The 56010-nt window shown below is 73.6% G+C and carries 53 protein-coding genes, 1 tRNA gene and 1 pseudogene (2 of these 55 running past the window's edge); 27 read left to right on the top strand and 28 right to left on the bottom strand.

Annotated features, from left to right (window positions below; translation table 11 throughout):
• Nucleotides 1–132, bottom strand: partial view of a nuclear transport factor 2 family protein gene (locus CG719_RS30145; protein ID WP_100571905.1) — the 5' end (the start) only. The gene continues 273 nt to the left of window position 1, outside the view; the window shows 132 of its 405 coding nt (coding positions 1–132); it begins with the start codon at nt 130–132; its stop codon lies beyond the left edge, outside the window.
• Between the two features lie 448 nt (nt 133–580).
• On the opposite strand from CG719_RS30145, the gene CG719_RS30140 reads away from it, so the two are divergent.
• A complete protein-coding gene (locus CG719_RS30140; RefSeq protein WP_100571873.1) occupies nt 581–1021 on the top strand; it encodes an Lrp/AsnC family transcriptional regulator in 441 nt (146 codons plus the stop codon).
• A 71-nt stretch (nt 1022–1092) separates the two neighbouring features.
• Here the strand turns inward: CG719_RS30140 and CG719_RS30135 are convergent, their stop codons facing one another.
• Nucleotides 1093–1977 (bottom strand): Gfo/Idh/MocA family protein, encoded by an 885-nt coding sequence (locus CG719_RS30135; RefSeq protein WP_100571872.1) that lies wholly within the window; start codon nt 1975–1977, stop codon nt 1093–1095.
• A gap of 184 nt (nt 1978–2161) precedes the next feature.
• Complete coding sequence (locus tag CG719_RS30130; protein WP_100571871.1) at nt 2162–2392, bottom strand: hypothetical protein; 231 nt, start codon at nt 2390–2392, stop codon at nt 2162–2164.
• Between the two features lie 217 nt (nt 2393–2609).
• Between CG719_RS30130 and CG719_RS30125 the strand changes: the two genes are divergently transcribed.
• Nucleotides 2610–3428, top strand: a complete 819-nt coding sequence (locus CG719_RS30125; RefSeq protein ID WP_100571870.1) for an SAM-dependent methyltransferase — start codon at nt 2610–2612, stop codon at nt 3426–3428.
• Between the two features lie 117 nt (nt 3429–3545).
• On the opposite strand, the gene CG719_RS30120 is transcribed toward CG719_RS30125, so the two are convergent.
• On the bottom strand, nt 3546–4469 hold the full coding sequence (locus CG719_RS30120; protein ID WP_100571869.1) for a helix-turn-helix domain-containing protein: 924 nt from the start codon (nt 4467–4469) through the stop codon (nt 3546–3548).
• A gap of 117 nt (nt 4470–4586) precedes the next feature.
• A complete protein-coding gene (locus CG719_RS30115; protein ID WP_100571868.1) occupies nt 4587–4817 on the bottom strand; it encodes a DUF397 domain-containing protein in 231 nt (76 codons plus the stop codon).
• 153 nt (nt 4818–4970) lie between these two features.
• Between CG719_RS30115 and CG719_RS30110 the strand changes: the two genes are divergently transcribed.
• From CG719_RS30110 to CG719_RS30095, 4 genes are all read left to right on the top strand, one after another.
• The gene (locus CG719_RS30110; RefSeq protein ID WP_234375824.1) at nt 4971–5465 is read left to right on the top strand and encodes an ATP-binding protein; all 495 of its coding nucleotides are present in this window, start codon (nt 4971–4973) and stop codon (nt 5463–5465) included.
• Nucleotides 5466–5509: 44 nt separating this feature from the next.
• Nucleotides 5510–6028, top strand: a complete 519-nt coding sequence (locus CG719_RS30105) for a hypothetical protein (RefSeq protein ID WP_100571866.1) — start codon at nt 5510–5512, stop codon at nt 6026–6028.
• A 345-nt stretch (nt 6029–6373) separates the two neighbouring features.
• Nucleotides 6374–6622, top strand: coding sequence for a WhiB family transcriptional regulator (locus CG719_RS30100; RefSeq protein WP_100571904.1), 249 nt, complete (start codon nt 6374–6376; stop codon nt 6620–6622).
• Between the two features lie 144 nt (nt 6623–6766).
• A complete protein-coding gene (locus CG719_RS30095; protein WP_100571865.1) occupies nt 6767–7030 on the top strand; it encodes a DUF5133 domain-containing protein in 264 nt (87 codons plus the stop codon).
• Nucleotides 7031–7117: 87 nt separating this feature from the next.
• Here the strand turns inward: CG719_RS30095 and tgmB are convergent, their stop codons facing one another.
• The 3 genes from tgmB to CG719_RS30080 form a co-directional block, all read right to left on the bottom strand.
• Complete coding sequence (gene tgmB, locus CG719_RS30090) at nt 7118–8101, bottom strand: ATP-grasp ribosomal peptide maturase (protein ID WP_100571864.1); 984 nt, start codon at nt 8099–8101, stop codon at nt 7118–7120.
• Nucleotides 8102–8115: 14 nt separating this feature from the next.
• Nucleotides 8116–8307, bottom strand: coding sequence for a putative ATP-grasp-modified RiPP (gene tgmA / locus CG719_RS30085; protein ID WP_100571863.1), 192 nt, complete (start codon nt 8305–8307; stop codon nt 8116–8118).
• A 121-nt stretch (nt 8308–8428) separates the two neighbouring features.
• The gene (locus CG719_RS30080) at nt 8429–8788 is read right to left on the bottom strand and encodes a YkvA family protein (RefSeq protein ID WP_376497041.1); all 360 of its coding nucleotides are present in this window, start codon (nt 8786–8788) and stop codon (nt 8429–8431) included.
• Between the two features lie 200 nt (nt 8789–8988).
• Between CG719_RS30080 and CG719_RS35550 the strand changes: the two genes are divergently transcribed.
• Nucleotides 8989–10038: a hypothetical protein gene (locus CG719_RS35550; RefSeq protein WP_159024981.1), complete on the top strand. Its 1050-nt coding sequence runs from the start codon at nt 8989–8991 to the stop codon at nt 10036–10038.
• Between the two features lie 192 nt (nt 10039–10230).
• On the opposite strand, the gene CG719_RS30070 is transcribed toward CG719_RS35550, so the two are convergent.
• The gene (locus tag CG719_RS30070; protein WP_199836838.1) at nt 10231–11475 is read right to left on the bottom strand and encodes a hypothetical protein; all 1245 of its coding nucleotides are present in this window, start codon (nt 11473–11475) and stop codon (nt 10231–10233) included.
• 402 nt (nt 11476–11877) lie between these two features.
• Between CG719_RS30070 and CG719_RS30065 the strand changes: the two genes are divergently transcribed.
• A complete protein-coding gene (locus CG719_RS30065; protein WP_100571902.1) occupies nt 11878–12111 on the top strand; it encodes a chaplin in 234 nt (77 codons plus the stop codon).
• A gap of 137 nt (nt 12112–12248) precedes the next feature.
• Here CG719_RS30065 and CG719_RS30060 read toward each other — a convergent pair whose 3' ends face one another.
• The gene (locus CG719_RS30060; protein WP_100571862.1) at nt 12249–13613 is read right to left on the bottom strand and encodes an FAD-dependent oxidoreductase; all 1365 of its coding nucleotides are present in this window, start codon (nt 13611–13613) and stop codon (nt 12249–12251) included.
• Between the two features lie 158 nt (nt 13614–13771).
• Between CG719_RS30060 and CG719_RS30055 the strand changes: the two genes are divergently transcribed.
• Nucleotides 13772–14692 carry a DMT family transporter gene (locus tag CG719_RS30055; RefSeq protein ID WP_100571861.1) on the top strand — a complete coding sequence of 307 codons (921 nt, stop codon included), beginning with the start codon at nt 13772–13774 and terminating at the stop codon, nt 14690–14692.
• A gap of 88 nt (nt 14693–14780) precedes the next feature.
• Here CG719_RS30055 and CG719_RS30050 read toward each other — a convergent pair whose 3' ends face one another.
• The 3 genes from CG719_RS30050 to crtI are packed head-to-tail and all read right to left on the bottom strand — an operon-like array spanning nt 14781 to nt 18363.
• The gene (locus CG719_RS30050; protein ID WP_100571860.1) at nt 14781–15812 is read right to left on the bottom strand and encodes a DUF5914 domain-containing protein; all 1032 of its coding nucleotides are present in this window, start codon (nt 15810–15812) and stop codon (nt 14781–14783) included.
• Nucleotides 15809–16825 (bottom strand): phytoene/squalene synthase family protein, encoded by a 1017-nt coding sequence (locus CG719_RS30045; RefSeq protein WP_100571859.1) that lies wholly within the window; start codon nt 16823–16825, stop codon nt 15809–15811. Before CG719_RS30045 ends, CG719_RS30050 begins: the two co-directional genes overlap by 4 nt.
• Nucleotides 16822–18363 (bottom strand): phytoene desaturase family protein, encoded by a 1542-nt coding sequence (crtI, locus tag CG719_RS30040; protein ID WP_100571858.1) that lies wholly within the window; start codon nt 18361–18363, stop codon nt 16822–16824. Before crtI ends, CG719_RS30045 begins: the two co-directional genes overlap by 4 nt.
• Before the next feature lie 376 nt (nt 18364–18739).
• Here crtI and CG719_RS30035 point away from each other — a divergent pair, with 376 nt between their 5' ends.
• Both CG719_RS30035 and CG719_RS30030 read left to right on the top strand, forming a co-directional pair.
• Entirely contained in the window at nt 18740–19933 is a 1194-nt protein-coding gene (locus CG719_RS30035) for a lycopene cyclase family protein (RefSeq protein ID WP_100571857.1), read from the top strand.
• 58 nt (nt 19934–19991) lie between these two features.
• A complete protein-coding gene (locus CG719_RS30030) occupies nt 19992–21650 on the top strand; it encodes an NAD(P)/FAD-dependent oxidoreductase (RefSeq protein WP_100571856.1) in 1659 nt (552 codons plus the stop codon).
• 22 nt (nt 21651–21672) lie between these two features.
• Here CG719_RS30030 and CG719_RS30025 read toward each other — a convergent pair whose 3' ends face one another.
• Entirely contained in the window at nt 21673–22518 is an 846-nt protein-coding gene (locus CG719_RS30025; RefSeq protein WP_100571855.1) for a SigB/SigF/SigG family RNA polymerase sigma factor, read from the bottom strand.
• 331 nt (nt 22519–22849) lie between these two features.
• Here CG719_RS30025 and CG719_RS30020 point away from each other — a divergent pair, with 331 nt between their 5' ends.
• From CG719_RS30020 to CG719_RS30010, 3 genes are all read left to right on the top strand, one after another.
• A complete protein-coding gene (locus tag CG719_RS30020; protein WP_100571854.1) occupies nt 22850–23875 on the top strand; it encodes a CHAD domain-containing protein in 1026 nt (341 codons plus the stop codon).
• Between the two features lie 457 nt (nt 23876–24332).
• On the top strand, nt 24333–25832 hold the full coding sequence (locus tag CG719_RS30015) for an MFS transporter (protein WP_234375823.1): 1500 nt from the start codon (nt 24333–24335) through the stop codon (nt 25830–25832).
• Nucleotides 25833–25942: 110 nt separating this feature from the next.
• Nucleotides 25943–26116, top strand: a complete 174-nt coding sequence (locus CG719_RS30010; RefSeq protein ID WP_100571853.1) for a CsbD family protein — start codon at nt 25943–25945, stop codon at nt 26114–26116.
• Nucleotides 26117–26207: 91 nt separating this feature from the next.
• On the opposite strand, the gene CG719_RS30005 is transcribed toward CG719_RS30010, so the two are convergent.
• From CG719_RS30005 to CG719_RS29990, 4 genes are all read right to left on the bottom strand, one after another.
• A complete protein-coding gene (locus tag CG719_RS30005; RefSeq protein ID WP_442802757.1) occupies nt 26208–28001 on the bottom strand; it encodes an MFS transporter in 1794 nt (597 codons plus the stop codon).
• Entirely contained in the window at nt 27998–28483 is a 486-nt protein-coding gene (locus CG719_RS30000; RefSeq protein ID WP_100571852.1) for a MarR family winged helix-turn-helix transcriptional regulator, read from the bottom strand. The genes CG719_RS30005 and CG719_RS30000 overlap by 4 nt, the downstream gene beginning before the upstream one ends.
• A 122-nt stretch (nt 28484–28605) precedes the next feature.
• Entirely contained in the window at nt 28606–29142 is a 537-nt protein-coding gene (locus CG719_RS29995; RefSeq protein WP_100571899.1) for a hypothetical protein, read from the bottom strand.
• Between the two features lie 17 nt (nt 29143–29159).
• The gene (locus CG719_RS29990; protein ID WP_100571851.1) at nt 29160–29705 is read right to left on the bottom strand and encodes a DoxX family protein; all 546 of its coding nucleotides are present in this window, start codon (nt 29703–29705) and stop codon (nt 29160–29162) included.
• A gap of 175 nt (nt 29706–29880) precedes the next feature.
• Here CG719_RS29990 and CG719_RS29985 point away from each other — a divergent pair, with 175 nt between their 5' ends.
• Together CG719_RS29985 and CG719_RS29980 are read left to right on the top strand one after the other, a co-directional pair.
• On the top strand, nt 29881–30444 hold the full coding sequence (locus CG719_RS29985; protein ID WP_100571850.1) for a hemerythrin domain-containing protein: 564 nt from the start codon (nt 29881–29883) through the stop codon (nt 30442–30444).
• Between the two features lie 224 nt (nt 30445–30668).
• Entirely contained in the window at nt 30669–32258 is a 1590-nt protein-coding gene (locus tag CG719_RS29980; protein ID WP_234375822.1) for a N,N-dimethylformamidase beta subunit family domain-containing protein, read from the top strand.
• Between the two features lie 14 nt (nt 32259–32272).
• Here CG719_RS29980 and CG719_RS29975 read toward each other — a convergent pair whose 3' ends face one another.
• Nucleotides 32273–32641, bottom strand: a complete 369-nt coding sequence (locus CG719_RS29975; RefSeq protein ID WP_234375821.1) for an STAS domain-containing protein — start codon at nt 32639–32641, stop codon at nt 32273–32275.
• Nucleotides 32642–32858: 217 nt separating this feature from the next.
• On the opposite strand from CG719_RS29975, the gene CG719_RS29970 reads away from it, so the two are divergent.
• Entirely contained in the window at nt 32859–34136 is a 1278-nt protein-coding gene (locus CG719_RS29970) for a PP2C family protein-serine/threonine phosphatase (protein WP_199836837.1), read from the top strand.
• Between the two features lie 118 nt (nt 34137–34254).
• A complete protein-coding gene (locus CG719_RS29965) occupies nt 34255–35250 on the top strand; it encodes a hypothetical protein (protein ID WP_100571847.1) in 996 nt (331 codons plus the stop codon).
• Nucleotides 35251–35276: 26 nt separating this feature from the next.
• Here CG719_RS29965 and CG719_RS36820 read toward each other — a convergent pair whose 3' ends face one another.
• From CG719_RS36820 to CG719_RS29945, 4 genes are all read right to left on the bottom strand, one after another.
• On the bottom strand, nt 35277–35795 hold the full coding sequence (locus tag CG719_RS36820) for a hypothetical protein (protein WP_234375820.1): 519 nt from the start codon (nt 35793–35795) through the stop codon (nt 35277–35279).
• Nucleotides 35796–35984: 189 nt separating this feature from the next.
• A complete protein-coding gene (locus CG719_RS29955; RefSeq protein ID WP_100571846.1) occupies nt 35985–36194 on the bottom strand; it encodes a hypothetical protein in 210 nt (69 codons plus the stop codon).
• Between the two features lie 143 nt (nt 36195–36337).
• On the bottom strand, nt 36338–36700 hold the full coding sequence (locus CG719_RS29950) for a hypothetical protein (protein WP_159024980.1): 363 nt from the start codon (nt 36698–36700) through the stop codon (nt 36338–36340).
• 134 nt (nt 36701–36834) lie between these two features.
• The gene (locus CG719_RS29945) at nt 36835–38082 is read right to left on the bottom strand and encodes a PP2C family protein-serine/threonine phosphatase (RefSeq protein ID WP_442802756.1); all 1248 of its coding nucleotides are present in this window, start codon (nt 38080–38082) and stop codon (nt 36835–36837) included.
• Between the two features lie 286 nt (nt 38083–38368).
• Here CG719_RS29945 and CG719_RS29940 point away from each other — a divergent pair, with 286 nt between their 5' ends.
• Nucleotides 38369–39181, top strand: a complete 813-nt coding sequence (locus CG719_RS29940; protein WP_100571844.1) for an SAM-dependent methyltransferase — start codon at nt 38369–38371, stop codon at nt 39179–39181.
• A 64-nt stretch (nt 39182–39245) separates the two neighbouring features.
• Here CG719_RS29940 and CG719_RS36815 read toward each other — a convergent pair whose 3' ends face one another.
• A complete protein-coding gene (locus CG719_RS36815) occupies nt 39246–41411 on the bottom strand; it encodes a C40 family peptidase (RefSeq protein WP_234375819.1) in 2166 nt (721 codons plus the stop codon).
• Between the two features lie 386 nt (nt 41412–41797).
• Here CG719_RS36815 and CG719_RS29930 point away from each other — a divergent pair, with 386 nt between their 5' ends.
• The 7 genes and pseudogenes from CG719_RS29930 to CG719_RS29900 form a co-directional block, all read left to right on the top strand.
• Complete coding sequence (locus CG719_RS29930) at nt 41798–42544, top strand: response regulator transcription factor (RefSeq protein ID WP_100571843.1); 747 nt, start codon at nt 41798–41800, stop codon at nt 42542–42544.
• A 2-nt stretch (nt 42545–42546) separates the two neighbouring features.
• The gene (locus tag CG719_RS29925) at nt 42547–43659 is read left to right on the top strand and encodes a sensor histidine kinase (protein ID WP_100571842.1); all 1113 of its coding nucleotides are present in this window, start codon (nt 42547–42549) and stop codon (nt 43657–43659) included.
• Between the two features lie 61 nt (nt 43660–43720).
• Entirely contained in the window at nt 43721–44464 is a 744-nt protein-coding gene (locus CG719_RS29920; protein WP_100571841.1) for an SOS response-associated peptidase, read from the top strand.
• Between the two features lie 191 nt (nt 44465–44655).
• Nucleotides 44656–45816 carry an AI-2E family transporter gene (locus CG719_RS29915; RefSeq protein WP_100571840.1) on the top strand — a complete coding sequence of 387 codons (1161 nt, stop codon included), beginning with the start codon at nt 44656–44658 and terminating at the stop codon, nt 45814–45816.
• 95 nt (nt 45817–45911) lie between these two features.
• Nucleotides 45912–46325 (top strand): SRPBCC family protein, encoded by a 414-nt coding sequence (locus tag CG719_RS29910; protein WP_100571839.1) that lies wholly within the window; start codon nt 45912–45914, stop codon nt 46323–46325.
• Nucleotides 46326–46570: 245 nt separating this feature from the next.
• Nucleotides 46571–47986: an L-seryl-tRNA(Sec) selenium transferase gene (gene selA / locus CG719_RS29905; RefSeq protein WP_199836836.1), complete on the top strand. Its 1416-nt coding sequence runs from the start codon at nt 46571–46573 to the stop codon at nt 47984–47986.
• Between the two features lie 10 nt (nt 47987–47996).
• Nucleotides 47997–49697 (top strand): annotated as a pseudogene (locus tag CG719_RS29900) (GTP-binding protein); the annotation flags it as partial.
• Nucleotides 49698–49783: 86 nt separating this feature from the next.
• Here the strand turns inward: CG719_RS29900 and CG719_RS35545 are convergent.
• Nucleotides 49784–49876, bottom strand: a tRNA-Sec gene (locus CG719_RS35545).
• A gap of 109 nt (nt 49877–49985) precedes the next feature.
• Here CG719_RS35545 and selD point away from each other — a divergent pair.
• Nucleotides 49986–51008: a selenide, water dikinase SelD gene (gene selD / locus CG719_RS29895; protein WP_100571837.1), complete on the top strand. Its 1023-nt coding sequence runs from the start codon at nt 49986–49988 to the stop codon at nt 51006–51008.
• Nucleotides 51009–51027: 19 nt separating this feature from the next.
• On the opposite strand, the gene fdh is transcribed toward selD, so the two are convergent.
• The 3 genes from fdh to nrfD all read right to left on the bottom strand — a co-directional run.
• A complete protein-coding gene (gene fdh, locus CG719_RS29890) occupies nt 51028–54288 on the bottom strand; it encodes a formate dehydrogenase (protein ID WP_234375818.1) in 3261 nt (1086 codons plus the stop codon).
• 36 nt (nt 54289–54324) lie between these two features.
• Nucleotides 54325–55149 carry a hemerythrin domain-containing protein gene (locus tag CG719_RS35540; RefSeq protein ID WP_159024979.1) on the bottom strand — a complete coding sequence of 275 codons (825 nt, stop codon included), beginning with the start codon at nt 55147–55149 and terminating at the stop codon, nt 54325–54327.
• A gap of 109 nt (nt 55150–55258) precedes the next feature.
• Nucleotides 55259–56010, bottom strand: partial view of an NrfD/PsrC family molybdoenzyme membrane anchor subunit gene (gene nrfD, locus CG719_RS29875; protein ID WP_199836835.1) — the 3' portion only. The gene runs 280 nt beyond the window's last position; 752 of the gene's 1032 nt are visible here — the last part of the coding sequence; the start codon falls outside the window, past its right edge; its stop codon occupies nt 55259–55261.

Below are 56010 nucleotides of genomic sequence, written 5' to 3'. Positions count from 1 at the left end.
CCGTTCACCCGACTGGGGATAGTCGAGGACGGCGTCCGCGGCGTAGATGGCGTGCTCGGCCTCGGTGTCCCCGCGTTCCGATGCCCGCCAGTGTTCCTCGATCGCGGCCCTGGTCCGGATGTCAGGATCCATCGCACCGTCCCTTCCGCTGTGGCCGGGCAGGTCGCCCGCCGATCGCACGCCCCGCGTGCACGCCTCCACGACCCCGCCCGGGCCCCCGCACCCCACGACCGCCCCCCGCCTGGCCGGAAGCAGGCTCACCTGCCGGGCGGGTTCCAGCCCCCCGGCACCGCACCCGGCGACGGCCACACACGGACGCATACGTCCAGGGAACGGCCCGCCGGCCTCGTCGGCAAGACGGGCGCCGGCCATGCGGCGACGGGGGAGCCCAGCGGTCGGTAGCCTGAGGGCGCGTGAATCAGTTGTCGCGGCGCACGAATCTGAAGCCAAGCCTTGAAGCGGCAAGTGATCCGATCGTATTCTCCACCTCTACCTGGCCAACCGGGGCATCCTGCTCACCCCGTTCCACAACATGGCGCTGATGTGGGGCGAGCCGGCCGGGAGAGGGAGAGCGACACACGTGGACGAGATCGACCGGGCCATCCTGCGCGAGTTGCAGACCGACGGACGGATCGCGTACGCGGACCTCGGCCCCAAGGTCGGTCTGTCCGCGTCCGCCGCCCGCCAGCGGCTCCAGCGCCTGCTGGACTCCAAGGCCGTCCAGGTGGTCGGCGTGACCGATCCGATGGCCATGGGCGGACAGGCCATGGCCCTCCTGGGCATCGGCGTGGACGGCGACCCGCGGGCGGTCGCCGACGAACTGGCCGGCCGCCCCGAGGTGGTCTACTCGGTGCTGACCTCCGGCGGCTTCGACCTGTTCGCCGAGGTCGTCGCGCCCGGCCCGCGGGACCTGCTGGACTTCGTCAACGACGTGGTCCGTCCCATCGAGGGCGTACGGCAGGTCCAGTCGTTCCCGTACTTCGGCATCCACACCCACCGGTTCCTGTGGGACGTGGGCTGACCTGCCCCTCTCCGGCCGTTGTCAGCAACCCTCCGGCGGGCGGGGGCAGCGCGGCCGGGCTGCCGGGCCGGTCAGTCCGTGTCGCGCGTCAGCTCCGTCTCCGCCGCCGCGAGTATCTCGGTGACCCGGAGGCCGAACGCGGCGTCGCACGGATGAGGGCGGCCGGTGCGGGCGGCGGTGAGCAGCGCGTCCGTCGCGCGCGTGTAGGCGGCGACGGCGTCCTGGGAGGCCTCCGGAAGCAGCGTCACACCGGCCTCGCCCCGCAGCTCCACGGTCGCCCCCGCCGCCGCCGGGGGAGCGGTCAGGCTCAGGGTGAGGGTGCTGGACGCGCCGCCGACGTGGTCGAGGACCGCGTGCACCGTGTCCCCCGGACCGTGCGCGGCGGCCGTCACGCGCCGTACGTCGCCGAGGACCGGCAGCAGCACCGACAGCGCGTGCGGGCCGACGTCCCACAGCGCGCCCTTCTCCCGCCGCCACGGCGAGTCGGCGAACGGGCTGTCGCCGGTGAACACCGCGCCCAGCCACTGCGCCCGCGCCGTGAACCAGTCCCGGGCGGCCTGCTCGGCGATCCAGGCCGCCGGTTCGGGCTGGAAGCGGGTGGTGAAGAAGACCACCGAGGCCACACCGGTCTCCCGTAGGGCCTCGACCACCGCGCGGCCCTGTTCCACCGTCGCGGCGAGTGGCTTGTCGAGCAGCAGGTGGCAGTGCGCCCGCGCGGCCCGCACCGCGAGGTCGGCCTGGATGTGCGGGGGCAGCGCGACGGCGACCGCGTCCACCTCCGCCAGCAGGGCGTCGAGATCGTCGAAGGCGTGGGTGCCGTGTCGTTCGGCGAGATCCTTCGCGGCGGCCGTACGGCGCCCCCATACGCCGGCGAAGTCCAGCTCGCCGTGCGCGCTCAGGGCGGGGGCGTGGACCATCCGTGCCCAGGGGCCGGTGCCGAGCAGTCCGATGCGCATACCGGTGCCTCTCCACTGTGCCGGACAGAGTGACGACCGGCCGTACGGGCCGGTCGTCACCGAGCGTGTCACAGGACCCGGGTACCCGAGCAAGCCCACCGGCGAAAGCGGGCACGGAACGGGCCCGGCGGACGCACGCCCGGCGCACACCCGCGTGCGCACGCGGGCCGGGAGGCGCGCCGGCTCAGGCGGCCCGCCGCCGGTCGCCGGAGGCGGTCGGGCCCGACGCGGACGCGACCGGGCGGGCCTCGGGCCCGGAGCCGCGGCGGCCACCCGGGAGCAGCCGCAGATGTCCGCGACGCCCGGCATGACGGCCCCGCGCCGGAGCCGGATCCAGCATGCGCTGCTCCACGCGGTCCATGACCACCAGCAGCACGGACACGAGCGGTAGCAGCAGTACGGCGACGAAGACCATGACACCCCCTTGTCCGACAGAGGATCCGGGTGCTCCGTACCGCGCGGTTGATGGGTGCCGTCCGGTGAAGAATTCGTGAGGATCGGGACAGACTGTGATGCCGTCACGGGCCGTCGTCGGACCGTGGACTGGTCTGGGAAGATGCCGGTTCCCTAGGATGTACTCTCCGTCCAACCGGCCCAGTTGGCGCGGTGGAATCGGCGAATCTGGGGGACTGATGCCTGCGGAGAACCAGCTGTCGACGAACATCGACGAGAACGTTCCGACGGCTGCGCGTATGTACGACCACTACCTGGGTGGCAAGGACAACTACGCGGCCGACCGGTCCGCGTGCGAGGAACTCGACAAGGTCGTCCCCAGCACCCGCCGGCTCGCCCTCAACAACAGGCGCTTCCTGCAACGGGCCGTCCGCACCCTCGCCGAGGAACACGGGATCCGGCAGTTCCTCGACCACGGCTCCGGTCTGCCCACCCAGAACAACGTGCACCAGGTCGCCCAGCGCGTCGACCCCGAGTCGCACGTGATCTATGTCGACAACGACCCCATGGTGCTGGTCCACGGCCGGGCCCTGCTGCAGCAGGACGAGCGCACCGCGGTCATACACGCCGACATGAGGCAGACCGACGAGATCTTCTCGCACCCCGAGACCCGGCGCCTGATCGACTTCTCGCAGCCGGTGGCCGTGCTGTTCAACTCGGTGTTCCACTGCATCCCGGACAGTGACACCGACGGCCCGCTCGCCGTGGTGGAGCGCGTGCGGGAACGGCTCGTGCCCGGCAGCATCATGCTCATGTGCCAGCTCGTCAGCGAGGACCCCGAAGTGCGGGCCTTCGTCACGGACTTCATGGACAAGGCCACGCAGGGCCACTGGGGCCGGGTGCGCCAGGAGAAGGACGTCGCCGAATGGTTCGAGGGCCTGGAGCTGCTCGATCCGGGTCTGGTCGAGGTTTCCACCTGGCGGCCGGACACCGAGGTGGCGCCCCGGCAACTCACCCATGAGTGGGTGGAGTTCGGCGGCATAGGCCTGATCCGCTGACGCATACGACAAGCGCCCCGTCCAGGACCCGGACATCGGGTGTTGGTCGGGGCGTTCGTCTCATCCGGCCTTCGTGCAGCCTCGGCTGCCGTCTCCGGGCCGGGGGAGGCGAAGAAGCTAGGACGCGGACGCGTAGCGGTCGTTGGCCGTCTTGCGCAGCAACGCCAGGGACTCCTGCGGTGTGAGCGCCTCGTCCGCGAGCCGGTCCAGGGCGATCCGGTACTCCTCCGTCTCGTCGCGGTCCTCGAGGAAGTTGGCGCTCCTGATGTGTTCGAGGTAGACGACGTCGGGCAGGTCCAGGCCACCGAACCGGAGATACGTGATCGGGATGGCGGGCGCGGACGCGTTGGTCACGTCCAGCGGGACGACCTGCAGGGTCACGTTGGGGCGTTGCGCCATGGCGACGAGGTGGCCGAGCTGCTCGCGCATGACCTCGCGGCTGCCCAGAACGCGCAGCAGGACCGATTCGTCGATGACCGCCCACAGCTGAGGCGCGTCCTGCCGCAGCAGCAACTCGGCCCGGCGCGTGCGCAGTTCGATGCGCCGCTGTACCTCGTTCGCCGAGGCGGTCGGCAGCCCTCGCTCCACCACGGCCCGGGTGTACGCCGCGGTCTGGAGCAGCCCGGGCACGTACTGGATCTCGAAGGTGCGGATCGCGGCGGCCGCCTCCTGGAGGCCGACCAGCCGGTCGAACCACTCGGGCATCAGCCGCTTGTCGTAGCGCTGCCACCAGCCGGGCTCGCCCGCCCGACGCAGCAGCCTGAGCAGGACCGAGGACTCGTACTCGTTGGTGCCGTACAGCTTCAGCAGGGCGCGGACATCGCCCTCGGCCGGAGGGCGGCGTCCCTTGCCCGACTCGATGCGCGAGAGCTTGGCGGCGCTGAACCCGAGTTCGCGCGCCGACTGCTCCTGGGACATCCCGGCGTCCTCGCGGAACCCCGCCAACTGGACGCCGACCAGCATCTTCAGCAGAGTCGGGGCAGGCTCGGTCCGGTCCAGATAGGGTTCGAGGCGGGAGATGCGATGTGACTCGGCGGACATCCTGGCTCCCAGTAGACCGGCAGACTGAGCAGTCACCGTACCGCACCGTACGGCTGCGGAGGGCAGCCGCCGGGGGAAGTCGGCACGTTCCCTCCGCTTCTTGGCTGACGGCCGCGTTCACAGCAGATGGTCGAACTCGCCGTCCTTGGCGCCGGCCAGGAACGCGGCCACCTCGGCGGGGGTGTAGACCAGCGCGGGGCCGTCGGGGTCACGGGAGTTGCGCAGCGCGATGTCGCCGCCGACCAGAGTGGCGACCTCCACGCAGTTGCCTTCGGCGTTGCTGTGCCGGCTCTTGATCCAGCGGGCGTCCAGCGAACTGGCCCGCACTCCGTTCCGCACTCGTGGCACCGCGGTCTCCTTGCTGTTCACGTTCGCACGCCCGCTCGCACTTTCACGAGAAATTTCGCGTGCAATTGCATGCGGACGCTGTCAGCGTGGATAATAGCTGGGGCGTCAACCCCTTGTGGACGCCGTTCGGTGACGTCGCATCAGGGAGATGACGTGCCCTCACCAGTGAGCCGTGCACTCGAAGTGCCGAGCGCGGCCGCCGTGATCGCGCCGTGGGCGGAGGGGACCCCCGGCGCGATCGCGGCCGCGGCACTTCGGATCGACTGCGGCCGGGAGGGATTCGCCCGGGCCCGCGCCTTCACGCGCGAGACCCTGGGCAGATGGTCGCTCGACCACTGCTCCGACGACGCCGCCCTCGTCGTCACCGAACTCGCCGCCAACGCGGCGACGCACGCGGTGCCGTACGCCCCGCCCGGTGACACGGCCGTGTGGCTCGGACTCGCTGTCGACGCCGCACAGCTGATCATCACCGTCTCGGACCCCTGCGCCGGCCGCCCCGTACGCCGCACCCCGGCGGGCTTCGGCCTGCTGGAGCACGGCCGGGGCCTGAGCCTGGTCGACGCCCTGGCCGAGGACTGGGGCTGGACCCCGAGGCCCCCGGCCGGCAAGTCGGTCTGGGTGAGGCTGCCGACGCGTTCACCCCACTGAACCGCCCTTCCCCTCTTACGACCGCCGCCGGAAAGGACGACGCCATGCGCACCGTACCGATGGAGCAGCCCGGCGCTCAGCGCACCGACCGCGCGATCCCGTTGCCGGGCCTGGGGCAGGTGCCCTGGAGCGACATCAGGGACTCCACCGGCCCCGCAGCCGACATCCCCCTGTTGCTCCGCCGGGTGGCCTCGGGCGACGCCCGGACCGCCGGTGCCGCGCTGGACGAGCTGCGCGGACGGATCTGCCAGTACGGCTTCGTGGTGGAACAGGCCACCGCCGCCACCGTCCCCTTCCTGTGGGAGCTCGCCCAGCTTCCGGGTGTGACCTGCCGTCCGCGGATCATCCAGCTGCTCAGGAGCATCGCCGATGCCCGGCAGTGGGAGAGCGTCGCCGCTGTCTACCCCAAGCTCCTCAACCACCCTGAGAACCCGGTGGTGTGGGAGCGCAGGGCGCGGCAGGCCGTACGGTCCCGGAGCGGCGCGCTGCCTGCGCTGCTGGCCGACCGCGACCGTGACATCGCCGAGGCCACGGCGGAACTCGCCGACGCGCTCGCCGAATGAACCCGGACCCGGGGGTCTCCGGGCGGCCCTGACTGTCCGGACCCCAGGACCTCCCGTCGGCCCTGACTGGCCGGACTCACTGCACGAATTCGGCCACCAGCGCGAAGAATCACTCGCCGAGTGGGCCCGCGGCCGCAGGGCGTCCGCCCCGAGGGGCTCACGGCGGAGTGTTCTCCTGTGCGTCTCCTGCGTGGCGCTCACCCAATCGTGGCCGTGGGGCCGAAAAGCACCTATATTGCGGATACCTCTGCCGGGTCGTGCGGCGCCCTGCCGCCGCAGACGGGAGCTGCCCGGACATGTGCGGCCGAGTGTTCAGCGGAGGTCCCGGTGAGCTTTGTCCGAACGATCGAGAACTGGCGCGAGCGCGGGGCGTGCCGTTTCGAGGACCCCGAGCTGTTCTTCCCGCTCGGGGAGAGCGGTCCGTCCGTGCGTCAGATAGAACAGGCCCGCGCGGTGTGCCACCGGTGCCCCGTGCTGGGCGAGTGCCGGGCCTGGGCCCTGCGCAACAGCGAGTACGACGGTGTCTGGGGTGGCATGACCGCCGGGGAGCGCCGCGCCGCGGTGCGGCGCAGAACCGGGAGCCGCGGCCGGTAGAGCCGGCGGTGCCCCGGTGGCGAGCGGTGGGTCTGCCACCGGAAATCGACTGAATTCGGTCAAACATATGTTTGCGGCCGGTCGTTGTGCATGGCACGGCGTGCCGCGGGCATACGGAGCAAAAATCGAAGAGAGGGGCGCTCCGTGCTGGTTCCGGACCCGAAGGTCGTCAGGACGTTGCTGACTCGGTACGCATCGCTGAAGATCGCTCAGGCGGAGAGGGAGCGGGCCGAGACGGCCCGGGAACTGGAGGACGTCAGCTACACCTTGTGCGTCATGATGGGGGCCACCGGCATCCACGAGGCCATCGGCAAGGCGGACGCCCTGCTGCTCGCCCGGGGGAGAGCAGCGGACGCGGGCATGAGCACCGACGTCGAAGAGGACGGCGCCCTGTCCCTGGCGGTCTGAATCCGACCGTCCCGAACCTGGTCGCCCGCCACCTGGTTGACCCCGCGGCAGACGTACGAGCGGACGCTCTCCTGGCACCGCGTGCCGTCAAGGAGCCGCCGTACGCCTGCCGTTGGCGTACTCGTGTGCGCGTGGGGCGGGATGGCCGAGCCACTTGGCGATGGTGCGGGCGATCGGCTGGCCGGTCTCCACCTCGACGAACCCGAACTGTCCGGACTGGTTGCACTCCAGGAACCACCAGGTGCCGTCGGCGTCTTCGGCGAAGTCGAAGGCACCGTAGGAGAGTTCGGCCTGCCGTAGATAAGTGCGCACCGACGCGGCCACGGGTGGCGGAACCTCGGCCGGCCGCCACGGCGTCTTGGACGTGGCGAACCGGACGTCCACCTCCTCGGGGTCGGCGTCCGCCGGGGTCGTCTTGCGGGCGGCCAGCAGCGTGTCGCCGACCGCGGTCAGCCGGATGTCGGCGCGCTTGGCGATCCTGCTTTGCAGCAGGGTCGGTCCGTAGGCCACCGCGCCGAAGTCCGCGTCCGGGGCGACCCGGCTGGTCGGCACCGCCCTCGGCGGCTCCTGCGGATGCGCACCGGAGATCGGTTTCACCACCAGGTCCGGGAAGCGCTCGGCGAACTCCCGTGCGGCCCGCGGGAACGTGGTGATGAGCGTGGCCGGCACCGGCAGACCGCAGCGCTGGGCGAGGCGCAGCTGCCAGGGCTTGTGCCGGGCGCGCTCGGCCGCGTCCGGATGGTTCATCCAGCGGGCTCCGCAGCCGCGCAGCATTCCGTACAGGGCCTGTGCGGCCTCCTCGGACAGCCACGCGGACGGCCGGCCCGCCCGGGCGGCCGGAACTCCCGGTCTGCGCACCCATACCGAGCGCAGACGGCTCACGCTCACCAGCCGTCCGGCCACCGACAGATGGCCGTCGAAGGAGCCGTGGGCCCACTCGCCCGACAGAGCGGCGCCCGTGGTCAGATCGGCCGGGTCCAGCCGGACCACCGGGGTCGAGGAGGCGTTCAGGTGCATGACCACCATGTCCGCCGTCACGTCCTCCTCGCCGGTGAGGATCAGTACGGTCATCTCCGCGGCCGTCTTCAGTCGTCGAAGTGCGTCTTGGAGCCCGCCGTGGAGGTCGTGGTGCCCAGCTCCCTCAGCAGCGCGTGGTCGGATGCGGCGATCCGTCCGTCCATGAGAACGTTCAACTGCAGCCCGGAGTCGTAGGCGTACGGCGTGGTGGCGTCCAGTTCCACTGCCGGACGAGCGTAGTTGAGCGCGAACGGTTGCATCGTCTCTCCCCTGTCGGTGCAGCCGCGACCAAGCGGTGTTGCTGCTTGTGGCGTCGCTTGGCCCGCTGACTTCGTTTCGGGTTCCCGAGACTTATACGAATCGAACGGGTGATTGGTTTCCTTACGGAGCGTAGTTTTTCGCGTCCGGATGCCCTCGGTGCCCGAAAAGTCCGGGTCGGCGGGCCGGAGCGGGCAGCCGGTCACCGGCGGCGGCGTGCAGCGAACGCAGGGCCAGGAGCAGCACGCCGATGTCGTCGAGGTACACCGGGTCGGGCAACAGGTCCGTGGGCAGGACGAGATAGACGACCGCACCCCAGAAGACCCAGCGCGGTCCTGTCGGAAGGCCGGCGCGGCGCAGCTCCCGCCGGGTGCGCACCAGACGCCTGAGCAGGACGACGGCCACGGCCAGCACGGCGGCCAGAACCAGTACGACGGCCGTGATGACGGCGGTCATGAGCAGCACCTTCGCGGTGGAGTCCACGGTTGGGGCCCTTCCTGTCGTGCCGCTCGCGGCGCCTTCCCCTTTCGGATGCCCACGTTGCCGCACTTCCATGACCGGACGTCACCCCGGTGCGTCGTCCCGGTGGCGCGCCGGGCGGCAGCTCCCTTGTAATGGCGGGGTAAAGGCGTGTCGCGCTTCGGGGGCGCAGAGGCGGCCGCACCCCTGCCATGGAGCCCAGCATGACCACCCGCTCTGCACCATCCCAGTCGAACCAGGCCGTCATCGACTTCACCGACGAGATCCACTGGTCCGGGCCGCCCGGCGGCATGGTGGAAGGCGGCGAGGGCGAGGGCGCGGCCGGTGATCCCGTCGGCGGCCTCGTCCGGGCCGCGGTCGACGACCGCCCCCTTGAGGAGGTCCTCCGGCTCGTCACCCTCCTGGAGGGATCGCCCGAGCACACCGAGGCCGTGCGGCACGCCCTGCGCGCGGTCGCCCTCGACCGGCCCGTGGAGGACGTCGCCGGTCTGGTCGCGGAGCTGACCCGGCCGCCGCGGCCGGCCGACAGCGCCGACGACACGATCCGCGCCGCGGTCGGCGGCCGCTGCGTGGCGGACGTCACCCGGCTGGTGACGCTGCTGCACCGGCCGCCGCACCTGCCGCACTGCGGCCGGACGGCGATCCGCGCGGCCGCCACGAGCCGCACGGTCGAGGAACTCGTGGAGCTGATCGGGCGACTGGCCGGGGAGCGGCCCGACGAACCGTACGGAGTACCGCACGACGTGCCGGCTGCCGAGCCGGGCGCGGCCCCGCCGCGGGAGCCGGAGGCCGCGCAGGAGCCGGGGGAGCGGGCCGGGCGGGCCGCATTCTGGCCCAGCTGGATCGCCGCGGCGGCTCTCGTGGTGTGCGGCGCGGCCTACTTCCCACTGCGCTGGCAGGGCGTGCCCCTGTTCGTCTGCTTCCTGGCCCTCACCGTGTCGGGGCTGTGCGGGCTGCTGGCCCTGCTGCTGGCCCTGCGCGCCGGTGTGGCGGCCCTGGTGGCGGGAGCGGTCGTCCCGGCGGTGCCGGCCGCGGTCGGCTACGTCGAGGGCAGGTTCGCCCCGGCGCAGGCCTCCCGGGCCCTGGCGATCACGGTGGCACCGCCGCTGAGCGCCGGACTGACCGCGGTGTGCGCGTCGTTGGCCAGCCTGGCCGCGCTCTCGCTGCTGCTGATGGTGCAGGCGGCGGAGCGGCATCCGCCGCCCCGGCCGGCCGGACTGGGCCCCCGGGCCGTCAATCCGCCTGCTCCATAGGTCAGTTGCCCGGTGCCGGGAAGGGCCCCGTTCGAAAGCGAACGCCCAGGGCCCGACGGACGGCGCCGCCCGCGAGGGAGCCGCCCCGCCGCGGCGCGTCCGGGCGGCCTCCCGGACGGGCCGCAGCGCGGACCGAGCGTCCGGACCGCGCCACCTGGCGGGTCCGGGCACCCTTACCGCCGCGAACCGGGTTCAGTCCCCGGTCCGCGGATCCGAGCCTCCGGCCGGCGGGGACGTGCCGGCGTCCCCGCCGGCCGGAGCCGCGCCACCGTCGTCAGACGGGGCCGCACCGGCCTTCGGCCGCCGGTCCTGGGCACTGCCCGGACGCAGCGACAGGGCGGTGCCCTTCAGGCGCCCGAGCCCGCGCGCCAGCTGCTGGAAGGGGGAGCCCGAGGCTGTACGGGCCTGCTTCCCGGCGGGCAGTACGCCCCCGGTCTCCGCCTCCCGGTACACGGCGAGGGCCTCGTGGGCGCGCTCGGCGGCCTCCTTGTACAGGTCCCGGGACTTGGTCATCGCCTCCAGGGCCTCGGAGTACATGGTGACGAGCTCGCGCGCCCGGGTGAGCTCCTCCTCGAAGGTCAGCAGCTGCCAGTCCTCGCGCAGCGCGGTGAGCGCCCGGTCGGCGCCGTCCGGCAGGGGCCTGGGCAGCGCGGCGAAACGGTTGACGGCGTCGAGGAGTTCGGCCGGTTCCGTGCCGTCGAGGAACACGCTGCGTACCGAGAAGTCGGCCACGTCGTAGCCGGGCGGTGGGGGACTGCCGGGCAGGACCACGGCGCCGCCGCGGGGCATCCGGACGCCGAAGTCGTCCAGCACCCAGTTCACGGCCCGGAACCGGTGCGGCGCGGCCCGGTGCTCCACCACCCGGTGCCGCAGCCCCTCGGGCAGCGCCCGCACCACCGCCGCGCGGCCGCGCTCGTCGGGCGTCATGGCCTCGTGGACGACGACGTGCAGCGTCCAGGTGTCCCGCGCCGCGTGCCGCAGGATCCGCCGGAGGTCCTTGTCGTCCTCCGGGAGGGGGGTGACCTCGCCGAGCCGCAGCCCGGTGACGGCCTCGTACTGCCAGCCGGCGTCGGGCCCCTGCGGCCAGAACATGGCGGCGGGGGAGGGCCACCGTGGATCCCACGGCTGCTCCGCCTCCGCCATCAGCACCCACGCGTGCTCCTGTCCGACCTGTCCGGATCCGGAGCCGGTGAGGGGCGACAGCGTGAGCCGGGCCCGCACGGTCACCTCGCCGGGCACCAGCCAGCGGGCCTCGAAGACCTTCTCGCCGCCGGGGCCGGCATCCTCCGGTTCGAGGTGGTCGAAGATGACGCCGTCGGCCTTGAGCTGCTTGAGGTGGCGCCGTACGACGTCCTCCGCGGCGGGCCCGGTGTGGCGGCCGCGGGCCGGCCACACCGTGGGCGGTGTCGCGGGACGGGGGGAGGGAGAGTTCGACATGAGCCAATCTGAGAGCGGAGACGGCGTGTGCGTTCAGTATCGCCAAGCCGGATCATGCCCCGTCGCGCGGGGTCCATACGCGCGCCGCCGCGACGGCGGTTCCGCCCGCCCGCGGCCGCGCGCGTGATGTGGCGCAGTGTTCTCCGTGGTCAGCCCGTCCGAGCGGTGGCCCACAGCCGCTCACCATGACTCCCCGGCGAGTGACGGCGCGGCGTTGACGTGGGCGCCGGAGCACCTTGACTCCGTCGGGACCGACGCGTCCTGGCCGCCTTACCCGTTCGGAGCAGACCACGCCCTGTGAGGCTGACAGTCCTACTGCATTCGGCGGTGAAACGGTGTTCTGCGGCGCCCGGGACCCTCACCGTGGGAGCGCCCGTGTTCTTCGAGCGACAGGAGTTCTTCATGAGGATCAGAATGACGGCTGCCGCCGCCCTGGCTGGTGCGGCTCTGATGACGTGCGCGGGAACCGCCGCGGCCGACGCCGGCGCGACCGGCACGGCGAGCAACAGCCCCGGGGTGCTCTCCGGCAACGTCATCCAGCTCCCCATCGACCTCGGCCTCAACCTGTGCGGCAACTCGATCGACCTGATCGGCCTGCTCAACCCCGCCGCCGGGAACGTGTGCACGAACCGCTAGGCGACCCGGCGGGGCGGTGCGTGCGCCCGCGCGCACCTGTTTCCCGCACAGCGAGACGAGCCGTGCCCCGCGAGGGGTCACGGCTCGTCTCGTGTCGAAATCCGTGCGGGCCCGAAATGCGTGTGGGCCTGCAGGGACTACGCGCCGCTCGCCCGGAGCATGTCCTCGCGTTCGACGATCTTCACACGTTCGCGGCCCTGCGGCTCGCCCAGGGCCTTCTCGGCGGCGTCCAGGCGGTGCCAGCCCTCCCAGGTGGTGAAGCGGACGTTCCGCTCGGCGAGGAAGGCGTCGACGGCCTCCGGGGCGGGCGAGGCGGGGGTGTGCAGGCGCTCGTTCGCGAAGTCGTCCAGCAGGTTGGCGACCGTCTCGTTGGCATCGCCCTTGGTGTGGCCGATGAGGCCCACGGGGCCGCGCCGGATCCAGCCGGTGACGTACAGGGACTGCACGTGCTCGCCGGACTCGGCGATGATCCGGCCGCCCTCGTCCGGGACCGTGCCCGACTCCAGGTCCCATGGCAGCTTGGGCAGCTTGTCGGAGAGGTAGCCCACGGCGCGGTAGACGGCCGTGACGTCCCAGTCCTTGAAGGTGCCGGTGCCCTTGACGTTGCCGGTGCCGTCGAGTTCCGTGCGCTCGGTGCGCAGGCCGACGACCCGGCCGTCCTCGCCGAGGATCTCGGACGGGGACTCGAAGAAGTGCAGGAACAGCTTGTGCGGCCGGTCGCCGACGTCGCGGATCGCCCAGTTCTCCAGCGTCTTGGCGACCATGTCGGCCTGCTTGTTGCCGCGCCGGGTCGCGATGGAGCCCTCGTCGTAGTCGATGTCCTCGGGGTCGACGACGACCTCGATCGTGGGGGAGTGGTCCAGCTCCCGCAGCTCCATCGGGCTGAACTTGGCCTGAGCGGGGCCCCGGCGGCCGAACACGTGGATCTCCACGGCCTCGTTGGCCTTGAGGCCCTCGTGCACGTTCGGCGGGATCTCGGTCGGCAGCAGCTCGTCGGCCGTCTTGGCCAGGATGCGGGCCACGTCCAGAGCGACGTTGCCGACTCCGAGCACGGCGACCTTCCGCGCCGTCAGCGGCCAGGCGCGCGGCACGTCCGGGTGCCCGTCGTACCAGGAGACGAAGTCGGCCGCGCCGTACGAGCCGTCCAGCTCGATGCCGGGTACGGGCAGCGCCCGGTCGGCCGTCGCGCCGGTGGAGAAGATCACGGCGTCGTAGAACGCGCGCAGATCGTCCAGGCTGATGTCGCCCGGGTAGTCGACGTTGCCGAAGAGCCGGATCTGCGGCTTGTCGAGCACCTGGTGGAGGGCCGTGACGATGCCCTTGATACGGGGGTGGTCGGGCGCGACCCCGTAGCGGATCAGGCCGAACGGGGCCGGCATGCGCTCGAAGAGGTCGATGGACACGCCCGGCTCGGTGGCCACGTCGGACTTGAGGAGGGCATCGGCGGCGTAGATCCCGGCGGGGCCGGCTCCGACGATGGCTACCCGCAGGGGGCGGGGCATGATCAGGTTCCCTTCGAGCGAGGACGTGCGACTCGTCGGCAACCCTAAACTAAGGCAAACCTAAGTTGGTACGCGGGTCCCGTCTATGGACTCATAAGCCCGATGTATGGCCTGTCCGACCGCAGGACGGCACGGCGCCGGTCGGGCATGGTGGACGTGTGATCGGGTTGGCCGCGTGCTTCGCCGTGATGGGGGCCGCCAGCAACGCCATGGGCACGGCCTTCCAGCGCAAGGCGGCCTCCACGGTCGCGCGCGGCGGCGGCCTGCGTCTGCTGCTCGCCCTGGCGCGCCGCCCCGCCTGGCTGGCCGGTATCGGCGGGGTGATGGGGGCCGCCCTGTTCCAGGCTCTCGCCCTGGTGAACGGGCCGATGGCGCTCGTACAGCCCCTGTTCATCCTGGAACTGCCGTTCGCCCTGCTCATCGCCGCCCCCCTGATGCACCGGGGGCTGCCACGGGCGGGCTGGTGGGGTGTGGCGGGCATGGTCGGCGGGCTCACGCTGGTCCTGGTCTCGGCCGCACCCTCCGGGGCCCGGGACCAGGCGTCCATGATGGGGTGGATCCCGGCCCTGGCGGTCTGCCTCGGGGCGATGGCCACGGCGGTGGTCCTCGCCCGGCCAGGACGCCCCGCCCTGTTCCGCGCCGCCGTGCTGGCCGCGGCCGCCGCCATCGGCAACGCCCTGACCGCCGCCCTGCTGAAGTCGGCGGCCGGCACCCTCGACGCCTCCGGCTTCGCGGCCTTCCTCACCACCTGGCAGACCTACGGGTTCGCGCTCACCGGGGTCGGCGCCCTACTGCTGCTGGAGAACGCCCTCCAGGCCGGCTCCCTGGCCGCCTCCCAGCCGGCCCTGACGATCGGCGACGCGACGGTGAGCCTCCTGCTGGGCGTCACGCTCTTCGGCGAGCAGATCCGCACGGGCTGGTGGCTGCTCCCCGAACTGATCGGCGCCGGGGCGATCCTGTGGGGCGTCCTGCGCCTCATCCACGTGGTCCCGCACGCCCAGCAGACCCTCCTGGGCGACGGCCGCCGGGCCGCCGCCCAGGCCACCGACCGGCCGGCCCGACCCGGGCACGCGCCCTAGGGTCTTTCGTTTGGATCAGGCCGGATCAGGGAGCGGTGCCAGGGCCCGCGAGCCCGGCATGGTCCAAACGAGAGGCCCTAGGTGGCCGTCAGCCGGGGAAGCGGTTCGTGGAGCGCAGGGTCCAGCGGCGTTCCGCGTAGGCGAGGTCGTCGCGCCACAGGCGTCCTGCGGCCGCGCGGATCAGTGGTCGCAGCAGCGGTGCCGCGCGGCGGGCCGCGGCGAAGCCCGGGCGGTCGGAGGTCGCGATCACCGCCTCCACGACGGCGGTACGCGGCCGGCCCCACGCGTCGGGGCCGAGCGGCGTGGCGTGTGTCTCCACCACCGAGCCCCGCCCCTCGCCCTCGGTGATGCGCATGACCACCGTGCGCGGCTCGGGGGCGGTGAACTCCGCCCGTACGGGCACGACCAGGCGCCCCGCCACCTTGAAGGACACGTTCACGGTGAAACCGTCGTCGCCCTCCGTCCCGCCACGGCGCGCGGTCCCGCCGCCCGGCGCGACCACCCTGAGGTCCACGAACGAGTACGGGTGGAACCAGGCGCCGTGCCAGGGGTCCAGCCGGTTGGCGACCACGTCCTCGGGCTCGCAGGCGCCGACGCCCACGTAGACGGCCGACAGCGCGGCGGAACCGGCGGGCCGCCGGGGAACGAACGGCGCGGCGGTGGCGGGTTCACCGCCGACGTCGTCCAGCCGCACCCAGACCAGCACCCCGTCGTCGTACACCGGCAGCGGCTCCCAGCCGGCGAACGGTGTCCCGTCCAGGGCGAGTCCGTGCCAGTGGCAGATCAGCGTGCCGCACCGGACAGCGCTGTCCGCCAGCGGTGCCCCCAGGTGCGGGCAGACTCCGGGACCGGCCACCAGCCGGCCCCCCGCGCCACGCCAGACGACGACCTCCCGGCCGCCGACGGTCCCGGCGAGGGGGCGCTCGCCGCCCACGTCACGGACGGCCCCGACGACGTACCAGTTGCCCGACGGCCGGGCCTGAGCCCGCTTCAGCGCCTGCGCGATGACGGCGGGGCGGGCGTCCATCCAGGTCGGGCGCTGGTCCTGCCAGGGAACGGGACGCTGCCGCACCCGCAGGAGCCGGCGTCGTGGGCGGCCGGGGGACTGCTGGGACCTCACACGACCTCCCGCTGTACCGGTGCGGGCGGTGTGGTGAGGGGCTCGGAGAGCGGCTGTTCCGTACGGACGGGGCCGCGGCGGCGCTCGGTGAGGCGGGCCGCGGCCACACGGACGAGACCGTCCGCGGCGACCACCGCACGGCGCCTCCGCGCCACCACGGCCCGCCGCTGCACCGTGCTGTACCCGGCGTCGGCGACCGCGTCGAGAATGCCCGCGTACAGCACGAACGCGGTCCGGATGCAGGGCCGGGACACCGGGTCGAGCATGGCGATGCCGGGCGCGGCCCGGCGGTACACCCGCCGGGTGAGGTCCTCGAAGGCGCGCAGCGCCGCCACGATGCGCCGGTCGGAGCGGCCCCGGTCCCGGCTCCAGCGCAGCAGCTCCCGGTCGGCCCCGTGCGCTGCCAGCAGGTCGGCGGGCAGGTAGACCCGGCCGCGGTCCAGGTCCTCGCCCACGTCCCGCAGGAAGTTGGTGAGCTGGAAGGCGACGCCGAGCGCGGCGGCGTGCGGGGCCGCCTCCTCGCGCGGCACCACCGTCCCGAGCACCGGCAGCATCTGCAGCCCGATCACCGCGGCCGAGCCGTGCATGTAGGTGCGCAGGTCGGCGTAGGTCGCGTAGTCCGTGACCTCCAGATCGCTGCGCATCGAGGCCATGAAGTCGGTGAAGTGGCGGTGGTCGATCCGGTACCGGCGCGCGGTGTCGGCCACGGCCCGCACCGTCGGCTCACCGCTGCGGCCCTCGCGCAGGGCGAACTCCAGCTCCTTCTGAAGCCGGGCGAGCACCGCGGACCGCGAATCCGCGCTCACCGCCGGGTCGAGCGAGTCGACGATGTCGTCCGCCCACCGCGCGAAACCGTACAGGGCGTGCACCGCAGGTCGCCGCTCGGCGGTCAGGAGCCGGGTGGCGAGGAAGTACGTCCTGCCGTGACGGGCGTTCAGCCGACGGCACCGCGTGTACGCCTGACGCAGCGCCGGATCGGTGATGCCCGCCGCGTCCAGCTCGCGGCCGGTCATGAGCGCGCTCCACGGGCCGCCGTGCGCGCGGGTCCGCGCGCTCCCGGCCGGGCCGCCGCCCCTCCGGTGATACGGACCGCCGCCAGCTTGCCGGACAGCAGGACGGTCGGCACGCCGACGCCGGGCGTGGTGCCGCACCCGGCCAGCACCGCGTTCTCCGTGCCGCGCACCAGGTTGCGGGGCCGGAAGGGACCGGTCTGCGCGAAGGTGTGGGCAGCGGAGAAAGGCGTGCCCGCGGCATGGCCCAGAGCCTGCCAGTCGGCGGGAGTGACCAGGCACTGGCGCTCGATCGCGGACCCGATGCCCGCGAGGCCCCTGCGTTCCAGCTCGGTGAGCAGCGCGTCGCGATAGCGTGGCGCGAGGTCTCCCCACTGCGCGGCGGACGGCCCCAGGGCCGTGTTGGGGCAGGGCGCCAGGACGTAGTGGAGATGACGGCCCGGCGGGGCCAGCCCGGGATCGGTGGCCGTGGGGCGGGTGATCAGCAGGGAGGGGTCGCTCATGAGCTCTCCGGTCCGGGTCAGTTCGTGGAAGGTGCGCCGCCACGCCCGCCCGAACGACAGAGTGTGGTGCGCCAGTTGGGGCCAGGTGCGATCGCATCCGGCGTGCAGGACCACGGCGGACGGCGCATGCGTCACCGGCACCGGGCGGCGCGGCGTGCGCCCGAGCAGGCGGTAGGCGGCCGGCAGGTCCGGCGTGAGGACGACGGCGTCGCACGGGATGCGCTCGTCGGCCGTCACGACCGCGGTGATCCGGTCGCCGGACCGTTCCAGCCGGGTGACCGTCCGGCCGAACCGCAGGTCGGCGCCCGCGTGGGCGGCGGCGTCCGCCATGGCACGAGGCAGCGCGTGCATGCCGCCGCGCGGGAAGTACACCCCGGCGACGGTGTCCATGTAGGCGATCACCGCATATGCGGCGAGCGCCCGGTGCGGTGCGACCCCCGCGTACAGCGACTGGAAGGAGAACACCCGGCGCAGCCGTTCGTCCCGCAGGTACCGGCCGATGCGCGCGTCGAGCCGCCCGAAACCGCCCAGGGCGGCCAGCCGGACCAGATCGGCGTTGACCAGTTGCAGCGGCGAGTCGAAGTTGGCGTCGATGAACCGGCGCCGCTGCACCCGGTGGAGCTGTTCGAGCCAGGCGCGCAGCCGCCGGTAGCCCGCCGCCTCCGCTCCACCCGCAAAGCGCTCCACCTCCGCCTCCATCGCGGCCGCCTCGGTGTGCACGTCGAGCACGGCGCCGTCGGCGAACCTCGCCCGGTACGCCGGATGCAGCGGCACCAGTTCCACCCGGTCGCCGAGCCGCTCGCCGACCGCGGCGAACGCCTCCTCGACGATGTCGGGCATGGTCAGCACGGTCGGGCCGGTGTCGATGAGGTAGCCGCCACGCACCAGCCGGCCGGCCCGCCCGCCGGGCAGCGGGTCCCGTTCGACGACGGTGACCCGGCGGCCCGCGCCCAGCAGATGCAGTGCGGCCGACAGCCCGGACAACCCGGCACCGACGACCACCACGTGATCGGTGCGCCCGGTGAGGGTCCTGGTCATCGGCCGCTCACCCCGCCCCCGTCGCCGCCGCGGGCCCCGGAAGGAGCCGTACGACCCGACAGGGCACCGGCGGCGGCTCTCCCGCCCGGTGTCCCTTCGTCCGAGTGGAGCGCATGACTCGTCCGAGTGGAGCGCATGACCCATTCCTCTCGCGTGGCCGAAGCACGGTTCGGCGAAGCTCGGTTCGTCTGAGTCATTCCTCGGCGGCGGCGTCGCCGGATGCGCCGAACGGGGGCAGGTCGCAGGGAAACCGCCCCACCGGGCCCGCCGCGCCCGCCGACACGCCGTGCGCGCTGCATCCGGACGCCCGGAACAGCCGGAATGCTTCGGGTGACGCCCGAGTCCGTACGGGCGTGGCGGGAAGGAGCCCTGAGCCGTGCTGGAGGCGGACGTCGCCATCGTCGGAGCGGGAGCCGCGGGCCTGTCCCTGGCCCACTGGCTGGCCCGGCGCCCCGCCGGGACACGCCCCGTGACCGTCGTCCTCCTGGAGGCGCCGCCGGGCCCGCTGCGTCCGCCCCACCGCACCTGGTGCTACTGGGAGACCGAGAACGGCCCGTACGACGCGGCCCTCACCACGTCCTGGCGGCGGCTGCGCGTCCACGGAACCGACGGGCACGCCACCGAACGGGACATCGCCCCGCTGCGCTACAAGATGCTCCGGTCGGACGACTTCGAGACGTTCGTCGCCCACTGGACGGCCGGCAGCCCGGACACGCGGCGGCTGACGGCCGCGGTCGAGACCGTCGAGCCTGTTCAAGGCGGCGCCGAGGTGCGGGCCCGTACCGCCGACGGGCGACCTGTGGCAGTGCGGGCGCGCTGGGTGTTCGACTCGCGTCCGCCGGGCAGCCTCCCGGCGGCCCGGACCACGCTGCTCCAGCACTTCCACGGCTGGTTCGTGCGCCACGACCGGCCGGTCTTCGACCCGGACGCCGTGGAGTTCATGGACTTCCGCACACCGCAGCCGGCGCACGGGCTGTCGTTCGGGTACGTCCTGCCCACCGGGCGGCGCCACGCGCTCGTCGAGTACACCGAGTTCTCCGCGCGGGTCCTGCCACGCGAGGCGTACGAGGCCGCGCTGAGGCGCTACACGGGGAGCGTGCTGCGGCTCGGCCGCTTCGAGGTCACCGGTACCGAGTCAGGGGTGATCCCCATGACGGACGCCGTGTTCGCCCGGCAGAGCGGGCCGTCGGTCTTCCGCATCGGCGCGGCCTCCGGGGCGACCCGCCCGTCGACCGGGTTCACGTTCGCCGCCGTGCAGCGCCAGACGCGCGCCGTGGCCGCCGCGCTGCACGCGGGACGCCGTCCCCTGCCGCCGCCCGCGCACCGGGCCCGCTCACGGGTCATGGACGCCGTCCTGCTGCACGCCCTCGACAGTGGCCGCGTCGACGGGGCGGCCTTCTTCGCCGAGCTGTTCCGGCGGGTTCCGGCACGGCGGCTGCTGCGCTTCCTCGACGGCCGGACCGGGCTCCACGAGGACCTGTCGATCGGCCTGCGCACCCCCGTCCTGCCCATGCTGCGCTCCGCACTCGAACTGCCCCGCCTGCCCCGTCGGCCCTTCCCCGGCCCCTGACCGCCTTCGCCGTGCGCGACACCTCCCCGCGCCGTACCCCACGACCCACGGAGACCGCATGTCAGCGCCGCACAACCCCGCCCCGACCACCGCGATCGACGCCCCCGGCGGTTGCGGCCCGCGCGCCGCGGAAGGTGTCCCCGGCGGCCGCGCGCCGGCCCCGCGGCGGAGGCGGACGGTCCGTGCCCGCCGTGGCCGGGACCGGCGCGCCCGGGTACTGCTGCCGGCCCCGGGCGCGCCGCGGATCACCGGGCCGGCCCCCGCGACGGCTGTCGTCGGAGGCGGTGTCGCCGGCCTGGCCGCGGCGACCGCGCTGGCGGAGCGCGGAGTGCGGGTCACCCTGTACGAGCGCGAACCGGTCCTCGGCGGACGCCTCGCGGGGTGGCCCACCACGCTGCGGGACGGTACGACCGTGACGATGGGCAGGGGATTCCACGCCTTCTTCCGCCAGTACTACAACCTGCGCGGGCTGCTGCGCCGGACCGATCCGGGTCTGGAACGGCTGAACGGCCTGGCGGACTACCCCCTGTGGCACCGGTCCGGGATGCGCGACGGTTTCCGGCACGTGCCGCGGACCCCGCCCTGGAGCGCCCTCGGCTTCGCGGCCCTGAGCCCGTCCTTCCCGCCGCGCGACCTGACCCGGATGCGCCCGGCCGCCGCGCTGCCACTGCTCGACGTGCGCGTACCCGACGTGTACGACCAGCTCGACCACGTCAGCGCCCACGACCTCCTGGAGTCGATCCGCTTCCCCGAGGCCGCGCGTCACCTCGCCTTCGAGATCTTCTCCCGGAGCTTCTTCGCCGACCCGCGAAAGCTGTCGGCCGCCGAGATGGTCCTCATGTTCCACATCTACTTCCTGGGATCCGCGGAGGGACTCCTCTTCGACGTCCCGGCCGAGCCGTTCCCGGCAGCCCTGTGGGACCCCCTGGGCCGCTACCTGCGGCTGCACGGCGCCGAACTGCGCACGTCGGCACCCGTGCACAGCGTCGTACCGGCTCCGCACGGCGGATTCACCGTGACCCTGCCGGACGGGCCGCGCCACCACGACGCCGTGGTGCTGGCCCTCGACGTCGCGGGGCTGCGGCGCCTGGTGGCGGACTCCGCGCGGCTCGGCGACCCCGCGTGGCGCGCGGGAATCGGCCGCCTGAGCACCGCGCCGCCCTTCCTGGTCTCCCGTCTCTGGCTGGACCGCCCGGTGGCCCGCGACCGTCCGGGCTTCCTGGGTACGAGCGGATACGGCACGCTCGACAACGTCAGTGTGCTGGAGCGCTGGGAGGGCGAGGCCGCCCGCTGGGCCGCGCGCACCGGCGGATCCGTGGTCGAACTGCACGCCTACGCCCTGCCCGAGGACGCCGACCCGGACATCCAACGGGACTGTCTCGTACGGCAGTTGCACCAGGTGTACCCCGAGACACGGGCTGCGCGCGTCGTGGACGAACGGCACGAGTGGCGGGCGGACTGCCCGCTGTTCCCGGTGGGCGGATACCGTGACCGGCCCACCGTGCGCACGGCCGACCCGTACCTGGTGCTCGCCGGCGACACGGTCCGTACGGATCTGCCGGTCGCGCTCATGGAACGGGCCGCCACCAGCGGCTTCCTGGCCGCCAACGCCCTGCTGGAGCGCTGGCGGGTGCGCGGGCAGACGCTGTGGACGGTCCCGGACCAGGGGCGCAGCCGCGTGCTGCGCGGGCTCGCCCGGCTGGCTCACAGGGTGTGAAGGACCCCGAACGGGGCGTTGCTCAGCGGGTGCTCAGCAGCCCCTGCCGCAGCCGCCCCAGCAGCCGGTTGAGCAGGCGGGAGACATGCATCTGGGAGATGCCCAGACGCTCCCCGATCTGTGCCTGGGTGAGTTCCTCGACGAACCGCATGTGGATGATCAGCCGGTCCCGCTCGTCGAGTTCGGCGAGCAGCGGGGCCAGGCTGTGGAGGTCCTCCACGAGCTCCATGCCGGTGTCCTCGGCGCCGATGAAGTCGGCGAGGACGTTCTCGCCCTCCTCGCTGCCGCTGACGGCGGCGTCGAGGGAGGCGGAGGTGTAGCCGTTGGACGCCACCATCGCGTCGACGACCTCCTGCTCGGGCAGGTTCATCAGCTCCGCGAGCTCGGTGGTCGTGGGCTTGCGGCCCAGCCGGCTGCCGAGTTCCTCGGTGGCCTTGGCCAGCTCGACGCGGGCCTCCTGCAACCGGCGCGGGACGTGCACGGCCCAGGAGGTGTCGCGGAAGAAGCGCTTGATCTCACCGACGATGTACGGCACGGCGAAGGACGTGAACTCCACCTCGCGGGCCAGTTCGAACCGGTCGATCGCCTTGATCAGACCGATCATGCCGACCTGGACGATGTCCTCCATCTCCTGCGGGCCCCGGCTGCGGAAGCGGCCGGCCGCGTAGCGGACCAGGGACATGTTCATCTCGATCAGCGTGTTGCGCGCGTACTGGTGCTCGGGCGTGCCCTCCTCCAGCGTCGCCAGCCGTTCGAAGAACAGCCGTGACAGGGCCCGCGCGTCGGTGGGCGCGACCTTTGAGGGGTCGGCCACCTCCGGCAGCTCCGTACGAGCCCGAGTCGCCTTCGCCTCTGTGGTCACCGCCATCGTGCGGCCCTCCCTCTCAGCCGGAACACCTTCGGTACGCGTCCACCTTGTTGATCAAGGCGGACCCCGCAGCGTCTACCCCGGTACGCAAACCTCACACTCAATATTTCCCCTTCTTACCCCGACGCGCCCGTCGAGCCGGCGTGGGAGGGGCGGGGCGAAGGGCGCCGAACCGGCTCTCTGCGAGGCGTCAGCCGACCGTGGGACGGTCGCCGTGGAGCACGACGCGCGCGTGCTGCCCGCGGGGGGCAGTGGACCAGCCGGTCCTGAAGGCCGAGCCGCGCGGGCGGGCCACGGGTTTGATCCCGCGGATCGCGTCAACGGGCACTGTATGGCCCAGTCGAAGGAGAAGGCGCTGCGCGACAAGGGCGCCGGCCGGACCGGGACCCGGTCCGAGGTGGCCCGGGCCCTGACCGGGACGGGCTCGTCCCCGGACCTCTCCCCGGATCCCCGACCGGACCCCGCGCCGGGTTCGACCGGCGAGCACGTCCACGCGTACGTGCGTGGCCTGGTCGCGACCCTGACCGACCTGGACCCCGCGGTACGGCGCGGCAGGCCCGACGCGGTGCACCGGATGCGGGTCGCCTGCCGCCGGCTGCGCGGCTGCCTGCGCACCTGGCGTTCCGTCCTGGACCGCTCGGTCACCGACCCCGTCCGCGCTGACCTGAGGTGGCTGGGCGGCGAGCTGGGGGCGGAACGCGATCACGAGGTGCTCGCCGAGCGGCTGACCGCGGCCGTGGGGGAACTGCCAGGCGAACTGGTCCTCGGCCCGGTCACCGCGCGACTGCGCGCGTGGGACGTGACACGTCGGGCGCAGACACGCCGCCGCACACTCGAAGCGCTGGCCTCGCCCCGCTACCGGACCCTGCTCGACTCCCTGCACGCGCTGGTCGCCGAACCGCCGCTGCGAGCCCAGGCCGCCGCGGGCAAACCCCACAAGGTCATGGCCAAGGCCCTGCGGAAGGAGGATGGCCGGCTGCACCGCCGTATGCAACGCGCGCTCAGCCTGCCACCCGGCGCCGAACGCGACGCGGCGATCCACCACGCCCGCAAGGCGGCCAAACGGGTCCGCTACGCCGCCGAGGCGGCCCGCCCGGCCCTGGGCAAGGCCGCCGGGCGCCTGCGCCGACGGGCCAAGGCCGTGCAGAAGGCCGGGGGCGACCATCACGACGCGGTGGTGGCCAGGGACGCCCTGCGTCGTCTGGCCGTCGCGGCCCACGCGGCCGGCGAGCCCGGCTTCACCTGGGGCGTGCTGCACGGCCAGGAACGGGCGGCGGCCGGGGTGCGCGAACAGGAACTGTCGCGGTTGTGGGGCCGCCCCTCGCAGCCGGGCCCGCGCCGCAAACGCGGCGGCTGACCCACCTTCGCCGCGCGTCGGTGGCGGGGTGGCGCGGGAGGGTGTCGACGGTGAGAGGCGGGGAACGCGACCGTGGCACGGGCGATTCGCCCGCCGGACGGCGGCGCGCGCGGACGTCGCCCTCCCGGGCGGGTGCGCGTGTGGATGTCGACGGTCGGTCCGCAGGCAGGCGCGGTTGTCGTTCGCCGGGCGGGTACGCGTGTGGATACCGTCCGCCGGTCGCGGGCGGGCGCGGATGTGGCCCGCCGTGCGGGTACGTGCGTGCAATTCGACCGTCGGTCCCGGGTGCGCGTGGATATGGCCCGCTGGGCCGGGACGGTGCGGATATCGATCGCCGGGCTGGAGCGCGTGCGGGCACGTGCGGAAGACGACCGTCGAGGCGGGGCGCGTGCGACATTGACCGTTGGCGCGTGCTTCGGCGGCAACCGGAAGGAGCCTTCGTGAACGAGGAGCCTTCGTGAACAGGGACGCGCGGGCGGGCGCGCGCGCCGACGATACGGCCGGACGCGACCCGAGGCGCTGGAAGGCCCTGTGGGTCACGCTCGCCACCGGGTTCATGAGCCTGCTCGACGTGACGATCGTGGCCGTGGCGCTGCCGTCGATGCAGCGGGACCTGACGGCCTCACCGGCCTCCGTGCAGTGGGTCGTCTCCGGCTACGCCCTGTCGTTCGCCCTCGCCCTGGTCCCGGCGGGCCGGCTGGGCGACGCGGTGGGACGGCGCAGGATCTTCCTGTGGGCCCTGGCCGGCTTCGTGATCTGCAGCGCCGGAGCGGGCGCCGCGCCCACGATCACCTGGCTCGTCGTGGCCCGGATCGCGCAGGGCGCCTGCGCGGGCTGCCTCGCCCCGCAGAACTCGGCGCTGATCCAGCAGATGTTCCGAGGGGCCGAGCGAGGCCGCGCCTTCGGACTCCTCGGCGCCACGGTGGGCATCTCCAGCGCGGTGGGCCCCGTCACCGGAGGCCTGATCCTGGCGCTGGCCCACGGCACCCAGGGCTGGCGCTGGATCTTCTACGTCAACGTGCCGATCGGGGCGCTCGCGCTGCTGCTCGGTCTCCGCCTGCTGCCCCGCGTGGCGCGGGGCCGCCGGGAACACCTGGACCTGCCCGGCGTGATCCTGCTGGGCGCCGGGGTGCTGGGCCTGATGCTGCCCCTCGTGTTCGCCGACAGCGGGGGAGTGCGCCGCCTGTGGTGGCTGTTCGTGGTGGGCCTGGTGCTCCTGGTGGTCTTCGCCCGCTGGGAGCGGCGGGTCGCGGCGCGCGACGGCGGGCCGCTGCTGGATCCACGGCTCCTGACCTGCACCCGCGGCTACGCGGCCGGCACCGCGCTGGGCACGCTGTACTTCGTGGGGTTCAGCGGGGTGTGGCTGGTGTTCGCCCTGTTCTTCCAGGACGGCCTCGGTTACACGCCACTGGCCTCGGGTCTCGCGGTGACCCCGTTCGCGATCGGTTCGGCGGCCGCCGCGGTGGTCGCGGGCCGGCTGGTGGAGCGGTTCGGACGGCTGCTGACCGTCTGGGGGCTGGTCACGGTCGTCCTCGGGCTCGCGGCCACCGCGCTGATCCTTCGGTCGGCTCCGCCGGACGTCATGGCGTGGTGGGCCGCGCCCGCCCTGTTCGTGGGCGGCGTGGGCAGCGGCTGCGTCATCTCCCCGAACGTGACGATGGCGTTGAGTGACGTACCGGTGCGGATGGCCGGGGCCGCGGGCGGCGCCCTGCAGACCGGACAGCGGCTCGGGGGAGCGGTGGGCACGGCCGCCCTGCCGGGCCTGTTCTACATGGTGCTCGCGGAGAACGGGAAGGACTACCGCGCGGCCGTGGCCTTCGCCGTCGGCTGCGGCCTGGTGGCCCTGCTGGGGGCTCTGGCGCTCGCCGTCCTCGACTTCCGCCGCTACCGGCACCCCCGCGGCCGGCGCGGTCCGCGCCAGGTCAGCGCCGAGCACACCGGTGCGGGCCACGGCTGACGACGCCGGTCACTCGTCGTGATCGCCGGCGTGATCGGGAGGTTTGGCCGCCGCCGCGCCGAGCACCCGCATGGTGACACCGACACCGATTCCGCTGGGAGTGAGCGACTGTGGCTGGTGACCAGAAGGGCAAGGCCAAGAAGGAACAGATGAAGGGCAAGGCCAAGGAGACGGTCGGCCGCACGGTGGGCAACGAGAGCATGACCGCCGAGGGACGGGCCGAGAAGGCCAAGGGCAACGCTCGCCAGGCCAAGGAGAAGACGAAGGACATCTTCAAGGGCTGACGCCCGGCCGGCGAGGACGGCGACCCGAGCGCCCTCGGACGAACCCCTTCCCGGACGAATCCGGGAGCGCCGCCGGACGGCATGAACGCCCTCAGCGGGACCCCTGCTCGTCGAGCGAGGGTCCCGCCGGCGTATTCCCGGACAGCGGATCCGGCCGCCGGGCCCCCTCCACGGGCAGCCGGTGACCGCCGCGCAGCGCCGAGGCGACCGCGGAGACCAGGGCCATCGCCGCGGCCACGCCGAACACGATGGTCAGACCATGGTGGAACGGCCCGGAGACCAGCTCGGGGAAGAACGTGTGCCCGGTCAGCGCCTGCCGCTGCGCCCCGGACAGCCGGTCCAGCGTTCCGCTGGGTCCCAGCAGGTGCTGTACGGGGTTGTCGCCCAGGAACGTGGCGAACAGCGTGCTCACCGGCGGCAGCGAGGCGGCGTGCTGTGCCGTGGCCGCCGGCACGCCGTGCGCCCGCAGCCCGTCGCTCAGCGCCGACGGCAGGGAGGACGCGAGCCCCGAGATCATCAGTGAGAAGAACACGCCGATGGACAGGGCGGTGCCCGAGTTCTGGAAGGTGGAGCGCATGCCCGAGGCCACACCCCGGTACTCCGGAGGCACGCTTCCCATGATCGACGAGGTGTTGGGCGCCGAGAACATGCCCTGGCCGAACCCGTTGATCAGCAGCAGCGCCGCGAACGGCCCGTAGGCGAAGTCCACCGGCAGGGCCAGCAGGCCGATGAAGGACCCCGCCACCAGCAGCAGGCCGGTCGTGGAGAACAGCCGGGCGCCGAACCGGTCGGAGAGATGGCCGGAGACGGGACCGGCGAGCAGGAACCCCATCGTCAGCGGGAGCATGAAGATCCCCGCCCACAGCGGGGTGTCCTCGAAGTCGTAGCCGTGCAGGGGCAGCCAGATGCCCTGGAGCCAGATGATGAGCATGAACTGGAGCCCGCCGCGCGCGATCGCGGTCAGCAGGACGGCCACGTTGCCCGCGGCGAACGCCCGCACCCGGAACAGCGCGAGGTGGAACATGGGCTCGGCGGTGGGGGTCCCTCCTGCTCGAGCGAAGCCGAGAGCTTGGGGGCGGGTCTCGACGAAGCAGAACAGAAGCAGCAGGCAGCAGCCGCCCACCAGCCCGGCGAGCACCCAGGGGTTGCCCCAGCCGGTGGCGTCCCCGCCGTAGGGCTGGATGCCGTAGGTGATCGCGGCGAGCAGGATTCCGGCGCCCGCGGCGAAGGTGAGGTTGCCCGGCCAGTCCATGCGGCCGCGCCGCCCCGGCGCCGTCTCCCGCAGGCTCAGGTACGACCAGATGGTGCCGCCCACGCTGATCGGGACGCTCACCCAGAACACGGCACGCCAGTCGACGGTGGCGAGCAGCCCGCCCGCGAGCAGGCCGAGGAACTGGCCGGCCAGCGCGGTGATCTGGTTGATGCCCAGGGCCGTCCCGCGCTGCCCGGCGGGGAAGGCGTCGGTGAGGATGGCGGCCGAGTTCGCGGTGAGCATGGAGCCGCCGAAGGCCTGCACCACCCGCCACAGGATCAGCCACAGCGCGCCCGCTCCGCCTCTGAACGGGTCGAGGGACAGCGCCACGGAGGCGCAGGCGAAGACCAGGAACCCGAGGTTGTAGATGCGCACCCGGCCGAACATGTCGCCGAGCCGTCCGAGTACGACCACGAGCACCGCCGAGACCAGCAGATAGCCCAGGATCATCCACAGCAGATAGCTGATGTTGCCGGGCGCGAGCGGGTCGAGCCCGATGCCGCGGAAGATCGCCGGCAGCGAGATGATCACGATGGAGGCGTCCATCGCGGCGATCAGCACGCCGAGCGTGGTGTTCGACAGGGCGACCCACTTGTAGTGGGGGCCCACGCCGGCGGGGGTACGGGGGTTCACAGCCCTTCCGCCAGCCGGTCGAGCAGGGGCAGCGCGGCGGCGAGCGTGCGCTGTTCCCGTGGGGTGAGTTCTTCGATGGCGTCGGCGAGCCGGCCGACGGACTCGGTGTGCCGCGCGGCCAGCATGTCGCGCCCGGCGGCGGTGACGGCCACCACGCAGCGGCGCCTGTCGACGGGGTGCGGGGAGCGCAGGACCAGGCCGCGCTGTTCGAGCGCGGCGAGGGTCGCCGCCGTCGCCTGCGGCCTGACGCGTTCCAGTTCGGCCAGTGAGCCGGGCGAGTCCGGGCCGTCGGCGGCGAGCCGCGCCAGCACGGACATGCCGGACAGCGACACGTCACCCACCGCGTGCGCCTGCCGCAGCCGCCGCGTGATCCGTGCGACGGTCACCCGCAGATCGGAGGCGAGGGAAGCCGTGCCGTCCTTGCGCGCCTTGCTTTCCGGGGGGCCTGTGGTGGTGCCGGTACCTACCTGTTCGACGTCCACGTAGTAACAATAGGTTTATCAGTCTGGACTGTTGAACCAAGCGTCGGTCATCGTTGGTCCATGCACGCACATGGATCGCGGTCACCGGCCGGTGACCGCGATTCCTCGCCCCCGGCGGCGGTTCAGCGGTCCCGGAAGACCTCCGCGGCCTGGAGCCTGCGCAGGTCCTCGACGACGCGCTGCTGCTGCCCGGCCCGCTCGAAGAGGTCGTCCAGCCGCCGCGGATCCAGGCGAGTGTCCCGGTCGGCGAGTCCGCGCAGCACCTCCCACGCGCAGGCCTTTCCCCGGATGCCCGCCTGGAGCAGCTCCAGCTCCAGCAGGGTGCTCAGCGGAGACCGCCGCACCAGTCCGCCGTTGCTCTTCAGCCGCGCGGCCCGTTCGCCGAGGCGGCCGGCGTACACCTTGTAGCGCCGTACGGGGATCCGGAGCCGACGCATGATCTCCAGCAGGCTCCTGCGGTCCTCGGCGATCTCGGCCGCGATCGGGGCCATCGCGTCGCCGATCTCCGAGCCCCGGGTCGCCATGGCCAGGTGGCGGGAGCGTTCCGTGCCCGCGGTGGCGCCCGCCAGGTGGTCGTTGAGGTAGATCCCGAGCAGTTCGTGACCGGACTGCCCGGTGAACACCGGGAGGCGGGTACCGGCGTGAGCATGCTCGCGCATGGTGTCCTCCCCGTTGTTCATCCGCCGTTGCGGGCGGGCAGCTTGGCGCGCAGGCCGCCGACCGCGGCGGCCGGGCGTGCCGTCGCCCGTACCGAACGGCGCACCAGACGGGCCTCGCGCTGCAGTTCGTGGGCCGTGTGACGACCGCGCCACAGCAGGGACGGCGCGCTGCCGGTGTCGTCGGCCGCGATCAGCAGGCCGCCCAGCATGGACAGGTTCTTCAGGAAGTGGATGCGCTGCTGGGCGCGGCTCGCGTCGTCCTCCGCCTCCCAGAAGCGGTGTCCGGCCAGGGTGGTGGGCACGAGGGTCCCGGCCAGGGCCGCGGCCGACAGCCGCGGGAACCACCCCAGGCCAAGCAGCACGCCCGCCACGACCTGGACGCCGCCGCTGAGCCGTACGACCTGCTCGGTACGGTCCGGCAGCACCGCCACCCGCTCGGTGATCGGCCGTACGACGGGTTCGGCGATCGGCGCCACCTCCTCGGGACTGCGGAAGGAGGCCATGCCTCCGACGACGAACATGGAGGCGAGCAGAGGCCGACCGGCCACGCGCAGCAGACTCATGGTCCTCTCCAGGGGTGAGCGGTACGTATGCGGCGTTCCCCCGGGTTCCCGGCCCACGCCGGGACAATCGGCCCACGCGACCGGAGGCGCTCGGTGGTGTGCCGTCGCGCGGGGTGGGAACCCGGCGGCGGTCCAGCGGTATGACCTCCAAGGTCCAGCAGCAAGGAGCCCGGCCATGGGACACGGCGGAGACGTCATTCAGGAACTGACCACGGACCACCGCGAAGTGGAGGAGATCTTCGCGCAGATGGAGGCCCTCCCCATGGGGAACTCGCGGCGCAAGTACCTGGCCGACCAGGCCACGATCGAACTGGTCCGCCATTCCGTGGCCGAGGAGATGCACCTGTACCCGGCGGTGCGTCACTACGTCCGGGACGGCGACGCGATCGCCGACCGCGAGGTCCAGGACCACGCCGAGGCCGAGCAGACGATGAAGGACCTGGAGGGCCTGGGCGCGGACGACCCCCGGTTCGACGAGCTCGTCGGCCGCCTGATGCGGGAGATCCGCGAGCACGTCACCGACGAGGAACAGAACCTCTTCCCGCTGCTGCGGGAGGCCACCAAGCCCGAGGAACTGGAACAACTCGGTGAGAAGGTGCGCTCGGCGAAGAAGACCGCACCGACTCGGCCCCACCCCGCCGCTCCGGACAAGCCGCCCCTGAACAAGCTGCTCGCGCCCGGCGCCGGACTGGTCGACCGGATCCGGGACGCCGTCACCGGACGCGGCAGGACCCGCTGAGGCCCGCCGCCGCACCGGCGGCGCGCGGACCACCGCTCACGGGACCGTCGCGGCCGTCACCGCCCGACGGCCCCGCGGGCATGCCCGTACACCTGTGCCGAAGGTGCGGCCAGTGGTCCGCCCCCGCAGTCGTCGCGCCCGTGCGGACCCCCGCCGCGGCCGCTACCTTCGTCGAAGGCACGCCGAATCCGCGGGGAGGGCTCGTTCAGCCCCAGGGAGGCGATGTGAGGCCGCACCACGCACAGGAGCACGCGGGGGACACGGGGCACACGGCGAAGGACTCCGCGCACGGCACCGCCCGCAGGCGTTTCCTCTGTCTGTGCGCCGGGGCCGGACTGGGCGCGGCGGCCGTCGCCTGCGACCACACGTCCGCGAACCGGCCGTCCGCCGACACCGACAGCCGCCGCCCGGAGGCCGACCGGGACCGCCCGGGCACCCGGGACTGGCGGATCGGCTCCACGGGCCCGCCCGACGCGGTGGCCGGATACACCGACCGCATCAGCGTCACCCCGGGCCAGGAGTGCGGCCTGCACGTGTCGACCACGGCGTCCTCCTTCCGCGTCTCGGCCTTCCGTGTCGGCTGGTACGGCGGCGGCCACGCCCGCCTCGTCTGGCGTTCCCGCCCCGTGCGCGGACGCGCGCGGCCCGCCGCCCGGACGCTGTCGGCGACCCGCACCGTACGCGCCGACTGGCCCCGCACCCTGGCCTTCAGCACCGAGGGCTGGCCCGAAGGCGCCTACCTGCTGCGCCTCGACGCCGACAACGGCCATCAGCGGTACGTCCCGCTGATCGTGCGCTCCACGCACGGCGCCGGCCGCACGGTACTCCTGCACGCCCCGGCGACCTGGCAGGCGTACAACAGGTGGGGCGGCTCCAGCCTGTACAGCGGCGCCTCCGGCGCGTACGCGACCCGCTCCCTCGCCGTCAGCTTCGACCGGCCCTACGACGCCGACGGCGCCGAGAAGTTCCGGGTGTACGAGTGGGCGGCCGTGGTCCTCGCCGAACGCCTCGGCATACCCCTGGCGTACACCACCGGCACCGACCTGCACCACGACCCCGGCGTGCTGCGCGGCGCCACCGCGCTCGTCTGCCTGGGCCACGACGAATACTGGACGCCCGAGCAGCGCCGGCATGTCGCCGAGGCCCGCGACGCGGGCACCAACGTGGCCTTCCTCGGCGCCAACACCTGCTTCCGCCGGATCCGCCTGGAGGGGAACGGCGCGGGGGCCGGGCGCACCGTCGTCTGCTACAAGTCCTCCTACCGGGACGACCCCTGCTACCCGTCCCGCCCCGCCCTGGTCACCACCGACTTCCGGCAGGCCCCGGGCGCCGACCCCGAGTCGTCCCTCACCGGGGTCCTCTACGAGGGCTATCCGGTGGACGCCCCGTACGTCGTGCACGCGGCGGACCACTGGCTGTACGAGGGAACGGGAGCGCACCCCGGCGAGAGCTTCGACCACCTGGTCGGAGTGGAGTACGACCGGGTCACCCCCGGCTCGCCCGTCCCCGCACCGCTGGAGATCACCGCGCACTCGCCACTGGTGTGCGCCGGCAACCGCAGTCACAGTGACTCGGTTTACTGCACGGTGCCGAGCGGGGCGGGCGTCTTCGCCACCGGCACCATGCGCTGGGTGGAGGCACTGATGGCCGGCACCCCCGAGGGCGGCCGCGACCACGGCATGGGCGCCCGCACCCGGGCCTTCGTCACCCGCACCACGGAGAACCTGCTGCGCGCCTTCGCCGAGGGCCCCGCGGCCCGGCATCGGCCGGCCCCCCGCCCCGACACGCGCCAGGTGTACGGCACGCCGGAGTGACCGGGCCCTCCGGGTCAGCGGGAGGCCAGGGCCGCCTCCAGGGTGGGGTAGCAGGGTATGAGCGTGTCCACGCCGACGAGTTGGAGCACCCGCAGCACCGCCTCCTGCGGTGCGGCCAGACGCAGCCGGGTGCCGCCCGCCTGCGCGGCCTGGTGGGCGGTGATGAGGGCGTTGATTCCGCTGGAGTCCATGAAGGTCACGTCGCCGAGGTCGACCACCGTGCCGGGCGCGGTCCCGGGACAGGACAGCAGCGCGTCGCGCAGGTGTGCGCTGCCGTCGAGGTCGACCTCTCCGGCGAGGGCCACGACACAGCTGCCGTCGTCGGCCGTGGTACGGGTGATCAGCAGGCGCTCGGGCACCGCCGGTCCCTCGGTCTCTGCCACACTGCCCTCACTTCTCGTGAACATCTGGCCCTGGTCAGGGTGTTGTTGGCCATGATGTTAGGGCTTCGTGAAGCCAGGGGTGAGGGGGTGTCCGAGAAGCCCGCCCCCTCTCGTCCCACCCCTGCCGCGCGCGCCGGTGCTCACCCCGGTGAAGAATCCTCTCCGGCGGACCCGGCCCGCGGGTCGCTACCCTCCGATGCCCGTTCGCAGTGCTGGGATGAATCCGGCAGAACGGCAGAAAGGGGTCGTGGTGGAAGGCGAGTTGGTGTCGGACCCCGGGAGCGCCGCGACGGACCGCTTCGCACTGGCCCGGCGGGCGGTCGCCGCGATCGGTACGACCCTCGACGACCGCGGGACGGCGGCCGAACTCGCCGCCTTCCTGGTCGAGGAACTGTGCGACTCGGCGACCGTCGATCTCTACGGCCCGCAGGAGGGCCGCCGTGAGGCGGGCGAGTCCCTGCACTCCGCCGCCGTGGCCGGGCGGCGCGACCTGCTCGACAGCCTGGAGAAGGCCCCGCGCGACCGGGTGTCCGTCCGCGCCCTGGACGCGGGCCACCCGATCACGGCCTCGTCCAGCCATGGCGGCGCGGCCCTGGTGACCCTGTCGGTGCCGCTGCTCGCCTGGGACCGGGTCTACGGGGTCGCCCTCGCCCTGCGGGCCGACCGGCCCTTCGACGACGACGAGACCGCGGCCGTCCACTACGCGGCGCGGCTGGCCGCCGCGCACATGCGGCACTCGGAGGAGCAGCGCGAGGCCGGCCCGCGGGTGTGGGACCTGCGGAAGGTGCTGCCGGCCGACCCGGAGCGTACGCACCCCGAGGTGGAGCTGGCGGTGCGCCACGTGCCCTGTGGCACGGGCGGGCGCGTCGGGGGCGACTGGTGCGAGACCCTGCACCTGCACTCCGGCCGCGTCCTGCTGGTCGTCGGTGAGGTCATGGGCCACGGCCTGGACGCGGCGGTCGACATGAACGCCTACCGCTCCACGCTGCGGTGCGTCGCCTCCACCGACCTGGCGCCGCACGGCATCCTGCGCCGGCTGGACGCCATGATGTCCGCGGAGAGCGGCCGCCGCCCGGCGACCTGCCTGCTGGCCCTGCTGGACCCGGCGGACGGCACGGCCCAGCTCGCGAGCGCGGGACACCTGCCGCCGGTCGTCTTCCGAGCCGACGGCACGGCCGGGCCGGTCCCGCTGCGGGTGGGTCCCCCGATCGGCACCGGCCCCGGCAGCGGCCTCGCCGCCCACGAGGCGACGAGGCTGCCCCTCGCGCAGGACGACACGCTGGTCGCGTTCACCTACGGACTGATCGCGCGGCGCGGAGAGGACATCGACACCTCGCTCGCCCGGCTCTCCGGCCTGCGTACGGGGCCGGGCGCGGGAGCCGGCGAACTCCTGGACGGCATCCTCGGCGAATTCCTGTGCGCCCCGGCCCCGGACGCCGCCCGGACGGACGACGACATCACCGTACTCGCCACCCGCCTGCACCCCCGCCCCTGAGGAATCCGCCCCGACCCGCCCCGCCCGGCGCGGGCGGGGCAGGGGCCGTCCGTGCCCCGCCCCTGAGGTGCGCGCCGCCGATTGGGCCGTCGTGCGCTGCGGGCGGACACTGGAGGGCATGACCGATGGGCGGGAACGCGCGGCGCGCCCGGTGGGGCGCAGGGCCGTACTGCTGGGCATGGCGGCCGCGCTGCTCGGCGCGGCGGGCCGTAAGGGCGCCGCCCCGGAGCCGAAGCCGGCCCCCTCCACCACGTCACCGTCCCCCACGCACACCGGGGCGGTCCTCCCGCACACCACTCTCTGGCGCCCCGGTCCCGCCGAGGTCCACCCGGAGGTGAAGCGGCGGGCCGTGGACCTGGTCGCGGCGATCGGCGCCTGGCCCAGCGGCAGGGGCGGCGCGTCCGCGGCGCGTGCCAGAGTGGCCGCCCAGGGCCTGCCGACGAGTCTTGTGGCGCAGGCGGGTCCGCTGCTGCCGTCCGCCGACGAGGCCGTGTTGCAGGTGGTGAACGCCCAGTACGGCGGGATCCTCGCCGACTCGGCGAGCGTGCTGGTGGTGTGCCGGCAGTGGACACGGCACGGCGGCGCCGTCCGGGCGGGCGGCACGACGGTCGACGTACGGCTCGCCCGGTCCAGGAGCGGATGGACGGTCACCGCGCTGCACCCGGCCCGGCCGGGCCCGCCGGAGGCCTCGCCCCCGGCCGGGGTGCGGCGAACGCTGGCCGACTCCCGGATCGTGCTGCCACCCGCGGCGGAGGCCGACCTGAGGAGCGGCCGGGTCCACGACAGCGTGGCCACCGCGATGCTGCGTCTGGCGGGGACGTACCGGATGTACGTCAGCGTGGTCCGCTCGGGGCATCCACTGGACGTCTTCGGCACCAGCCGGCCCAGCGACCACCCGCGCGGGCGCGCCTTCGACGTCTGGCAGATCGACGGCCACGCGGTCGTCGACCCGGCCACCCCCCGCTCCCTCGTCGAACGGTTCATGCGCGACGCGGCGGCCGCCGGCTCCTACAACGTCGGCGGCCCCGTACTGCTCTCCGGAGGCCGCACTCCGAACCAGTTCTTCAGCGACGCCACCCACCACGACCACGTCCACATCGGCTTCCGCACCTGAAGAAGCCCCGGCGTGACCGGAGAGGCTCAGTCGTCACCCGGTGCATCCGCATGCGCCGGTGCGCCACGGCCGACGGTCAACGACCAGCGCACCGCCTGGGGCGCCTCGACGTCCACGACTCCACCGCGCTCCACCCCGGACACGGCAAACTGGTTCGAGACGCTGCTGACCTGTCCGGCATCGCACTCCAGGGGGAACGAGACGTGCACGGGTCGCACCGCCACCGTGATCTTCCCCTTGCCCTGGCAGCTCACCGTGACGGTGAGGGCGTCACCTTTCCTGCCCTTCTCGTACGGAACGACGGCGTTCCCCGCGGTCACCTTCTGGCGGCCCGCGAGTGACGCGCCGGGGTCCGGCTCCGGCGGCTTCAGCGGGGAGGGCCGCGTGGTGCCGGGCACGGTGCCGTCCGAGGCCGGGACCGACGTCGTCGAGTCCTGGGGCTGCGCGGGCAACGCCGCGTGCGCGGGGTCCGCCCTGCACGCGGAGACGGACAGAAGTACTGCGGCGCAGGCGGCGCTCACCGCCGTACGGGTTCGGCGAGACATATCAGCTCTCCGGGACAGCCGGCCGACGTGATGCGGCGTATGGATGATGACCTTGCGTGTGCTGTCCGGCCGGCAGCTGTCGAGATCATGTCAGCGCGTCGGGTGATCCACCAGCCTTCCGCGTCCTTTCTGAGCAAGACCTGAGCCGGGCCGGTCAACCGGTTCCCCGCCCGACTCCACGGGCGGGGGTCAGGACAGGGCCATCATGAGGGCGGCCGCCACGGTGAGGGCCGCCAGCGGCAGCATGATCGGACGTGCGCGTTCCCACCAGGCGGGCCAGTCGTCGGTCCGGTGCCAGAGGCGGCCGATGCGGAGCCCGGCGTCCGGAACGGTCAGGGCCCGGCCGGAGCCGAGCAGCGAGCGGCACCAGGGGCATTCGCCGTCCTCCCACGATTCCATGCCGCGCTCAACGACACCCCCGGGACCGGGCAACGCCCACGCCCACCATCGTGATCCCGCCGTCACCGAGCCGTGAGCAAGCGGTGCCCCGCGCGGTCCGGGCCGGGCCCCGGGGAACGGCCCGGCCCCCTCTCCGTCCGGACTCACAGACCCGGCAGCCCACGCGGCACGGGCACGGCCGGAACCGCGGGAACCACCCGCGCCGCCGCTTCCGGCGGCCTCTCCCCGGAGCCGACGCCCCAGGGCCGCAGCAACGGCGAACCGGGCTCCCGCCCCGCGGACGCGACGGCCGGGGCCGGCGAGCCGGCGTCCGCGAAGGACGCCCACTGGACCGGGGACGGTTCGGGCGCGCGCCGCCCGCCGGCGCGCGGTGGCGCCGGGTCCGAGGCGTGGGGCGGCGAGTGGACCGGCGCCGGGTCCGAAGGCCCGCTGGTCAGTTCCGCGTAGGGCCGTTCCGCGGGGAGGTGGCCGAGCGAGCGCGGCACGGCCCCAGAAGTGCTCTCCATGCCGGAGCAAACGGCGCTCACACCGCCCGCGTACGCCTCATGCCGCACTCCCTCACCACATCAGGTGAGGACACCGCTCGAACGGCCGCCTCCGCTCATGCGACAAGCAGCCCAGGGCGCCCTCCCCGGCCCCGTCAGTTCTTCCCGGGGGTCAGCTCGGCGAGCAGCAGCGTCCGGTCGTCCGTCACGTCGTCGGAGCCGTCGCGACCGGTGTCGGCCAGCAGTCGCCGGCACAGCGACGGCAGCGCGTCCGGGTGCCCGGCGTCCGTCACGTCGTCGGCCCCGGCGTCCAGGGCGTGGGCGAGGCGCGCGATGCCCTGGTCGATGTCATGGGTACGGGACTCCACCAGACCGTCGCTGTAGAGCAGCAGCAGGGTCGGTTCGGACAGGTGCAGCACGGTCGGCTCGTAGGGTCCCGTGGCCAGCCCCAGGGGGAGACCGGCGGAGGCGAGGGCCACCGGCGCCGCCGGGCTGCCGGGGCCGCGGATCAGGGGCGGCGGATGGCCGGCGCCGACGAAGGTGCAGGTGTGCAGTTCCGCGTCCCACTCCGCGTAGATGCAGGTGGCGAAGGATGCGCCGGGCGTGGTGCCGGCGACGGCGTCCAGCCGGTCCATGAGCTCGGCCGGCGGGATGTCGAGCGCCGCGAGGGCACGGACGGCGGTCCGCAGCTGGATCATGGCCACGGCGGACTCCGGTCCGTGCCCCATGGCGTCGCCCACGATCATGGCCAGGCGCCCGTCCCCTCGGGGCAGCACGTCGTACCAGTCGCCGCCGATGACGTTGTCCTGCCCGGCAGGCCGGTAGCCGTGCGCGACCCTGCAGCTCTCGAAGGCCTGTCCGGTCTCCGGGAGGAGACTGCGGCGGATGGCCAGCGCCGTGCGGCGCTCGCGTTCGTAGCGGCGGGCGTTGTCGAGGGCGACACAGGCCCGGGCGCCGAGCGACTCCACCGCCACCGCCTCGCCGCGCGTGAAGGGCTCCTTGCCGGGATCACGTGTGCAGGCGATGAAACCGACCGCCGCGCCGCGCAGCCGCAGCGGGACGATGAGGAACCCGGCGCTGTGCAGCAGGGCGTCCACGCCCGCGTCGTCCGGGTCGGTGCCGCGCAGCCGCTCGAAGGTGTGCCGGTCGACGCCGTCGAGCAACTGACTCTGCCCGGTCGCCACGGCACGCGCGTACGGCGTGTGGCGCGGGAAGACCAGCACCTCCCCGACCGGCAGCAGATGCTCCCAGTCCTCCGAGCTGTCCGACCCTATGCGCAGGGCGAGCCGGCGCGCCTCGATCTGCGGCGGGTCGGCCGCCGTGCGCGCGTTCTCCTCCAGCAGCCAGCGCTGGAGCAGGTACACCGAGGCCGCGTCGCAGAAACCCGGCGCGAGGGCGTGCACGACATGACGGCCGGTCAGGTGCAGGTCCAGCTCCGAGCCGATGGCGTCGGCCGCGGGGGAGAAGTGCGAACGGCGGCGGAGCGGCGCTGTGGGGGGTGGGTCTTCGGGGTGGCCGCGTTCTGTGTTCCGCAGGATCGTGTGCCTTCCGGGTGGGGCCGGTGGGCCGGAGGTCCGGTGGGGCGGGGACGGACGGGCCGGTCGGACCGGTCGGGCGGTACGGCGTGGTATGCCACTGGCAACTATATGATGCACAGTCAATGTCGTTTAATAGTAGGGGAGTTGGCGGATGCGGGACGGAGAGGGGCTGCCCCGGGGGGTGGATCCGGGCAAGGCCAGCGTGGCCCGGATGTACGACGCCATGCTGGGCGGCGAGCACAACTTCGCCATAGACCGGGAGGCGGTGGCCGCCTTCACGGCGATCGATCCCCAGGTGCGCACCCTGGCCCGCGCCAACCGCGCCTTCCTGGGCCGCGCCGTGCGGTTCCTGGTGGACGCAGGGGTACGCCAGTTCATCGACCTGGGCTCCGGGATCCCCACCCAGGGCAATGTGCACAAGGTCGCCCAGGCCGCCAGTCCCGGCGCCAGGGTGGTGTACGTCGACAACGACCCGGTCGCGGTCGCGCACAGCGAGGCACTGCTCGCCGACAACCCGGACGCGGCGATCGTGGCCGCCGACATCCGCGATCCCGCGGGGACACTCTCCGCGCCGCAGGTGCGCAAGCTCATCGACTTCGACGAGCCCGTCGCCGTCCTGATGATCACGATCCTGCACTTCGTCACCCCGCAGGAGGACCCCGGCGGGATCGTGGCCGCCTTCCGGGACGCACTGCCCGCGGGCAGTTGGCTGGCCCTGACCCACGCCACGGACGAGGACCGTCCGGACACGGCGGCGGCGGTCGGGCAGCTGTACCGGGACCGGGCCACCTCGCCGGTCACGGCACGCTCCCACGACGAGATCGAGTCCCTCTTCGACGGCTTCGACCTGGCGGAGCCGGGGCTGGTCTACGTTCCGCTGTGGCGCCCCGACCGGGAGGAAGAGGTCCCGGAGGACCCGTCCCAGTTCTGGGTGTACGCCGGGGTGGGCCGCAAGGACGTGTGAACGGCGGGCGGGGAGGCCCGGGTGACGCCGTGGCGGTCACCCGGGCCTCCCCGCCCGTGTCGGCTCAGGCCGGCCGTATGGCGCTGTGGATGGCCTGCGGGCCCGCGAAGAAGATCGACTCCTCGCGTATCGACGCGCCCGGACTCGGGGCGTGGATCATGGTGCCGTTGCCCGCGTACAGCCCCACGTGGCTGACCTCGCCGTAGAAGAAGATCAGGTCCCCCGGCTCCAGTGCGGCGAGCTCGATCGCCGCGCCGGAGCCGACCTGTTCGTGGGTGGTACGGGGCAGGGCCACGTCCGCGGCCCGCCAGGCGGCCTGGGTGAGGCTCGAACAGTCGTAGGAGCCCGGACCGGTGGCTCCCCACACGCACGGCTTGCCGATCTGCCCGCGGGCGAAGGCCAGCGCCTTGGCGGCCTTCCGCTCGTAGGCCGCGGCCGGGCTCTCGGGTACGGAGGGGCCGGTCGCGGGGCCGGGGGCGGCTCCGGCCTCGCCCGCCGCTCCCAGGGAGCCCGGGACTCCCGCCTGGCTGGCGTCGAAGAGCGAGTTGCCGTCCAGCGGCGGGGTCGTGTCGAAGAGTCCCGTGGCGTGCTGCTGCCACTGCGCCGCCTCCGGCTTAGGCGCGGGCTCCCCGGGAGCTCCGGGAGCGACGGGCGGCGGCGCGCTCTGCTGCGGGGCGTGCCGGGCCAGCATCTCGCCGGCCTGGGCGAGCTTGCTCCGCATCCGCTCCTTGACGGGCCGCTGCATCGCGGCGCCTTGCCAACGACGCCCCGGCCCGGCCCCACCCGCAAACGAGGCAACCGGGCCGGGCGGGGCCGTGACACCCAGGCTCCCAGTGGCAGCCTCCACGGCCCCACCGGAGAGCGAGTCCAGGCCGCCGACGGACGGCGCCGCCTGCATGGTGCCGGCCAGAGGAGCCTGCATGGCTCCGGTGAGCGGCGGCTGCGTGGCGCGGTTGGGGAGCACCCCCATCGTGCCGGTGGTCGGAGCTTCGATGGTTCCGTTCGGGAGCGGGCCCAGGCTGCCGGTGGGCGGTGGCTGCATGACGCTGTTGGGCAGTGCCCCCATGGCGCCGGTGGCGGGGTGCATGGCGCCGTTGGGAAGCACTCCCATGGTGCCGGTCGGCGGCGCTTCCATGCCTGTCGGCGGCAGTGTCCCTGTGGGTGCGCCCGGCAGCGAGCCCAAGGGGTCGGTGAGCGGCGGCTGCATGGTGGGGTTGGGGAGCACCCCCATGGTTCCTGTGGCGGGCGCGCCGCCGGTTGCGCTCGGGAGCGGGCCCAGGCTGCCGGTCGGGGGCGGCTGCATGGTGCGGTTGGGGAGTACTGCCATGGTGCCGGTCGTCGCGGCGTCCATGGTTCCTGCGGGGGGCGTGCCGATGGTTGCGTTCGGCAGCGAGTTCATGGTGCCGGTGGGGGGCGGTTGCATGGAGCGGTTGGTGAGTGCGCTCATGGTGCCTGTGGGCGGCCGCATGGTGCCGTCGGGGAGCGAGCCCATGCCGGTGGGCGGCTGCATGGCCCCGTTCGGGAGTACTGCCATGGTGCCGGTCGTCGCGGCGTCCATGGTTCCTGCGGGGGGCGTGCCGATGGTTGCGTTCGGCAGCGAGTTCATGGTGCCGGTGGCGGGCGGTTGCATGGAGCGGTTGGAGAGCGCACCCATGGTGCCGGAGGGCGGCTGCATGGCCCCGTTGGGGAGCGCACCCATGGTGCCGGTGGTGGGCGTCGGCGCCGTCGTGCCGGTGGGCGGTGGCGGTTGCATGGGGCGGGCGGTCAGTTCCGCTACGGGCAAGGCGGCGGGCAACTCCGGGGTGGCCCGCGCCGCGGCCGGCAGTTCGGGGGCCGAGGCCACCGGGCCGGCGGGCAGCTCCGGCCGGGGTGCCCTGCCCGCGTCGAGCGCCAGTCCCTCGCGGACATCCGCCGGACGCCTGCCCGGCGCCGCGGCAGGGGAGTCGGCCGGTTTCGGCATACGGTCCGGCGGCAGGACCGCCGGCCTGGTCGGACCCAACTGGGCACGCCCCACGTCGAACCACTTCCGGGCCATCCGGTCCACCGCCGGATCGGAGCCCCCGGAACCGCCCCAGGCAGCCGAACCCCGCCGCGTACGAGCGCTGTTGCTCATCGCGCGCGTGGCGTTGAAGTTCCCCGTGGCGTTCTCCGCCTGGTCGTACAGGCTGCTGATCCGCTGCTGGACCTCGGCGCGGCTCGGCCTGTCGTCGCTCGGTCGTTCCGGCGTCAAGAAGGACGCACCCCTCCCATGGGCCGCCTACCGGTTCTGCTCTCGGCATCGGGCGGACGTTCTGTGGAAGGCGTGCCCCGCGGCCCTTGTCCCGAGGGACAGTTGGACCGCTTCACCCCGAGGTTGGTCGGTTCCCCGGCTCCGGTCGCTGCGGGGGCGTACCGGACTCGGCGGAGGTCGCACGATCCGACGCGACTCGCCGGAGGCAATCGTGCGGCCTGCTCGTCAACTTAGCGAACATGTGTACCCGGTGTGAAGATTGAAGTGTGGAATGTCCGATACGTATTCGTGACCTTCCCGTGAGCTGCCTCACGTCCGGACGCCGGAGGCCGGGGAGAGCCCCCTGGCGGGCGGCGCGGGGGCAGGCGTGGTGCCAGGCTGGAGGCATGAAGGAGTCGTACGAATCCAGGGACGCCGGGTCCGGCGGGCGGAGGCCGGCCGGGGCGGCGCGGGTGCTGGTCGTCGAGGACGACGCCACGGTCGCCGAGATCGTCTCCGGCTACCTGGACCGCGCGGGCCACGTCGTCGACCGTGCCGGGGACGGGCCGACCGCGCTCGCCCGGGCCGCCGCCCACTGGCCGGACCTGGTCGTACTCGACCTGATGCTGCCCGGCATGGACGGCCTGGAGGTGTGCCGCCGGATACGCGGGCGGGGCCCGGTGCCGGTCATCATGCTCACGGCCCGCGGCGACGAGGAGGACCGCATCCTGGGCCTCGAGGTCGGCGCCGACGACTACGTCACCAAGCCGTTCAGCCCCCGCGAACTCGTCCTGCGGGTGGAGTCGGTGCTGCGGCGCACCCGGCCCGCGACCGTGCCGCCGCCGCTCGCCGCCGCCGGACTCGCCATGGACCCGGCAGGCCGCCGCGCCACCAGGAACGGCACCGAACTCGCGCTCACCCTCCGCGAGTTCGACCTGCTCGCCTTCTTCCTGCGCCACCCCGGCAGGGTGTTCAGCCGCGAGGACCTGATGCGGGAGGTGTGGGGTTGGGACTTCGGCGACCTGTCCACGGTCACCGTCCACGTCCGGCGGCTGCGCGGCAAGGTCGAGGACGACCCGGCCCGGCCCCGCCTCATCCAGACCGTGTGGGGCGTCGGCTACCGCTTCGACCCCACCGGACACGAGCGGAGTTGACGGTGCGCGAGCCCCTGTTCATCGCCCTGTACGCCTTCCTCGGCGCCGCCGTGGCCGGACTGGCCGGGGCGGGCGCGCTGCGGCTGATCCGGCGGCGCTCACTGACGGCCTCCCTCGCCGTGGTCGCCGCCGTGGCGGTGGGCGCGATGCTGGCCGGCACCCTGGCCGTGGCCCAGGCGATGTTCCTGTCCGCGCACGACCTGTCCGTCGTCACCACCGTCGTGGCGATGGCGGCGGTGGTGTCCCTGGCCACCGCGCTGCTCCTGGGCCGCTGGGTCGTGGCCCGCAGCCGCGAGCTCGCCCGAGCCGCCCGCGCGCTCGGCGACGGTGGCGACTTCGCCGCGCCCCACGGCCCGGCGACCGCCGAACTGGAGTATCTGAGCCGCGAGTTGGCGGCCACCAGTGCCCGGCTCGCCGAGTCCCGTGAGCGGGAGCGCGCCCTGGAGTCCTCCCGCCGGGAACTCGTCGCCTGGATCTCCCACGACCTGCGCACCCCGCTCGCCGGACTGCGTGCCATGTCCGAGGCGCTGGAGGACGGTGTGGCCGCCGACACGGACCGCTACCTGCGGCAGATCCGCGCCGAGGTGGAGCACCTCGACGCCATGGTGGGCGACCTGTTCGAGCTGTCCCGCATCCACGCCGGCTCCCTCGCCCTCACCCGCTCCCGGATCTCCGTGTACGACCTGGTCGGCGACGCGCTCGCCGGGGCGGATCCGCTGGCGAAGGAACTCGGCGTCCGTCTCGTGGCCGGCCACGTCGAGCCGGTGCCGGTCGAGGTGGACGCGGAGGAGATGAACCGAGTGCTGGGCAATCTGCTGGTCAACGCGATCCGCCGCACCCCCGCCGACGGCACGGTCGCGGTCGCCGCCGCACGCGCGCCCGGCGGTGTCGTGCTGTCCGTCGAGGACGGCTGCGGCGGCATCCCCGAGGCGGACCTCGCGCGCGTCTTCGACACCGGCTGGCGCGGCACCCACTCCCGCACACCGCCCGCGGGAGCCGGCCTGGGCCTGGCCATCGTCCGCGGCATCGTCGAGGCGCACCACGGCCGGGCCGCCGTACGCAACATCCCGGGCGGCTGCCGCTTCGAGGTGACCCTGCCGGCCCCGGAGGGCTGACCCCACCGGCGGGCGTGAGGCGCTCCCGCTCCCCGCAGTGCCACCGTGGCACCCTGGCCCCATGTGCGGTCGCTACGTCTCCACCCGAGGTCCGCAGGACCTCGTCCGGCATTTCCGGGTCACCGAGTGGCGCCCCGAGGAGGCGCTCGCGCCGAACTGGAACGTCGCCCCGACCGACGAGGTGTGGGCCGTTCTCGAACGGGCCCCGCGCGAGGACCGCGCCCCGGCCGCCGTCCGCAGGGAGCTGCGGCCGCTGCGCTGGGGGCTGGTCCCGTCCTGGGCGAAGGACGTGAGGGCCGGCGCCCGGATGATCAACGCCCGAGTGGAGACCGTGCACGAGAAGCCGGCCTTCCGCCGCGCCTTCGTCAGGCACCGCTGCCTGCTGCCCGCCGACGGCTTCTACGAATGGCAGCAGATCAAGTCCCCGGACACCGGCAGGACGCGCAAGCAGCCGTACTACATCAGTCCCGAGGACGGTGAGCTGATGGCGCTCGCCGGCCTGTACGCGTACTGGCGCGACCCGCACGTGGCGCGGGACGACGACCCCGCCGCCTGGCTGACCACGTGCACCGTCATCACCACCGAGGCCACCGACGAGGCCGGCCGCGTCCACCCCCGGATGCCGCTGGCCCTCACCCCGGACCACTACGACGCCTGGCTCGACCCCCGCCATCGCGACGCCGGCGAACTGCGGGCGCTGCTGAGTCCCCCGGCGGGCGGCAGGCTCGGCGCCCGGCCCGTCTCCCCGGCCGTCAACAACGTGCGCAACAACGGCCCCGAACTGCTGGAGGAGACGACGCCCTGACGGGCCGGACCACCCCGGCGCACCCGCGCGGCACCGTGCGCCGTACGGGCACCCGTTCCCTCTGATGCCCCCGCTGACCGCCCACCCGGCCGAACTGCACCCCGGCCCCCGCCCGGCCGGACCTTACGGTGCTCAAGAGGGCTCAGGATGCTCAAGAGGTTCAAGAGGGCCCCGGACGAAGGGGAGGCGCGGTGGCTGCTGCGGGCGCTCCGGCGGGCGGGCCGGGCCGCGGGCGCCGGACGCCCGGCAGCCGCCCGGCGCACTCCGTACGCCTCCCGCCGCACGCCCGGACCGCCCCGGCGGCCCGGAAGGCCGAGGGCACCGTCCCCTGGCTGCGGGTCGCCGCCGCCTACGCCTGGCGCCTCATCCTCGTCGGCATCGCCGTCTACGGCGTCTTCACCGTTCTCGGCCGCTTCCAGCTCATCGCCGTGGCCCTGTTCCTCGGCCTGGTCATCACCACGATCCTGCGCCCCCTCACCGACCTGCTGAACCGCTTCCTGCCCCGGGCACTCTGCGTCGCCGTCGCCCTGGTGGGCAGCATCCTGTTCCTGTTCGCCCTGCTGGCGTTCATCGGCCACACGGTGGCGGGGGAGTCGGCCAAGCTCGCGGGCGAGTTCGGCGGTGGCATCCACAGAATCGAGGAGTGGCTTCAGCGCCCGCCGTTCCGGCTCAGCCGGGGCAAACTGGCCGACCTGCAGAAGCAGGTCCTGGCCTACCTGTCCGCCCACCGCGCCGGGCTCCTCAGCAGCGCGCTCAGCGGCTTCGGCAGGCTCGTCGAACTGGTCACCGGCGCCGCCCTCGCGGTCTTCTCCTCCGTCTTCTTCATCCACTCCGGCGAGAAGCTCTGGCGGTGGGCGCGCGACCAGCTCCTGCCCAGCCGGGCCCGGCCGGTGTGGGACCGGGCCGGGTACGCAGCCTGGCGGACGTTCGCCGGGTACACACGCGGCATCATCATCGTGGCGGCAACCAACGCCGTCCTCGTCGGAATCGCCCTCTCGGTGCTGCGCGTACCGCTCGCGCTGCCGCTGACGCTGCTGGTGTTCTTCGCCACGTTCGTGCCGCTCGTGGGCTCACCGGTCGCGCTGGCCGTGGCCACGGTGGTCGCCCTCGCGGCACGTGGCCCGCTCATCGCGCTGGCCGTGCTCGCCCTCATCGTCGTCATCGGCCAGCTCGAAGGACATGTGCTGCACCCGGTGGTCATGAGCTGGGCGGTGCGCCTGCACCCGCTCGTCGTCGGCGTCTCCGTCATCGCGGGCGGCATCGTCGCGGGCGTGGTCGGCGCCGTGGTGGCCGTCCCGTTCGTCTCCGTCACCTGGGCGGTGGTGCGCGCACTGTGGCCCGCCCCGCCCTGACGTCCCCTTTCCGTTTCCTCCGCTGGCGCTTTTCGGCCGCGGCAGAAGGGGCACGCGTCCGTGACACGACCCCCGAGCGGAGGAACGGTGCCGTCATGGCCGAGTACGAACGTTCACGCACGATGCCCGCTCTGCCCGAGCACGTCTTCGACCGGGCCGCCGACATCGGCCGGTTCGACGCCTGGCTGCCCGGTGAACTGCACGTGCACGCGGAGCAGCCCCCCGCCGTCACGGTGCACGAGGACCAGACGGACCGGGACACCGCCGCCCAGCTGCGCGCCGAACGCGACCGGATGCGGATCGAGTGGGGCACCCGGGAGCAGGGCGGCTACGCGGGCTGGCTCCAGGTCGCCGGCATCGGCAGCGGGGCCAGCGAGGTGACCGTCCATCTGTCGTTCTTCGACGACCGCCACGATCCGGGCGAGCGGGCCGCCTGCGACGCCCTCGACGGCAGCCTGCGCCGCCTGGAGGAGCAGGTACGGCTGCGCACCGACCACACGGGCGGCTGACCGCCACGCTCCGGGCCATCCCCTCAACATGCCGCGGCGTGCGGCCCCATGACGGACAGGGGTGAGCCGGACGCGTCGTCCGGTCGCGGCCGGGTACCCGAACGGCCGCCCGGAGGCGCGGCCGGACGGCGCATGCGCGGAAGCCCGACCTGGCGTACGGCGTGTCATGCGGACGGCCGCGGGCACTGGGGGACCATGGGCGGGCATTGACACCCGCGAGGTCGGTCTGCGGACGGAGAGGCCAGGTGGAGCAGCAGGTCACGGGAGAGCGAGCGGGCCAGGAGACCGGTACGGACGCCCGCGGCGCCGCCCCGACCGGTCACGGCTCGACCGGCCACGACCCGACCGGTCACGGCCGGGCCGTGGGCGATGCCCGGCGGCGGATTCCCCGTACGGACGCCGTCCTGCGGGACGCGCGCCTGGCGGACGCGGCGGCGCGGCTCGGACCGGGCCCGGTGAAGGCCGCGGTCCGGAAGGCACAGGAGCGGGCGCGCCAGGGCGCCATCGACCCCGAACAGGTGGCGGACACCGCGGTGGCGCTGCTGCCGCGGTCGGCCGGCGGGCTGCGCCCGGTGATCAACGCGACCGGAGTCCTGCTGCACACCAACCTCGGCCGTGCGTCGCTGTCCTCGGCGGCCCGGCAGGCGGTCCAGGACGCCGCCGGACCCACGGACGTCGAACTCGACCTGCGCACCGGCGTCCGGGCCCGCCGGGGCCGCAGCGCCCTGGAGGCGCTGCGCGGCCGGGTGCCGTCCGCCGCCGCGGCCCACGTCGTCAACAACGGCGCCGCCGCGCTCGTCCTCGCCGCCACCGCGCTCGCCGCGGGCCGGGAGATCGTCGTCAGCCGAGGCGAGATGGTGGAGATCGGGGACGGCTTCCGGCTGCCGGACCTCCTTGTGTCCACCGGGGCCCGGCTCCGCGAGGTCGGCACCACGAACCGTACGACCGTCCGTGACTACGCCGATGTGATCGGCCCCGACACGGCGTTCGTCCTGAAGGTCCACCCCTCCAACTTCCGTATCACGGGCTTCACCCGGGCCGCCGGGATCCGCGATCTGTCGGCGCTGGGCGTGCCGGTGGTGGCCGACATCGGCTCCGGACTGCTCGCCCCGCATCCGCTGCTGCCCGAGGAGCCCGACGCCGAGACCCAGTTGAGGTCCGGCGCGGCACTGGTGACGGCGAGCGGCGACAAACTGCTCGGCGGCCCCCAGTGCGGGCTGCTCCTCGGCGACGCGGAACTCCTGCGCGTCCTCACCCGGCACCCCCTGGCCCGCGCCCTGCGGGTGGACAAGCTCACCCTGGCCGCGCTGGAGGCGACCCTGACGGGCCCGCGGACCCCGACGGCGGAGTTCCTGACCGCCGACGAGACCGCACTCATGCGGCGGGCCGAACGCCTCGCCGCCGAGCTGGGCGCCGCCGGGGTCGAGGACGTCCGGGCCGTCGCCGGGACCGCCACCGTCGGCGGCGGCGGGGCGCCGGGCGTGACGCTGCCCAGCGCGGCGCTGTCCCTGCCGGAGTCGTACGCCGCCGTCCTGCGCACCGGGGAGGTCCCCGTGGTGGGGCGCCTGGAGGCCGGACGGTGCCTGCTGGATCTGCGCGCGGTGCCGCCCGCCGACGACGAACGCCTCACCGGGGCCGTGCGGTCGGCGGCGGAAAGGTAGGTACCACGCCATGCGAGTGCTGGCCACCGCCGGGCATGTCGACCACGGCAAGTCCGCCCTGGTGCGGGCCCTGACCGGGATGGAACCCGACCGCTACGAGGAGGAGCGGCGCCGGGGACTCACCCTCGACCTCGGCTTCGTGTGGACGCCGCAGGACGCCGGGGGCGAACGCCTCGCCTTCGTGGACGTACCGGGCCACGAGCGGTTCGTGGCCACCATGCTGGCTGGGGTCGGACCCGTGCCCGCCGTGCTGTTCGTGGTCGCCGCCGACCAGGGCTGGCAGCCGCAGTCCGAGGAGCACCTCGCGATCCTCGACGCCCTCGGTGTACGGCACGCCGTGCTCGCCGTGACCCGCAGCGACCTGGCCGACCCCGAGCCGGTGCGCGCCGAGGCCGTCAAGCGGCTGGCCCGGACCTCCCTCGGGACCGTGCCGTCCGTCGCGGTGAGCGCGGTGACCGGCGCCGGACTGGACCAACTGCGTGCCGAACTGGCCCAGATGGCCCGCGCACTGCCCGTACCGCCCGCCGACGCGGACGTACGGCTGTGGCTGGACCGCGCCTTCACCGTGCGCGGCCACGGCACCGTCGCGACCGGCACGCTCGGCGCGGGCACCCTGCGCGTCGGGGACCGGCTGGTGAGCGGCGCCGGCGCGCAACCGCTGAGGGTGCGCGGACTCCAGTGCCTGCGACAGGACCGGAGGGCCGTCAGCGGGGTGGCGCGGGTCGCGGTCAACGTGCACGGCCCGCTCGCGGGACAACTGCGGCGGGGGAAAGTGCTGTTGGCGCCGGACCGCTGGCTGTTCCCCGACCGGATCGACGTCCGCGTCACCGGCGAGCCGGTCGGCGACCTGCCCCGGAACATCACCCTGCACATCGGCACGGCGGCCGTCGCGGTGAACGTCCGCCCCCTCGGCGAGGACACCGCCCGGCTGACCCTGCGCCCCCCGCTGCCCCTGCGCGTCGGGGACCGGGCCGTCCTGCGCGAACCCGGCGGCGGGCACAGCCCCTGCGGGGTGACCGTGCTCGACGTGTGCCCGCCGGACCTGACCCGGCGGGGCGCGGGGCGGGCCAGAGCCGCCGTACTGTCCGCCATGACGGGCCGTCCCGACGGGGCGGCGGAGCTGCGGCGCCGCGGACTCGTCCGCCGCTCCCACCTGCTGGCCATGGGCATCCCCCCGCCCGCCGAACCGGTCACCGGGGACTGGCTGGCCGACGAGGCCCACTGGGCCCGGCTGCGCGAGCGGCTGGCCGCCGCGGTCGAGGAGCACGCACGCCTGCGTCCCATGGAGCCGGGGCTGCCGGCCGAAGCGGCCCGGCATCTGCTGGACCTGCCCGACCGGGCGCTGGTGGACGCCCTCGCCGCGGCACCGGGCGAGCCGCGCCTGCTGCGCCGCGACGGACGCCTGTACCGGTCCGACAGCGCCGGCCCCACCCTGCCGCCGCCGGTGCGCGCCGCCGTCGACGCGGTACGGCGCGAACTGGAGAAGGCCCCGTTCCGCGCCCCCGAGGCCGACCGCCTCACCGCACTGGGCCTCGACCGCAAGGCCCTGGCCGCGGCGGTCTCCGCCGGTGCCCTGCTGCGGGTCGGCGAGGGAATCGTTCTGCTCCCCGGAGCGGACGCCGAGGCCACCGCGGCACTCCGCCGCCTGCCCCAGCCCTTCACCCTCAGCGAGGCCCGCAAGGCCCTCGACACCACCCGCAGAGTCGCCGTGCCCCTGCTGGAGTACCTCGACACCCACGGCCACACGGAACGAGTCGACGCCCAGCACAGACGCTGCCGAGCGGACACAGAGGAGAGCGGAGGCGGACGGGAATCGAACCCGCCTGTCCGAGATCCTCGGACACCTCGGTTTTGAAGACCGGGAGGGCCACCAGGCACCCACACGCCTCCACCGGCGGCCACGCTACCGGAAGGCCGGCACGGACGGCGCGGGCGCACCGACCGGTCCACCGGGACCGGGAGAGCGCCGGATCATCGAGACAGGAGACAGGAGCACAGCGTGACCGCCACCCATGAAACCCCCGTACGGCTCACCCAGTTCGCCCATGGTGGCGGCTGCGCCTGCAAGATTCCGCCGGGTGAGCTGGAGGACGTGCTCGGCGGGCTGGCCACCATGCTGCCGGACACCGGGGACACCCCGCTGCTCGTCGGACTGGCCACCGGGGACGACGCGGCCGTCGTGGCGCTGCCTGCGGGGGGTGACGCCACGCAGGCGGTGGTGTCCACCGCCGACTTCTTCACCCCCGTCGTCGACGACCCCTACGACTGGGGACGCATCGCCGCGGCCAACGCCCTGTCGGACGTGTACGCGATGGGCGGCCGCCCCGTCCTCGCCGTCAACCTGCTGGCCTGGCCGCGGGACGTGCTGCCCTTCGAGCTGGCCCGCGAGGTGCTGCGCGGCGGTCTCGAGGTCGCCGCCGGGGCCGGCTGCCACGTGGGCGGCGGGCACAGCGTCGACGACCCCGAACCCAAGTACGGCATGGCCGTCACCGGCCTGGCCGATCCCGCCCGGCTGCTGCGCAACGACGCCGGCCGGCCCGGTCTGCCCCTGACCCTGACCAAACCGCTCGGCCTCGGCGTACTGAACAACCGCCACAAGGCCACCGGCGAGCGGTTCGAGGAGGCCGTGGCCACCATGGTGGCCCTCAACCGGGACGCCTGCGCCGCCGCCCTGGCCGCCGGGGCCTCCTGCGCCACCGATGTGACGGGCTTCGGCCTCCTGGGCCATCTGCACAAACTCGCCCGCGCCTCGGACGTGACGGCGGTGATCGACACCGCCGCCGTGCCCTACCTGGACGGCGCCCGCGAGGCCGTACGCGACGGCTACGTCAGCGGCGGCACACGGCGCAACCTGGCCTGGGTGGAGCCGTTCACCGACTTCGGCGGCGCCGACGCCGGCACCCGCCTCCTGCTGGCGGACGCCCAGACCTCCGGCGGCCTCCTGATCGCCGGGGAGGTCCCCGGCTTTCCGGTGATCGGTGAACTCGTCCCGCGCGGGGCCCACTCCGTCGTCCTGAAGTGAGCCCCGCACGATCCGCCGGTCAGGGCTGGGTTCCGGTGTGCTCGTCGATGCCCGCCCGCGCCTGGTAGGAGCGGACCAGTTCCACCGCAGCCGGCCCCCTCGGGCGGCGGCCCGGGCGGATGTCGACGCCGAACGCCTTGGCCTCCTGGATGTGGACGTTGGGGTCGAGGGAGAGGTGGAGCAGTTCGTTGGCGGCGTCGCCGGTGCTGTAGCCGTTCGGGCCCCAGTGGTAGGGCAGGCCCACCTGGTGCAGGGTGCGGCCGTGCACGGTCAGCGGCGGCACCCGGTCGGTGACCAGCACCCGTGCCTCGATGACGGCCCGGGCACTGACGATCGTCGCCCAGCCGGTGTGCTCCAGACCGCGCTCGGCGGCCAGTTCCGGCGACACCTCGCAGAAGAACTCCGGTTGCAGCTCCGCCAGATAGGGCAGCCAGCGGGACATGCCGCCCGCCGTGTGGTGCTCGGTGAGCCGGTAGGTGGTGGCCACGAACGGGAACACCTCCGAACCCGGCTCGCCGGCACTGGGCCCGTAGCGGTTGTCCGGAAGCGACCGCGTCACGTACCGCGCCGGATTGCGCTGCTGCCCGTACAGGAGGTTCGGGAACGGCGACTCCTGCGGCTCGTAGTGTGTCGGCAGCGGCCCGTCCGTGAGCCCGGACGGCGCGTACAGCCAGGCCTTGCCGTCGGCCTGCATCACGAAGGGGTCGATGCCCGACAGGGCCTGGGGGCCGGTCGCGTCCGGCGGCGGCCGGTGGTGCGGCGACTTCTCCTTGGCGAAGTCGGCGATGTCGTGGCCGGTCCACTGCGCCTCGTCCTCGTCCCACCACACCAGCGCCTTGCGCTCGCTCCACGGTTTGCCGTCGGGGTCGGCCGAGGCCCGGTTGTACAGGATCCGGCGGTTGGCGGGCCACGCCCAGCCCCACTGGTTGGCGACCCAGTTCTGCTCCTTGCCCGGCTTGCGGCGCGCGGCCTGGTTGACGCCGTCGGCGTACACACCGCAGTAGATCCAGCAGCCGCACGCGGTGGAACCGTCCGGGGTCAGCTGCTCGTAGGACGCCAGCGGCCGTCCCTCGGCGTCGAACCCGTTGATCTCGGCGAGCACCGCCTCCGCCTCGGGCTCGGCGGTCTCACCCTTCGTGGGATAGTCCCAGGTCAGGTCGAGCACCGGCCGGTCCATCGGGTCTGCCGAACCGGCGAGCTTGCGCCGGATGATGCGGCCGAGGTGGAAGGTGAACCACAGGTCGCTGCGCGCCTCGCCGGACGGTTCGACGGCCTGGTGGTGCCACTGCAGCAGCCGCTGCGTGTTGGTGAAACTGCCGTCCTTCTCCGTGTGCGCGGCGGCCGGCAGGAAGAACACCTCGGTGCGGATGTCCTCCGTGCGCATCTCCCCGCTCTCGATCTCCGGGCCGTCCTTCCACCAGGTGGCCGACTCGATGAGGGAGAAGTCGCGAACCACCAGCCAGTCCAGGTTGGCCATGCCCAGCCGCTGCATCTTTGCGTTGGCGGAGCCCACCGCGGGGTTCTCTCCCAGCAGGAAGTAGCCCTTGCAGACGCCTTCCATCTGGGCCATCACCGTCTCGTAGGTGGAATGGGAGCCCGTGAGCCGCGGCAGGTAGTCGAAGCAGAACTCGTTGTCGGGCGTCGCCGCCTCACCCCAGTACGCCTTGAGCAGGCTCACCAGGTAGGAACGCATGTTGCCCCAGTAGCCGTTGCGCGCCGCCTCGCCCTGGACGAAGGAGTCCAGGTCGTCGTTCAGATGGGCGTGCGGCATCGGGATGTAGCCGGGCAGCAGGTCGAACAGGGTGGGGATGTCCGTCGACCCCTGGATGGAGGCGTGCCCGCGCAGGGCCATGATGCCGCCGCCCGGCCGGCCGATGTTGCCGAGCAGGGTCTGCAGCACGGCGGCGGCGCGGATGTACTGCACCCCCACGGTGTGCTGGGTCCAGCCCACCGCGTACGCGAACGCGGTGGTCCGCTCGCGCCCGGAGTTCTCGGTCACGAGCTCGCACACCTGGCGGAACAGGTCCTGCGGCACGCCGCAGATCCGCTCGACCATCTCCGGGGTGTAGCGGGCGTAGTGCCGCTTGAGCACCTGGAACACGCACCGCGGGTGGGTCATCGTCTCGTCGCGTTCGGGGTGGCCCGCGCCGATGTCCGCGCCGCCCGAACCGTGGGCCTCGCCACGTGCCGACTCGCTCACCAGGCTGCGGCGGCCGGTGCGCTTCTCGTACTCCAGGTCGCGCTTGCCGGAGGCCGCCTGCATCTCCATGCCCTCGTACTGCCAGCTCGTGCTGTCGTACGTGCCGCTGTCGGGGTCGAGGCCGGAGAACACGCCGTCGAGGTCCTCGGTGTCCTGGAAGTCCTCGCTCAGCAGCACGGGCCCGTTGGTGTAGGCCACGACGTAGTCACGGAAGTACTTGTCGTTGCTCAGGACGTAGTTGATGATCGCGCCGAGGAAGGCGATGTCCGAGCCGGCGCGCAGCGGCACGTGCACGTCGGCCAGCGCGCTGGTGCGGGTGAACCGCGGGTCGACGTGGACCAGCTTCGCGCCTCGGGCCTTCGCCTCCATCACCCACTGGAAGCCGACCGGATGGCACTCGGCCATGTTCGAGCCCTGGATGACGATGCAGTCCGAGTTCTGCAGGTCCTGCTGGAAGTTGGTCGCGCCGCCGCGGCCGAACGAGGTTCCCAGACTGGGAACGGTGGAGGAGTGTCAAACACGGGCCTGGTTCTCGATCTGGATCGCGCCCAGCGCCGTGAAGAGCTTCTTGATCAGATAGTTCTCCTCGTTGTCCAGCGTCGCCCCGCCCAGGCCGGCGATGCCCATCGTGCGCCGGGTGCGGGTGTCGTCGACCTCCCACTGCCAGCCGGCGCGACGGGCCTCGATCACCCGGTCGGCGATCATGTCCATCGCCGTGTCGAGGTCGAGCCGCTCCCACCGGGTGCCGTGCGGGCGCCGGTAGAGGACGTAGTGCTCACGGGCACCGCCCGTGGTGAGCTGAAGGCTGGCCGCGCCCTTGGGGCACAGCCTGCCGCGGGAGATGGGGGAGTCCGGGTCGCCCTCGATCTGGGTGACCCGCTCGTCCTCGACGTAGACGTTCTGGCCGCAGCCGACGGCGCAGTACGGACAGATCGACTTCACCACCCGGTCGGCGGAGGCGACCCGCGGAGTGAGCCGTGCGCTGGGCCCGCTCTTGGCGGCCGCCCCGCGGCCCAGCGGGTCCGTGCCCTTGAGCTGGCGGTAGACCGGCCAGGAGTCGATCCATGTGCGTACACCCATGAGAGGGATCCCTTTCGGTACTGCTGCTCGGTGCCGTCAGTCCTGCCGACCGTGCGGGTGCGGCACGGTCGGCGCGCTCTGCCAGGCCTCGACGACCTCGGCCCCCAGGCGCTCGCGGTCCTGCTGCGGAAGATTCTCCCGCAGCCGGGTGAAGACGGCATCCTCGAACGCCACATGCCGGCGCACCTGGCTCTCCAGCCGTTCGGCCAGCTCGTCGAACTCCTCGCTGTCCGGGGAGGTGCCCCGGAGGGCCGTCAGCGTGCTCATGCCCTCGGTTTCCTGCTCGACCGCCTGGTCGGCCAGCCGGTCACCGGTGTCGAGCGCGTCGCGCACGGCCGGCCACAGATGGCGCTGTTCGGCCGGTTCGTGGCTCTCCAGCGCCTGTGCGATCAGGGCGACCAGGGACTCCCGGCGTGCCAGGTCGGGCCCGGTGCCGCCCTTCGTCACCCCGGGAAGCGCCTTCAACTGCTTCAGCAGGCCGGTGACACGGTCGTGGTCGCGGGTCAGCACGGAGGTCAGCTCGTGCACGTCACCGGGTGCGCGGTCGCCCTTCGGACGGGCGTCCCACTGTTCGGCGGCCTGTCGCATCCAGCGGTCGGTGACGGCCCTGCGCCGCAGCCACCGTCGCGTCCCGTCCTTGCCGGTGGGGTTCTCGGCGGGCGGGTCGGCGAGGTGCTGGGTGGACTCCTGGGGCATACCGGCCCGGTGCTGCTCGGCGGCGGTGAGGGTGTCGCCGCCGTCGGCGGGCAACCCCGTGGCGATCAGGAAGGCCTGACCGGCGGGCACCCCCAGCCGGTGTCCGGCCTCCTCGTAGTCGAGACCGTCCGCCAGCAGGCGCTGCACCTGACTGCGGCTGGGCATGGGCCTGGTCTCCTTCCGGTCCGGTCGCCGCACCGAAGTACCCGGTCCGTACGGCGTGAAACAGCCCGCCGCGTGCCGTGCCGTCCGTCCTTGCCGTCAGTCCGTGCCGTCAGTCCGTGCCGGCGGTCCGGAGGCGCTCCCGTTGCGGTACGACCGTGTACTTGGGGTCCTCCGCCGAGGCCACGCCCGCGTGGAAGACGCCGAACCTGAGCGCGGCGGAGCCGGACAGCAGGGCCAGCCCGGCCGCCACGGCCAGAGCGCGGCCACCCCGGCGCCGCCCCGCGACCGCCGCCAGCGCGGTGCCGCCCGCCGTGAGCAGCTCCGCCGCCCGCAGCAGACGCCCGGCATCGCCCTGCTCGAACGGCTCGGCCGCCAGGCCCATCCGGCGCTTCATCAGCTGGAAGGCGCCCATCTCCAGCCCGGCCGCCAGCACCGCCATGCGATGCGCGGGCCCCGCCTGCTCCGCCGGCACGAAGGCCAGCGCCAGCCCGGCGGCCGCACTGGCGCCGGAACCGGCGAACACGAAGGGCATCTCCCGGTAGCCCTCGTGCCACGAGGGCACCGCCGTGTCGGAGATCAGTACGGCGGTGTAGGTGGCGACCGCCGGACCCAGCACGGCGGCACCCGCCGTCGCACCGGCGCCCAGCAGGCGGTAGCGGCGGGCGACATCGGTGGCCGCGGCGACCACCGTCAGCGGCGCGTACCCGGCCAGCAGCCAGGAGCCCACGCTCATCGGCGAGGTGGGCTTGAAGACGCGCAGCATGTTGACGAAACGGGCGGGCCGCCCGAGGTCGTGCACGAGCGCGACCAGCGAGGCGGAGATCGCGCCCGCCGCGCCCAGCTTCGCCGTCCGGGCCAGCG

The sequence above is a fragment of the Streptomyces sp. CB01373 genome, assembly GCF_002803075.1.
Classification (GTDB): Bacteria; Actinomycetota; Actinomycetes; order Streptomycetales; family Streptomycetaceae; genus Streptomyces.
This window is presented reverse-complemented; position numbering and strand designations above follow the sequence as displayed.

What these genes read in the sequence shown, in the direction of transcription:
- CG719_RS30135 (WP_100571872.1), bottom strand. Translation starts at nt 1,977, where the DNA reads ATGCGCATCGGACTGCTCGGCACCGGCCCCTGGGCACGGATGGTCCAC.
- CG719_RS30130 (WP_100571871.1), bottom strand. Translation starts at nt 2,392, where the DNA reads ATGGTCTTCGTCGCCGTACTGCTGCTACCGCTCGTGTCCGTGCTGCTG.
- CG719_RS30125 (WP_100571870.1), top strand. Translation starts at nt 2,610, where the DNA reads ATGCCTGCGGAGAACCAGCTGTCGACGAACATCGACGAGAACGTTCCG.
- CG719_RS30120 (WP_100571869.1), bottom strand. Translation starts at nt 4,469, where the DNA reads ATGTCCGCCGAGTCACATCGCATCTCCCGCCTCGAACCCTATCTGGAC.
- CG719_RS30105 (WP_100571866.1), top strand. Translation starts at nt 5,510, where the DNA reads ATGCGCACCGTACCGATGGAGCAGCCCGGCGCTCAGCGCACCGACCGC.
- tgmB (WP_100571864.1), bottom strand. Translation starts at nt 8,101, where the DNA reads ATGACCGTACTGATCCTCACCGGCGAGGAGGACGTGACGGCGGACATG.
- tgmA (WP_100571863.1), bottom strand. Translation starts at nt 8,307, where the DNA reads ATGCAACCGTTCGCGCTCAACTACGCTCGTCCGGCAGTGGAACTGGAC.
- CG719_RS35550 (WP_159024981.1), top strand. Translation starts at nt 8,989, where the DNA reads ATGACCACCCGCTCTGCACCATCCCAGTCGAACCAGGCCGTCATCGAC.
- CG719_RS30070 (WP_199836838.1), bottom strand. Translation starts at nt 11,475, where the DNA reads ATGTCGAACTCTCCCTCCCCCCGTCCCGCGACACCGCCCACGGTGTGG.
- CG719_RS30065 (WP_100571902.1), top strand. Translation starts at nt 11,878, where the DNA reads ATGAGGATCAGAATGACGGCTGCCGCCGCCCTGGCTGGTGCGGCTCTG.
- CG719_RS30060 (WP_100571862.1), bottom strand. Translation starts at nt 13,613, where the DNA reads ATGCCCCGCCCCCTGCGGGTAGCCATCGTCGGAGCCGGCCCCGCCGGG.
- CG719_RS30045 (WP_100571859.1), bottom strand. Translation starts at nt 16,825, where the DNA reads ATGACCGGCCGCGAGCTGGACGCGGCGGGCATCACCGATCCGGCGCTG.
- crtI (WP_100571858.1), bottom strand. Translation starts at nt 18,363, where the DNA reads ATGACCAGGACCCTCACCGGGCGCACCGATCACGTGGTGGTCGTCGGT.
- CG719_RS30030 (WP_100571856.1), top strand. Translation starts at nt 19,992, where the DNA reads ATGTCAGCGCCGCACAACCCCGCCCCGACCACCGCGATCGACGCCCCC.
- CG719_RS30025 (WP_100571855.1), bottom strand. Translation starts at nt 22,518, where the DNA reads ATGGCGGTGACCACAGAGGCGAAGGCGACTCGGGCTCGTACGGAGCTG.
- CG719_RS30020 (WP_100571854.1), top strand. Translation starts at nt 22,850, where the DNA reads ATGGCCCAGTCGAAGGAGAAGGCGCTGCGCGACAAGGGCGCCGGCCGG.
- CG719_RS29995 (WP_100571899.1), bottom strand. Translation starts at nt 29,142, where the DNA reads ATGCGCGAGCATGCTCACGCCGGTACCCGCCTCCCGGTGTTCACCGGG.
- CG719_RS29990 (WP_100571851.1), bottom strand. Translation starts at nt 29,705, where the DNA reads ATGAGTCTGCTGCGCGTGGCCGGTCGGCCTCTGCTCGCCTCCATGTTC.
- CG719_RS29985 (WP_100571850.1), top strand. Translation starts at nt 29,881, where the DNA reads ATGGGACACGGCGGAGACGTCATTCAGGAACTGACCACGGACCACCGC.
- CG719_RS29970 (WP_199836837.1), top strand. Translation starts at nt 32,859, where the DNA reads ATGAATCCGGCAGAACGGCAGAAAGGGGTCGTGGTGGAAGGCGAGTTG.
- CG719_RS29965 (WP_100571847.1), top strand. Translation starts at nt 34,255, where the DNA reads ATGACCGATGGGCGGGAACGCGCGGCGCGCCCGGTGGGGCGCAGGGCC.
- CG719_RS36820 (WP_234375820.1), bottom strand. Translation starts at nt 35,795, where the DNA reads ATGTCTCGCCGAACCCGTACGGCGGTGAGCGCCGCCTGCGCCGCAGTA.
- CG719_RS29955 (WP_100571846.1), bottom strand. Translation starts at nt 36,194, where the DNA reads ATGGAATCGTGGGAGGACGGCGAATGCCCCTGGTGCCGCTCGCTGCTC.
- CG719_RS29950 (WP_159024980.1), bottom strand. Translation starts at nt 36,700, where the DNA reads ATGGAGAGCACTTCTGGGGCCGTGCCGCGCTCGCTCGGCCACCTCCCC.
- CG719_RS29940 (WP_100571844.1), top strand. Translation starts at nt 38,369, where the DNA reads ATGCGGGACGGAGAGGGGCTGCCCCGGGGGGTGGATCCGGGCAAGGCC.
- CG719_RS29930 (WP_100571843.1), top strand. Translation starts at nt 41,798, where the DNA reads ATGAAGGAGTCGTACGAATCCAGGGACGCCGGGTCCGGCGGGCGGAGG.
- CG719_RS29920 (WP_100571841.1), top strand. Translation starts at nt 43,721, where the DNA reads ATGTGCGGTCGCTACGTCTCCACCCGAGGTCCGCAGGACCTCGTCCGG.
- CG719_RS29910 (WP_100571839.1), top strand. Translation starts at nt 45,912, where the DNA reads ATGGCCGAGTACGAACGTTCACGCACGATGCCCGCTCTGCCCGAGCAC.
- CG719_RS35540 (WP_159024979.1), bottom strand. Translation starts at nt 55,149, where the DNA reads ATGCCCAGCCGCAGTCAGGTGCAGCGCCTGCTGGCGGACGGTCTCGAC.